The 56,625-nt window shown below is 61.9% G+C and carries 53 protein-coding genes and 2 pseudogenes (1 of these 55 only partly in view); 25 read left to right on the forward strand and 30 right to left on the reverse strand.

The window, feature by feature from the left end; genetic code table 11:
- Window positions 1–438: leucine zipper domain-containing protein (locus ATY75_RS16010; protein ID WP_143535313.1), on the reverse strand; the 438-nt coding region annotated here is incomplete at its 3' end.
- A gap of 84 nt (window positions 439–522) precedes the next feature.
- Window positions 523–1,101: an NnrU family protein gene (locus ATY75_RS16015; protein ID WP_088938328.1), complete on the reverse strand. Its 579-nt coding sequence runs from the start codon at window positions 1,099–1,101 to the stop codon at window positions 523–525.
- A 122-nt stretch (window positions 1,102–1,223) separates the two neighbouring features.
- Here ATY75_RS16015 and ATY75_RS16020 point away from each other — a divergent pair, with 122 nt between their 5' ends.
- Entirely contained in the window at window positions 1,224–2,213 is a 990-nt protein-coding gene (locus tag ATY75_RS16020) for a polysaccharide deacetylase (protein WP_088938329.1), read from the forward strand.
- 234 nt (window positions 2,214–2,447) lie between these two features.
- Here ATY75_RS16020 and sbmA read toward each other — a convergent pair whose 3' ends face one another.
- The 8 genes from sbmA to glpK all read right to left on the reverse strand — a co-directional run bounded on the left by sbmA (window position 2,448) and on the right by glpK (window position 11,207).
- On the reverse strand, window positions 2,448–3,713 hold the full coding sequence (gene sbmA / locus ATY75_RS16025) for a peptide antibiotic transporter SbmA (protein WP_088938382.1): 1,266 nt from the start codon (window positions 3,711–3,713) through the stop codon (window positions 2,448–2,450).
- 123 nt (window positions 3,714–3,836) lie between these two features.
- Window positions 3,837–5,021 carry a YbfB/YjiJ family MFS transporter gene (locus tag ATY75_RS16030; RefSeq protein ID WP_190241370.1) on the reverse strand — a complete coding sequence of 395 codons (1,185 nt, stop codon included), beginning with the start codon at window positions 5,019–5,021 and terminating at the stop codon, window positions 3,837–3,839.
- A 262-nt stretch (window positions 5,022–5,283) separates the two neighbouring features.
- A complete protein-coding gene (gene map, locus ATY75_RS16035) occupies window positions 5,284–6,042 on the reverse strand; it encodes a type I methionyl aminopeptidase (RefSeq protein WP_088938330.1) in 759 nt (252 codons plus the stop codon).
- A 43-nt stretch (window positions 6,043–6,085) separates the two neighbouring features.
- Complete coding sequence (locus ATY75_RS16040) at window positions 6,086–7,147, reverse strand: LLM class flavin-dependent oxidoreductase (protein WP_088938384.1); 1,062 nt, start codon at window positions 7,145–7,147, stop codon at window positions 6,086–6,088.
- A gap of 269 nt (window positions 7,148–7,416) precedes the next feature.
- Entirely contained in the window at window positions 7,417–7,884 is a 468-nt protein-coding gene (locus ATY75_RS16045; RefSeq protein WP_088938331.1) for an SRPBCC family protein, read from the reverse strand.
- A gap of 89 nt (window positions 7,885–7,973) precedes the next feature.
- Window positions 7,974–9,233, reverse strand: coding sequence for an RNA polymerase sigma factor (locus ATY75_RS16050; protein ID WP_088938332.1), 1,260 nt, complete (start codon window positions 9,231–9,233; stop codon window positions 7,974–7,976).
- Window positions 9,230–9,604: a YciI family protein gene (locus tag ATY75_RS16055; protein ID WP_088938333.1), complete on the reverse strand. Its 375-nt coding sequence runs from the start codon at window positions 9,602–9,604 to the stop codon at window positions 9,230–9,232. The genes ATY75_RS16050 and ATY75_RS16055 overlap by 4 nt, the downstream gene beginning before the upstream one ends.
- Window positions 9,605–9,713: 109 nt before the next feature.
- Window positions 9,714–11,207 (reverse strand): glycerol kinase GlpK, encoded by a 1,494-nt coding sequence (glpK, locus tag ATY75_RS16060; RefSeq protein ID WP_088938334.1) that lies wholly within the window; start codon window positions 11,205–11,207, stop codon window positions 9,714–9,716.
- Between the two features lie 154 nt (window positions 11,208–11,361).
- On the opposite strand from glpK, the gene ATY75_RS16065 reads away from it, so the two are divergent.
- The 5 genes and pseudogenes from ATY75_RS16065 (at window position 11,362) to xdhC (ending at window position 17,694) form a co-directional block, all read left to right on the forward strand.
- A complete protein-coding gene (locus ATY75_RS16065; protein WP_088938335.1) occupies window positions 11,362–12,138 on the forward strand; it encodes a 3-hydroxybutyrate dehydrogenase in 777 nt (258 codons plus the stop codon).
- A 28-nt stretch (window positions 12,139–12,166) separates the two neighbouring features.
- On the forward strand, window positions 12,167–13,633 hold the full coding sequence (gene xdhA / locus ATY75_RS16070; protein WP_088938336.1) for a xanthine dehydrogenase small subunit: 1,467 nt from the start codon (window positions 12,167–12,169) through the stop codon (window positions 13,631–13,633).
- Window positions 13,634–13,847: 214 nt separating this feature from the next.
- Window positions 13,848–16,187: a xanthine dehydrogenase molybdopterin binding subunit gene (gene xdhB, locus ATY75_RS16075; protein WP_088938337.1), complete on the forward strand. Its 2,340-nt coding sequence runs from the start codon at window positions 13,848–13,850 to the stop codon at window positions 16,185–16,187.
- 24 nt (window positions 16,188–16,211) lie between these two features.
- A pseudogene (locus tag ATY75_RS16080) lies at window positions 16,212–16,631 on the forward strand (DUF559 domain-containing protein); the annotation flags it as partial.
- Between the two features lie 247 nt (window positions 16,632–16,878).
- The gene (gene xdhC, locus ATY75_RS16090) at window positions 16,879–17,694 is read left to right on the forward strand and encodes a xanthine dehydrogenase accessory protein XdhC (protein WP_088938340.1); all 816 of its coding nucleotides are present in this window, start codon (window positions 16,879–16,881) and stop codon (window positions 17,692–17,694) included.
- Here xdhC and ATY75_RS16095 read toward each other — a convergent pair.
- Complete coding sequence (locus ATY75_RS16095; protein WP_088938341.1) at window positions 17,670–17,873, reverse strand: hypothetical protein; 204 nt, start codon at window positions 17,871–17,873, stop codon at window positions 17,670–17,672. The two genes, xdhC and ATY75_RS16095, sit on opposite strands and share 25 nt — an antisense overlap.
- 101 nt (window positions 17,874–17,974) lie before the next feature.
- Here ATY75_RS16095 and gcvA point away from each other — a divergent pair, with 101 nt between their 5' ends.
- On the forward strand, window positions 17,975–18,871 hold the full coding sequence (gcvA, locus tag ATY75_RS16100; protein ID WP_064840173.1) for a transcriptional regulator GcvA: 897 nt from the start codon (window positions 17,975–17,977) through the stop codon (window positions 18,869–18,871).
- A gap of 48 nt (window positions 18,872–18,919) precedes the next feature.
- Here the strand turns inward: gcvA and ATY75_RS16105 are convergent, their stop codons facing one another.
- Together ATY75_RS16105 and ATY75_RS16110 are read right to left on the reverse strand one after the other, a co-directional pair.
- Window positions 18,920–19,252 carry a hypothetical protein gene (locus ATY75_RS16105; protein ID WP_003565666.1) on the reverse strand — a complete coding sequence of 111 codons (333 nt, stop codon included), beginning with the start codon at window positions 19,250–19,252 and terminating at the stop codon, window positions 18,920–18,922.
- 163 nt (window positions 19,253–19,415) lie between these two features.
- Window positions 19,416–20,102 (reverse strand): Type 1 glutamine amidotransferase-like domain-containing protein, encoded by a 687-nt coding sequence (locus ATY75_RS16110; protein ID WP_088938342.1) that lies wholly within the window; start codon window positions 20,100–20,102, stop codon window positions 19,416–19,418.
- Between the two features lie 115 nt (window positions 20,103–20,217).
- Here ATY75_RS16110 and ATY75_RS16115 point away from each other — a divergent pair, with 115 nt between their 5' ends.
- The 4 genes from ATY75_RS16115 to ATY75_RS16130 all read left to right on the forward strand — a co-directional run bounded on the left by ATY75_RS16115 (window position 20,218) and on the right by ATY75_RS16130 (window position 24,214).
- Complete coding sequence (locus tag ATY75_RS16115) at window positions 20,218–21,456, forward strand: urate hydroxylase PuuD (protein ID WP_088938343.1); 1,239 nt, start codon at window positions 20,218–20,220, stop codon at window positions 21,454–21,456.
- A complete protein-coding gene (gene guaD, locus ATY75_RS16120; protein ID WP_088938344.1) occupies window positions 21,453–22,763 on the forward strand; it encodes a guanine deaminase in 1,311 nt (436 codons plus the stop codon). The genes ATY75_RS16115 and guaD overlap by 4 nt, the downstream gene beginning before the upstream one ends.
- The gene (locus ATY75_RS16125; RefSeq protein WP_245317585.1) at window positions 22,763–22,993 is read left to right on the forward strand and encodes a transcriptional regulator; all 231 of its coding nucleotides are present in this window, start codon (window positions 22,763–22,765) and stop codon (window positions 22,991–22,993) included. Before guaD ends, ATY75_RS16125 begins: the two co-directional genes overlap by 1 nt.
- A 78-nt stretch (window positions 22,994–23,071) precedes the next feature.
- Complete coding sequence (locus tag ATY75_RS16130; protein WP_088938345.1) at window positions 23,072–24,214, forward strand: alpha-hydroxy acid oxidase; 1,143 nt, start codon at window positions 23,072–23,074, stop codon at window positions 24,212–24,214.
- Window positions 24,215–24,272: 58 nt separating this feature from the next.
- On the opposite strand, the gene ATY75_RS16135 is transcribed toward ATY75_RS16130, so the two are convergent.
- Genes ATY75_RS16135 through ATY75_RS16145 form a run of 3 tightly spaced genes read right to left on the reverse strand, consistent with a single transcriptional unit; the run spans window position 24,273 to window position 27,832 of the window.
- A complete protein-coding gene (locus tag ATY75_RS16135) occupies window positions 24,273–24,713 on the reverse strand; it encodes a hypothetical protein (protein WP_088938346.1) in 441 nt (146 codons plus the stop codon).
- A complete protein-coding gene (locus ATY75_RS16140; RefSeq protein WP_088938347.1) occupies window positions 24,710–26,038 on the reverse strand; it encodes a phosphatase PAP2/dual specificity phosphatase family protein in 1,329 nt (442 codons plus the stop codon). The genes ATY75_RS16135 and ATY75_RS16140 overlap by 4 nt, the downstream gene beginning before the upstream one ends.
- A 9-nt stretch (window positions 26,039–26,047) precedes the next feature.
- The gene (locus ATY75_RS16145) at window positions 26,048–27,832 is read right to left on the reverse strand and encodes a bifunctional alpha/beta hydrolase/class I SAM-dependent methyltransferase (protein ID WP_088938348.1); all 1,785 of its coding nucleotides are present in this window, start codon (window positions 27,830–27,832) and stop codon (window positions 26,048–26,050) included.
- A gap of 202 nt (window positions 27,833–28,034) precedes the next feature.
- Between ATY75_RS16145 and ATY75_RS16150 the strand changes: the two genes are divergently transcribed.
- From ATY75_RS16150 to ATY75_RS16165, 4 genes are all read left to right on the forward strand, one after another.
- Window positions 28,035–28,646 carry a CDP-alcohol phosphatidyltransferase family protein gene (locus tag ATY75_RS16150; RefSeq protein WP_088938349.1) on the forward strand — a complete coding sequence of 204 codons (612 nt, stop codon included), beginning with the start codon at window positions 28,035–28,037 and terminating at the stop codon, window positions 28,644–28,646.
- Between the two features lie 138 nt (window positions 28,647–28,784).
- Window positions 28,785–29,936, forward strand: a complete 1,152-nt coding sequence (locus ATY75_RS16155; RefSeq protein WP_245317586.1) for a PspA/IM30 family protein — start codon at window positions 28,785–28,787, stop codon at window positions 29,934–29,936.
- A 5-nt stretch (window positions 29,937–29,941) separates the two neighbouring features.
- The gene (locus ATY75_RS16160) at window positions 29,942–30,589 is read left to right on the forward strand and encodes an OB-fold-containig protein (RefSeq protein ID WP_088938350.1); all 648 of its coding nucleotides are present in this window, start codon (window positions 29,942–29,944) and stop codon (window positions 30,587–30,589) included.
- Window positions 30,586–32,361 carry a flotillin domain-containing protein gene (locus ATY75_RS16165; RefSeq protein ID WP_088938351.1) on the forward strand — a complete coding sequence of 592 codons (1,776 nt, stop codon included), beginning with the start codon at window positions 30,586–30,588 and terminating at the stop codon, window positions 32,359–32,361. Before ATY75_RS16160 ends, ATY75_RS16165 begins: the two co-directional genes overlap by 4 nt.
- 22 nt (window positions 32,362–32,383) lie before the next feature.
- On the opposite strand, the gene ATY75_RS16170 is transcribed toward ATY75_RS16165, so the two are convergent.
- The 8 genes from ATY75_RS16170 to ATY75_RS16205 form a co-directional block, all read right to left on the reverse strand.
- Entirely contained in the window at window positions 32,384–33,124 is a 741-nt protein-coding gene (locus tag ATY75_RS16170; RefSeq protein ID WP_088938352.1) for a metallophosphoesterase family protein, read from the reverse strand.
- 2 nt (window positions 33,125–33,126) lie between these two features.
- Window positions 33,127–33,483 (reverse strand): hydroxyisourate hydrolase, encoded by a 357-nt coding sequence (gene uraH, locus ATY75_RS16175; RefSeq protein WP_064840206.1) that lies wholly within the window; start codon window positions 33,481–33,483, stop codon window positions 33,127–33,129.
- Window positions 33,480–33,980: an ureidoglycolate lyase gene (locus tag ATY75_RS16180; protein WP_088938386.1), complete on the reverse strand. Its 501-nt coding sequence runs from the start codon at window positions 33,978–33,980 to the stop codon at window positions 33,480–33,482. Before ATY75_RS16180 ends, uraH begins: the two co-directional genes overlap by 4 nt.
- A 4-nt stretch (window positions 33,981–33,984) precedes the next feature.
- Complete coding sequence (locus tag ATY75_RS16185; protein WP_003592892.1) at window positions 33,985–34,347, reverse strand: HepT-like ribonuclease domain-containing protein; 363 nt, start codon at window positions 34,345–34,347, stop codon at window positions 33,985–33,987.
- Window positions 34,344–34,844, reverse strand: coding sequence for a 2-oxo-4-hydroxy-4-carboxy-5-ureidoimidazoline decarboxylase (gene uraD / locus ATY75_RS16190; protein WP_064840210.1), 501 nt, complete (start codon window positions 34,842–34,844; stop codon window positions 34,344–34,346). The genes ATY75_RS16185 and uraD overlap by 4 nt, the downstream gene beginning before the upstream one ends.
- Complete coding sequence (puuE, locus tag ATY75_RS16195; protein ID WP_088938353.1) at window positions 34,844–35,767, reverse strand: allantoinase PuuE; 924 nt, start codon at window positions 35,765–35,767, stop codon at window positions 34,844–34,846. The genes uraD and puuE overlap by 1 nt, the downstream gene beginning before the upstream one ends.
- A 113-nt stretch (window positions 35,768–35,880) precedes the next feature.
- Window positions 35,881–36,588, reverse strand: a complete 708-nt coding sequence (locus ATY75_RS16200) for a DUF1045 domain-containing protein (protein ID WP_088938354.1) — start codon at window positions 36,586–36,588, stop codon at window positions 35,881–35,883.
- A 114-nt stretch (window positions 36,589–36,702) separates the two neighbouring features.
- Entirely contained in the window at window positions 36,703–37,881 is a 1,179-nt protein-coding gene (locus ATY75_RS16205; RefSeq protein WP_088938355.1) for an FAD-dependent oxidoreductase, read from the reverse strand.
- Between ATY75_RS16205 and mnmD the strand changes: the two genes are divergently transcribed.
- From mnmD to argS, 3 genes are all read left to right on the forward strand, one after another.
- Window positions 37,880–38,608: a tRNA (5-methylaminomethyl-2-thiouridine)(34)-methyltransferase MnmD gene (mnmD, locus tag ATY75_RS16210; protein ID WP_088938356.1), complete on the forward strand. Its 729-nt coding sequence runs from the start codon at window positions 37,880–37,882 to the stop codon at window positions 38,606–38,608. The genes ATY75_RS16205 and mnmD overlap by 2 nt on opposite strands.
- Before the next feature lie 71 nt (window positions 38,609–38,679).
- Window positions 38,680–38,874, forward strand: coding sequence for an addiction module antitoxin (locus ATY75_RS16215; RefSeq protein WP_088938387.1), 195 nt, complete (start codon window positions 38,680–38,682; stop codon window positions 38,872–38,874).
- 225 nt (window positions 38,875–39,099) lie between these two features.
- Window positions 39,100–40,803, forward strand: a complete 1,704-nt coding sequence (gene argS, locus ATY75_RS16220; RefSeq protein ID WP_088938357.1) for an arginine--tRNA ligase — start codon at window positions 39,100–39,102, stop codon at window positions 40,801–40,803.
- A 120-nt stretch (window positions 40,804–40,923) separates the two neighbouring features.
- Here argS and ATY75_RS16225 read toward each other — a convergent pair whose 3' ends face one another.
- Window positions 40,924–44,319 (reverse strand): response regulator, encoded by a 3,396-nt coding sequence (locus ATY75_RS16225; protein WP_088938358.1) that lies wholly within the window; start codon window positions 44,317–44,319, stop codon window positions 40,924–40,926.
- A gap of 333 nt (window positions 44,320–44,652) precedes the next feature.
- Here ATY75_RS16225 and ATY75_RS16230 point away from each other — a divergent pair, with 333 nt between their 5' ends.
- The 3 genes from ATY75_RS16230 (at window position 44,653) to ATY75_RS16240 (ending at window position 48,077) form a co-directional block, all read left to right on the forward strand.
- Entirely contained in the window at window positions 44,653–44,952 is a 300-nt protein-coding gene (locus tag ATY75_RS16230; RefSeq protein ID WP_064840228.1) for a hypothetical protein, read from the forward strand.
- 73 nt (window positions 44,953–45,025) lie between these two features.
- Window positions 45,026–46,141, forward strand: a complete 1,116-nt coding sequence (locus ATY75_RS16235) for a DNA alkylation repair protein (protein ID WP_088938359.1) — start codon at window positions 45,026–45,028, stop codon at window positions 46,139–46,141.
- A gap of 244 nt (window positions 46,142–46,385) precedes the next feature.
- Window positions 46,386–48,077, forward strand: a complete 1,692-nt coding sequence (locus ATY75_RS16240; protein ID WP_088938360.1) for a DEAD/DEAH box helicase — start codon at window positions 46,386–46,388, stop codon at window positions 48,075–48,077.
- 74 nt (window positions 48,078–48,151) lie between these two features.
- Here ATY75_RS16240 and ATY75_RS16245 read toward each other — a convergent pair whose 3' ends face one another.
- Window positions 48,152–49,051 (reverse strand): DMT family transporter, encoded by a 900-nt coding sequence (locus tag ATY75_RS16245; RefSeq protein ID WP_088938361.1) that lies wholly within the window; start codon window positions 49,049–49,051, stop codon window positions 48,152–48,154.
- Between the two features lie 530 nt (window positions 49,052–49,581).
- Between ATY75_RS16245 and ATY75_RS16250 the strand changes: the two genes are divergently transcribed.
- The 3 genes from ATY75_RS16250 to ATY75_RS16260 are packed head-to-tail and all read left to right on the forward strand — an operon-like array spanning window position 49,582 to window position 52,769.
- Complete coding sequence (locus ATY75_RS16250) at window positions 49,582–50,991, forward strand: circularly permuted type 2 ATP-grasp protein (protein ID WP_049736073.1); 1,410 nt, start codon at window positions 49,582–49,584, stop codon at window positions 50,989–50,991.
- Complete coding sequence (locus ATY75_RS16255; RefSeq protein WP_088938362.1) at window positions 50,991–51,932, forward strand: alpha-E domain-containing protein; 942 nt, start codon at window positions 50,991–50,993, stop codon at window positions 51,930–51,932. The genes ATY75_RS16250 and ATY75_RS16255 overlap by 1 nt, the downstream gene beginning before the upstream one ends.
- A gap of 12 nt (window positions 51,933–51,944) precedes the next feature.
- The gene (locus ATY75_RS16260; protein ID WP_088938363.1) at window positions 51,945–52,769 is read left to right on the forward strand and encodes a transglutaminase family protein; all 825 of its coding nucleotides are present in this window, start codon (window positions 51,945–51,947) and stop codon (window positions 52,767–52,769) included.
- Window positions 52,770–52,887: 118 nt separating this feature from the next.
- Here the strand turns inward: ATY75_RS16260 and ATY75_RS16265 are convergent.
- Together ATY75_RS16265 and ATY75_RS16270 are read right to left on the reverse strand one after the other, a co-directional pair.
- A pseudogene (locus ATY75_RS16265) lies at window positions 52,888–53,115 on the reverse strand (LLM class flavin-dependent oxidoreductase); the annotation flags it as partial.
- Window positions 53,049–53,987: a LysR family transcriptional regulator gene (locus tag ATY75_RS16270; RefSeq protein ID WP_088938364.1), complete on the reverse strand. Its 939-nt coding sequence runs from the start codon at window positions 53,985–53,987 to the stop codon at window positions 53,049–53,051. The gene ATY75_RS16270 and the pseudogene ATY75_RS16265, both read right to left, overlap by 67 nt.
- A 184-nt stretch (window positions 53,988–54,171) precedes the next feature.
- Here ATY75_RS16270 and ATY75_RS16275 point away from each other — a divergent pair, with 184 nt between their 5' ends.
- On the forward strand, window positions 54,172–55,074 hold the full coding sequence (locus ATY75_RS16275; RefSeq protein ID WP_190241369.1) for an MBL fold metallo-hydrolase: 903 nt from the start codon (window positions 54,172–54,174) through the stop codon (window positions 55,072–55,074).
- A 263-nt stretch (window positions 55,075–55,337) separates the two neighbouring features.
- Here ATY75_RS16275 and ATY75_RS16280 read toward each other — a convergent pair whose 3' ends face one another.
- Together ATY75_RS16280 and choX are read right to left on the reverse strand one after the other, a co-directional pair.
- On the reverse strand, window positions 55,338–56,174 hold the full coding sequence (locus ATY75_RS16280) for an alpha/beta hydrolase (RefSeq protein ID WP_245317587.1): 837 nt from the start codon (window positions 56,172–56,174) through the stop codon (window positions 55,338–55,340).
- On the reverse strand, window positions 56,171–56,625 hold the end of the coding sequence (gene choX / locus ATY75_RS16285; protein WP_280950598.1) for a choline ABC transporter substrate-binding protein. It continues 484 nt past the right edge of the window; 455 of the gene's 939 nt are visible here — the last part of the coding sequence; its start codon lies off the right edge, out of view; the stop codon is at window positions 56,171–56,173. The genes ATY75_RS16280 and choX overlap by 4 nt, the downstream gene beginning before the upstream one ends.

Below are 56,625 nucleotides of genomic sequence, written 5' to 3' on the forward strand. Positions count from 1 at the left end.
GAATTTGCCGAGTTTCTTGATGTCGATATGGATGAGTTCGCCGGGCTGGTCGCGTTCGTAGCGCCGCACCGGCTCAGCCGGGGCCAAGGCCTTGAGCTTGTTCAGGCCAAGGCGCTTGAGGATGCGGCTGACTGTGGCTGGCGAGACACCCGTCTCCTTGGCGATGTGTTGGCCGGTCATGCGCAGGCGGCGTAACGTCTCGATCCGGGCGGCGGTGGCCTGCGAGGTCGGATGATACAGGCGGTGCGGTCGGGAACTGCGATCATTGAGACCGGCCTCGCCCTCCCGTCGATAGCGCCTTACCCACTTATAGACAGTCTTCACGCAGACGCCGAAAGCCGCAGCGACGGCCATCGGTCGCTGTCCTTCCATCAGCACGCGGTGCGCAATTACCGCTCGACTGAGCGGCGTGAGGCGGGCATTCATATGGATGTCCATTCGGTCCCCCGAGAATCACTGAAGCTTCGACAACCTCAGCTTTCCCGGTCCGGATCGAATGGACAACCTATTGGAAGCTCACATTTAGAGCGGCGAAACGCCGATCAGCCATTCGTGCAGCTTCCAGATGATCAGCGCCCAGGCGACGATGCCGATGATAACGGCATAGAGGTCGTATTTGGCCGAGACGAACGGGCGGAGCGTGATCTCGCCTGCTCGCTGGCGTCTTTTCAGCGAGATGCGCAGGATGACGCCCCAGGCGAGAAAGGCGGCAAACAGCAGCACCGATGACGTCTCGCCATTGGCGAGCAGATGCGCCAGCGCCCAGATCTTCACCGACAGCACCATCGGATGCTTGGTCTTGGTGGCAATATGCCCGGCCGGCAGCAGCGAGGCGACAAGACAGATCATCGCGATCAGCATCAGCGTGATCGCGATATGCGCCGTCCAGACCGGCGGATTGTAAAGCATGCCGGTCACTTCTCGCGCCTGCCCGAAACCGTAGATCAACAGGATCAGCGTCGCCAGGCTGGCGATCGAATAGGCTGCCCGCCAGCCCTTCTCGCCGAGGCTTGCGATCATCGAACGGCGGAAGCCGGGGGCGACCACCCGCACGAGATGCACCCCGAGGAAAAGTATGATGCCGACGATAAGCAAAGCCATGGCGGGTCCCTTCCGTGCCGTTTGTCATGACTTACCGGCTGGCGGGAAAAAATACCAGTTGAGACCGCAGCTTCGCCGCAATTCTATTGGAGGGAAACCGCGAACAAATTGTCGCGGTGCCCATGTCTCGTTTTCTGCTCTCCACCTGCCTGGCTGCCTCGTTCCTCCTCCCCATCGTGGCAGAGGCGGCCGACCGGCCGAAGCAGTTGGTCATCATCTCATTCGACGGCGCCCACGACAATGCTCTCTGGCTGAAGAGCCGCGAGATGGCCGCGAAGAACGGTGCCCATTTCACCTATTTCTTCTCCTGCACCTTTCTGATGAACGAGGCGGCGAAGAAGGCCTACCAGGCGCCGCACCAGAAGCGCGGAAAATCCAATGTCGGCTTCGCCCAGAGCGACGACGAGATCCGCGAGCGCCTCGGCAATATCTGGCATGCCCATCTTGAAGGCCACGACATATCGAGCCATGCCTGCGGCCATTTCGACGGCCGTCTTTGGAGCGAGGCGGATTGGTCGGCCGAATACGCCACCTTTCACGCAACCCTGAAAAGCGCCTGGAAGAGCGTCGGCCTCGATGAGCCGGCCGGCTGGCAGGACCTTGTCGATCACGGCATCAAGGGTTTTCGCGCGCCCTATCTCTCGGCGACGGCAGGCGCCGATATGGTCGCCGCCGAAAAGAAGGCAGGCTTCAGCTATGATGCGAGCCTCGTCACCAAAGGCCCGGCCATGCCTGTCGAGGAGGACGACATCATCCGCTTCGGCCTGCCGCTGATCCCCGAAGGCCCGAGCGAAAAACCGATTATCGGCATGGACTACAATCTCTTCGTACGCCACTCCAAGGGCGAGGAGGATACGGCAGATTCCGCCGAATTCGAGAACCGCGCCTATTCAGCCTTCAAAGAGGCTTTCGACAAGCAATATGCTGGCAGCCGAATTCCCCTCCAGCTCGGCTTCCACTTCGTCGAGATGAACGGCGGCGCCTACTGGCGCGCCCTCGACCGGCTGGTCGGCGACGTCTGCCACCGGGAGGACGTCGCCTGCGTCAGCTATTCCGAAGCGATCCCGATGATCGAGGCCCGGGGCAAGCTGGAGCGGGCATCGGGGCTCTGACGAAAACCATTTGAAAACGAGAGGTGGTGCCGCGCAGCCCCCTCATCCGCCCTAACGGGCACCTTCTCCCCGCTGGGGAGAAGAGGGAATCGCAAAGTCGGCGAACATATTCTCAAGCGATGGATAAACGCGAGACGCTGCCACGAGTCTCTTCTCCCCAGCGGGGAGAAGGTGGCGGCAGCCGGATGAGGGGGGCCACACGGCACACCCCGCTCATCCAGCCAGCCTCGCGCATCAACCATCCACATGCACGACGCCCGCTTCACGCTCCAGATAATGCTGGTCGATCGCAGGCAACGGCTCATCATCGATGGCCGCTTCGAAGGCCTTGAGGCGCTTATGGATGGAGAGCAGCTCGATGATCGTCGTCCATGAACTGACGAGATACTGGAACGAGTTGCTGACCTGGCCGAAGGCCGTTGAAATCTGCTGCCAAATACCAAGCGTAATTTGATGCGCGACGAAAGTCGGCACCAGAACGTAGTAGAGGAAAATTGCATCCACTTGCCCGTATCCAAAACGAGCAAAATTAAAATACAAATAGTGAAAATACATTCGATAATAGTTACGTCGAACGTTCGTAAACAGTTCCCTTACAGTTGGAGGCTGCGCTCTGTCGTCATGGTCCTCGCCGTAAACCAGTTCTTTACGGTAAGCTGCCTCCACTCGCTGGTTACGGAAATTCAAACCAGGTAGCTTGACACCAACAAGAGCCAACAAAACAGTTCCAAGCACAGACCAAATAAGTGCCAGCCAAACCAGGGAATTAGGCAGCGCTCCAATAATAGGGATGTTTGTAACGTACTTCGACAGTTCCGACAAAATCGGCAAAAATACAATAAGAGTCATGACAGACCCGATGAGACTAATCCCCAGACCTTCGAGAATGTTTGCAAAGCGCATTGTATCTTCTTGTACGCGCTGGGAAGCTCCCTCGATGTGGCGCAACTTTTCCCATTTTGACATATAGAAATTGTTCATGGCAGTGCGCCAACGAAAGACGTAGTGGCTTAAAAAAAACAGATTAAACGTGGAGACAACGACGCCGACGGCGCCTATTTCTAAGAATTTTCCAAGAAGAACATAAAAATTACTGTCGGTAATACCGGGTTTCCCTGCAAGCGCGTCCTGTAGAAGATTAAAGAATGGGCCGCGCCAGACGTTGATCGCAACATCCATCTGAACGCCAAAATAAGTAATGAATACGAGAATTGCCGTTCCCCAAACCGACCAGATTTTCCAGGGATTGTCTTTGGCGAAAACGTGCCACGCACAGCAAAATAAAGCCGAACAAAGTATAAAAAACACATAGAATAACAAATTGGTAGGCGCGATAAAAAACGCGGCTCCGACCGGCTGTGCACTCTCAGGCAACGGAGGAAAGCCGAGATTGGTCGAAAGCTCAATACCCACAAAATACCAAAAGAAAATGCATGCCAGCGTCCATACGGCGGCAGAGGCGAAAAACAGCTTGGGCTGGGGAAAAAAGGAATGAAACACGGGGGGCTTTGCTTTCCTGAACTGTGAGTCTCGGGAGTCTCGGAACACTGATTTTGCCGGAAACTAAGGCAGTTCGAAGGAAGCAGCAATGGGTTCGGGTGATTGTTACGCAGATGTAACCGGTTAAGCGATTTTCCTGATGACCGGCATCACGAGCGCGGCGCAGGCAACAAGGGCGACGGCGGCGATCACCGTTGGGGCGGTGAAACTGCCCGAGCGCTCGGCGATCCAGCCGGCAACGACAGGCCCGACGATCTGGCCGAGGCCGAAGGCGGCGGTCATCATCGCCAGGATTCGCCGCGGGCTGTCCGGCGAAAGCTTGCGGCCGATCTGCAGCCCGTAAGCGGTGATCGCCAGAAACGTCGCGCCGAACAGTGCCCCGCCGATCAGTGGTGCGGCAGAGTGCGGCAGCATGACGGTTGCGAGCACGCCGGCCGCCTCGACCAGAAGTGCGGCGACATAGACGCCGCCTAGCCCGAGCGGCCTGACCAAGGGCTTCCAGGCAAACAGCGCCACCGCCGCCGTCAGCCCGGCAATGAACCAGCAGAGGAATTCGACCAGCGGGCCTGTTGCGGACAGTCGCGCGATGGTGACGAGGAAGGTCGCGGTGATGACATAGCCGAAGCCGAACAGGCCGTAGGACAGCGTCATCAGCACCATCGGCCGGCTCCAGACGAGGGCCGGCTCCTTGCCCGCGCGCGCCGATTGCGCCGGGGCCGCCGGCAAGAGCAGGAAGACGATGACGAGGCTTGCCGCGCAATAGAGCGCTCCGCCAATCCAATCGGCCCGCCAGCCCCCCGGCCCGTCGTGAAAACCGAGCCCGATCAGAAACACCATGACCGAGGACAGCGCAATGCCTGCCCCCGGCCCGCCGAAATGCGCCGCCTGTACATGGTCGTTGCCGGCGGCAGCCCCGTGGCTGAGCACGATCGACGAGGTGAAGACCATCGCAAAGGCGCTGGCGAGGCCGGCGAGGAACCGGATGACGGCAAAGACCGCGACGGAATCGGTGGCGGCCATGGCGGCGAGCAGGATGGCGGTCGCCAACAGTGCCGAGAGCGCCACCAGCCGCTCCCGCCCCGCCGCCCAGTCATAGGCCGCAAGCACGGCACCGACGAGATAACCGACGAAATTCGCCGAAGCGATAAAACCTGCATCCGCCGCCGAAAGCGGCACCCCGCTCATCATGCCGGGCAGGATCGGCGTGTAAGAGAAGCGCCCGAAGCCCATGGCCGCCGCCATGGCGACGGCGCCGGCAGCGGCAGTGGATACGAGGTTCGGCGGGGAATGACGGGCGCGCTCGAGCATGCAGCGCTTATCGCGCCGCAGCATCTGCATCACAATCAAGTAATTCTGATCGACCGATCAATTCTGCGAAAGCAGGCGCAGGAGGATGGGCGTAGCCTCCCGCCCCGCCAGGGCCTCGGAGGACGGGGCGGGTGCGCTGATGCTGAATGATGCAAGAGCAACGTTGCGGCGTGCTTCGATAGTCCGCCTTACGGGCTGCGCGCCTCAGCGTGAGGGTCTTGGAGAATGCCGCACGGAGAAGGAAAGCTCCGCAAGTCGCCCTTTACGCCCGGCCACCCGGCAATGTCAGGATCACCGGCCCGTTGCGCGTCGCGACCACCGTATGTTCATATTGCACGGTGGGCGCCTTCGGATCGGCATAAAGCGTCCAGGCATCGTCGCCGCCTTCCGCCCAGGTCGCGCCGAGCGACAGGAAGGGCTCGACGGTGAAGACGAGCCCCTCCGTCATCACGCGTTTTTCCGAAGGGTCCGGCCAGGTCGAGAGTTCGGCCGGCTCCTCGTGCAGCGAGCGGCCGACGCCGTGGCTCGCCAGATTGGCGACCAGCGTATAGCGGTTCTTCTGCGCGAAGGCGCCGACGGCGGTGCCGATCTTGGCAAGCGGCTCGCCGGATTTCACCTGGTTGAGCCCGACCCAGAGCGCCCGCTTGCCGTCACGACAAAGCCGCTCGATTTTCGGCTTGACCGGCGGCATCGCGAAGGAAGCGCCGGTGTCGGCGAAGAAACCGTCCTTCTCGGCCGAGACGTCGATATTGATGAGATCGCCGGCGCGGATGACGCGCGGCCCGGGAATGCCGTGGGCGATTTCCTCGTTGACGCTGATGCAGGTCGCACCCGGAAACTGGTAGCAGAACTCCGGCGCCGAGCGCGCGCCCGCCTCCTCCAGCACCTTGCGGCCGATGGCGTCGAGCTCCAGCGTCGTCATGCCCGGCTCCATCGCCGCCGCCATCACCTGGATGGCATTGGCGCAGATCCGGCCGATCTCTTTGAGTTTCGCCAGTTCGTCGTCGTTTGCGATAACCATTCGTCAGTTCCGGCCTTGCGCAGGGCGGCCGCGGCCGCCTTGGTTAAGCGGTGGCTTTCGCCCCTCCGTCCGTTTCAGTCAATGCCTTTCTGACGATCGGCGCCACTTTCGTCCCGTAGAGCTCGATGCCGCGCATGATCTGGTCATGCGGCATCAAGCCGATCGCCATCTGCAGCAGGAAGCGGTCGTTCCGGAAAAGCGCATGATGGGCGATGATCTTTTCGGCGACCCCCTCGGGATCGCCGACGAAGAGTGCTCCGTTCGGTCCGCTTGCCATGTCGAACTGCGCCCGGCTCGTCGGCCCCCAGCCACGCTCGTGGCCGATGCGGTTCATCACTTCGGCCTGTGGGCCATAAAACTGCTCGGCCGCGGCCGCTGTCGTATCGGCGATGAAGCCGTGAACGTTGATGCTGGTCTTCAGCTTCGCCTGATCCTGCCCTGCCCGGCGAGCGGCCTCGCGGTAGAGATCGAAGAGCGGCGCGAACCGGCGCGGCTCTCCGCCGATGATCGCCAGCGCCACCGGCAGGCCGAGCGCACCGGCACGCGCGACGGATTGCGGCGTGCCGCCAACGGCGACCCAGAGCGGCAGCGGATCCTGCAGCGGCCTGGGATAAACGCCGCGCCCACGGATCGGCGCGCGCAGTTCGCCTTCCCAGTCGACCGTCTCGCTATCGCGCAGCGCGAGCAGCAGATCGAGCTTCTCTTCGAAAAGCTGGTCGTAATCCTCGAGATTGTAGCCGAACAGCGGGAAGGACTCGATGAAGGAGCCACGCCCCGCCATGATTTCGGCCCGGCCATTGGAAATCAGGTCGAGCGTCGAAAACTGCTGGAAGACACGCACCGGATCATCGGAAGAAAGCACGGTGACGGCACTGGTCAGCCGGATATTCCTCGTCTTGACCGCCGCCGCCGCCAGCGCCACTGCAGGCGCCGATGCCGCATAGTCCGGCCGATGATGTTCGCCGAGCCCGAAGACATCGAGCCCCACCTGATCCGCCAGCTCGATCTCCTCGATCAGATGCTTCAGCCGTTCCGCCCCTTCCGCTCCCTTGCTGCGCGGGGGATTGGGATTGACATCGGCAAACGTATAAAGCCCCAGTTCCATCGTCGGCATCCCATTGAATTCAACCTGGAGATAAGGACCGGCGGCAGGGAACGCAAATACAAACTCTGGAACGGAATGTTCGAGAATTTCGATAGGGGCGTGATGTCTTTGCCCTTCCGGCGGCAAGCACAGAGGGGCAGATCCAACCACCAATTCGAATCTGAAATCAACGACTTCAAAGCGCCGGCGGAATCATTTTCCAAGTCGCCTCAAATCGCACTTGAAGCATCGGGACGGCACAGCCTTGCCACGCCGCCCCGCTCAGCCGCTCACATCGTCGCCAACAACTCCGCCAGCTGGTCTGCGGCCTTGCCCCATCCTTCATGGAAGCCCATCTTCTCGTGCGCTTCCTTGTCCTCTGCGCGCCAGTGCAGCGCCTTGGCGGTATATTTCGTGCGGCCATTGCCGAGATCTTCGAGCAGGATGACGCCGGTGAAGAAGGGTTTTTCGGCAGGCACCCAGGCGCTGGTATAGGCATCGGTGAAGACGATCTTCTCGTTCTCGACGATCTCGAGATAGACGCCGCGGTTCGGATACTGGTTGCCCTCGGGATCCTGCATGACGATGAGGCTGGAGCCGCCGGGGCGCACGTCGAGCGTCGCTTCCGCAACATCCCAGGGGCGCGGCACGAACCACTGCTTCAACAGATCGGGATCGGTCCATGCCTTGAAGATCTTCTCGCGCGGCGCATTGAATTCGCGAACGAGGGTGAGTTCATGTTGCGTGCTGGCGGTCATTTCAACATCTCTCCATCTGAGTGAAACCTGTTTCGTATCAGGTTGTTGCAAGGACGTGTCGAACTTCGCCGTCCCGACAGCACGCAGAATTATTTAGCGACCGGCTGCGTCGCCTCTTCCTGCATCTTGTCGATCTGCCGGCGGATATGGGCTGCCTCCGCCGCCGAATGGGCAAGCGCGATGGCGCGGTCGAAGGCTTCGCGCGCCTGGCCGGTCAAGCCGAGCTGCTTCAGCAGCCCGCCCCGCAGGCCGTGATAGTAGAAATAGCCGCCGAGCTTTTCGCCGAGCGGATCGATCAGATCGAGCGCCTGCTGCGGCCCGTGCAATTTGGAAACAACGACTGCGCGATTGAGTGTCACCACAGGCGAAGGCTGCACACGTTCCAGCGCGCGGTAGAGCAGATCGATTTCCACCCAGTCGGTATCTTCGGCGCGTTTTGCCCGGGAATGGATGGCAGCGATCGCCGCCTGAAGCTGATAGGGGCCGGGCCGACGGTGCCGCAATGCTTTGTCGAGCAGCGCCAGTGCCTCGTTAATGAAAGGCTGGCTCCACAGCGAGCGGTCCTGATCTTCGAGCAGCACGATCTCGTCTTCAGCGCTGAAGCGCGCCGGCCGGCGCGAGATCTGCAGAAGCATCAGCGCAAGCAGCCCCATCAATTCCGGTTCGGACGGAAAGAGATGCAGCATCAACCGTGCCAGCCGGATCGCCTCGTCGCTGAAGGCGGCCGCCTCATGCTTCGGGTCGGCCTGGCTGTAGCCTTCGTTGAAGACGAGATAGATCATCGTGCTGACGATCGTAAGACGCTCGGCCCTTTCTTCAGGGCTCGGCGTTTCGAAGGGCACGCCCGCCTTGGCGACACGCGCCTTGGCGCGGGTGATACGCTGCTCCATCGCGCTTTCCGACACCAGGAAGGCGCGGGCGATCTGCGGCACCGAAAGGCCGGAAACGATGCGCAGCGCCAATGCGATCTGCTGGGTCGCCGGCAGATCGGGATGACAGCAGATGAAGAGAAGCCGCAGGATATCGTCGCGATAGTGGGAATCGTCCAGCCGCTCGGCAATATCGCCTTCGGCATCCTCGGTATCGGAGATGACGTCCTCGTCCGGAAGGGCCTGAAGCTTGGACCGCTTGCGCACCGCGTCGATCCCGCTGTTTCGGCCGACGAAGATCAGCCAGGCCGTCGGATCGCGCGGCGGCCCCTTCTCCGGCCATGTGCGGATCGCCCTCAGGCATGCCTCCTGAAACGCCTCTTCCGCAGTATCGAGATTGCGGAAATAGCGCAGCAGCGCACCGAGCGCCTTCGGGCGGGCCGAGGCAAGGGCAAGGTCGATCCAGGCAATGTCTGTCATGATGAAGTATCTCCCGGCCTGAAGACGTAGAACGGCCGAATTTCGTAAGAGGTGGAACCCGGATTGACGGAGGAAAGCTGTTTCGAGAAGGCGACCGCCTCGTCGAGCGTTTCGAAGTCGACCACGTAGAAGCCGAGAAGCGCCTCTTTCGTTTCCGCAAAAGGCCCGTCGATGACCAAAGGCTCGTCCTTGCCTTTGCGCACGGTGGTCGCAGCCGTCGTCGGCATCAGCCGGCCGACGGGGCCGAGCTTGCCGGATGCGGCAAGCGGCTCCTGCACGGCATAGAGCTTCTCCATGACGGCAGCTTCTTCTTCCTTGGTCCAGGCGAAGACGGTTTCCTCATGGGCGTAACAAAGGATTGCATAAAGCATCGGGTCACTCCTCTTCCGAATGACGAAGGAGTAACCGCTAACCCGACAGGCCGCATCAAATAATTATCGTGGTCCGCTGCGTGCGAAAGAGCGACCGGTTGGTTGAAGGCTAGCCCTCGCTCAGCGTCCGCCTGACCGCGCTCTTCCAGCCCTTGAGCTTTGCCGCCCTGACCTTCTCGTCCATATCCGGCTCGAAACGCCGGTCCCGTTTCCACGTCGACGAGAAACCCTCCCTGTCCGGCCAGACCCCTGCCCGGCTGCCGGCAAGCCAGGCAGCGCCCAGCGCCGTTGTCTCGAGAATCACCGGCCGGTCGACCGGAGCGTCGAGCAGGTCGGCGAGGCGCTGCATCGTCCAGTCGGAAGCGACCATGCCGCCATCGACGCGCAGCACCGTATCGTCACCACCGTTCTTCCAGTCCTTCTGCATGGCGTCGAGCAGGTCGCGGGTCTGGTAGCAAACGGCTTCGAGCGCCGCCCTCGAAAGCTCCGCCGGGCCGCTGTTGCGTGTCAGCCCGAAGATCGCGCCGCGCGCCTTGGCATCCCAATGCGGTGCGCCGAGCCCGGTAAAGGCGGGCACGAGATAGACCTCCTGCGTCGGATCGGCCTTTTCGGCAAGTGCATTGGTCTCGGCGGCGCTGCCGATGATCCCGAGCCCGTCCCGCAGCCATTGCACGGCCGCACCGGCGATGAAGATCGAACCCTCCAACGCATAGGTCGTCTCGCCGTTCAGGCGATAGGCGATGGTGGTCAGCAGCCGGTTTTTCGAACGCACCATATCGGCGCCGGTGTTGAGCAGCGCGAAACAGCCGGTGCCGTAGGTCGATTTCAGCATGCCCGGCTGAAAACAGGCCTGGCCGATGGTCGCCGCCTGCTGGTCGCCGGCAACCCCGAGGATCGGGATCGCGGCCCCGAAGATGCTGGTGTCGACCGTGCCGAAATCGGCGGCACAATCCTTGACTTCAGGCAGCATGGCGGCAGGCACGCGCAGAATATCGAGCAGATCCTCGTCCCAGGCGTTCTCGGCGATGTTGTACATCAACGTGCGCGAGGCGTTGGTGGCATCGGTGACGAAGCTGTTGCCGCCGGTCAGCCGCCAGATCAGGAAGGTATCGATCGTGCCGAAGCAGAGATCGCCCCTGGCAGCGCGCGCCCGGGCGCCCTTGACGTTGGCGAGCATCCAGGAAAGCTTGGTGCCGGAAAAATACGGGTCGAGGATCAGGCCGGTCTTCTTGGTGAACAGCCGCTCCAGATCCTGCCGTTTCAGATTGTCGCAATAGCTTGCCGTGCGCCGGTCCTGCCAGACGATGGCATTCTGGATCGGCCGGCCGGTCTCGCGCTCCCAGACGACCACCGTCTCGCGCTGGTTGGTAATGCCGAGCGCGGCGATATCCTTGGCCGTGATCCCGGCATCGCGCAGCGCCATGTTGACAGTGGAGACGACCGAGTCCCAGATTTCCTCGGGATCGTGCTCGACCCAGCCGGAGCGCGGATAGATCTGGGTGAATTCCTTCTGGCCCTTGCCGGCGACATGCATATCGACGTCGAACACGATCGCCCGCGTCGACGTCGTCCCCTGATCGATCGCCAGAACATATCCACCCATGAAATCCTCCTCAAGCATATGATTATCGTGACAAATCAATAGGACACGGATGCGGGTGAGAAAAGCGAATAAAGCGGAATTGCCAGCCTGCCGGCTTTGGGCATAACCTCGCCACCAACGTTGCAACGCAGCATCGGCCTGTCAGGAGAAAAATATGAGCAGATCAGTCGTCGTCACCGGCTCCACCAGCGGCATCGGCCTTGCGATCGCCACCGCCTTTGCCGAAACCGGCGACAACGTCGTCATCAACGGTTTCGGAAATGCCAATGAAATCAAGGCGATCGTCGAACGGCTTGAATCAGTATCCAAGGCACGGGCGATCTATCATCCGGCCGATATGACCAAGCCCGCCGAGATCGCCGACCTGATCGAAACGGCGGCAAACACCTTCGGCACCGTCGATGTCCTGGTCAACAATGCCGGCATCCAGCATGTCGAAAAGATCGAGGATTTCCCGATCGAGAAATGGGATCAGATCATCGCCATCAATCTGTCGAGCTCCTTTCACACCATGCGCGCCGCCATCCCGCTGATGAAGGCGAAGAAGCATGGCCGCATCATCAACATCGCCTCGGCGCACGGGCTGGTCGCCTCCCCCTTCAAATCCGCCTATGTCGCGGCAAAACATGGTATATTAGGCCTGACGAAAACGGCGGCTCTGGAGCTTGCCGAATTCGGCGTGACGGTGAACGCCATCTGCCCCGGCTATGTGCTGACGCCGCTGGTCGAGAAGCAGATACCCGATACCGCCAAGGCCCGCGGCATGACCGAGGAGCAGGTGAAGAGCGAGGTCATCCTCAAGGCGCAGCCAACGCGTGAATTCGTCAAGGCCGAGGAGATCGGCGCCCTGTCGCTTTACCTTGCCAGCGACGCCGCCCGGCAGGTGACGGGAACGCATATCTCGATTGACGGTGGCTGGACGGCGGCTTAACCATTTGGAAAAAACAACCGGGAATATCATGAACGACAGCATCCGCTTCATCCTGAATGGCGAGGACATCGCGCTCGCCGATGTCGGCCCGACCGAGACGTTGCTCGATTTTCTGCGGTTGAAGCGACGCCTGACGGGCACCAAGGAAGGATGCGCGGAAGGCGATTGCGGCGCCTGCACCGTGCTGGTCGGCAGGCTCGCCGATGGCAAGCTCGCCTACGAATCCGTCAATGCCTGCATCCGTTTCATGGGCTCGCTGCATGCCACCCATGTGGTGACGGTCGAGCATCTGGCCGGCCGGGACGGCGCGTTGCATCCGGTGCAGCAGGCATTGGTCGATTGTCATGGCTCGCAATGCGGCTTCTGCACCCCGGGCTTCGTCATGTCGCTCTATGGCCTGTGGCTGACGAAGGAAAATCCCAGCCGCCGCGAGATCGAAAAGGCGCTGCAAGGCAATCTCTGTCGCTGTACCGGTTATGAGCCGATCGTCAAGGCCGCCGAGCAGGTGAGCCTGATGCGGCCGAGCGCGCTCTTCGACCCGCTGCAGCGGACACGCTCGGAAATCGTCGCCCGGCTCTGGGCAATGCAGACAAGCAGCACGATCAGAATTGCCACGGACGAAGACCGGCTGATCATTCCGGCTTCGCTTCAAGCGCTGACCGAAATCCTCTCGCAGGAGCCCGACGCGATCATCGTCGCCGGTTCGACCGATGTCGGTCTCTGGGTGACGAAGCAGATGCGGCGGCTGAGCCCCGTCGTCTTCATCAATCACTTGAGCGAACTGCAGTCGGTCACCGAAAGCGAGGACGGCGTCACCATCGGCGCCGGGGTCAGCTATAGCGGCGCCTTCGCGGCGATCTCGAAAAAGATCCCGGCGCTCGGGCGATTGATCGATCGCATCGGCGGCGAGCAGGTGCGCAACATGGGCACGATCGGCGGCAATATCGCCAACGGCTCGCCGATCGGCGACAGCCCGCCGCCGCTGATCGCGCTCGGCGCGACGCTGACGCTGCGCTCCCTGGAAGGCCAGCGCAAACTGCCGCTCGAAGATTTCTTCATCGCCTACGGCAAGCAGGATCGGAAGCCCGGCGAATTCGTCGAGAGCATCTTCGTGCCCTATCCCAAGCCAGCCAGCCGCTTTGCCGCCTATAAGATCACCAAACGGCGCGACGAAGACATCACCGCCGTGCTCGGCGCCTTCCTGCTGACGCTCGACGACGCCGAGATGGTCACCGACATCCGCATCGCCTTCGGCGGCATGGCGGCAACACCGAAACGCGCCCGCGCCGTGGAGGCCGAACTGATCGGCAAACCATGGACGGAAGCGACGATCGACGCCGCCCGCCCCGCCTTCGATGCCGACTACCAGCCGCTGACCGACTGGCGCGCCACGGCGGAATACCGGCAACTGACGGCGAAGAACCTGCTGACGCGCTTCTATCTGGAGACTGTTGGAGCGCCGGCGGAGCTGAAGCGGTTCGAGGAGGTGGCGTGATGGAGAAGTCAACCGTTGTCGCCAGCCGCCCCCCTCATCCGCCTGCCGGCACCTTCTCCCCGCCGGGGAGAAGAGACAAGGGGCGACGTCTCGACTCCCTGTTCTCCCCAGCGGGGAGAAGGTGCCCGATAGGGCGGATGAGAGGGGCGAGCGGCACTGAGCCGCGAGCGCCCGGAGCACCTGCGACGGGCAATTTTCCGGCAGAGAGACGCTAATGGACAAGTCCACCTTCGAAAACCCCAAGGTCGTCATATCAGGCCCCATGCACGGCTCGCTGCGGCATGATTCAGCGCATAAACATGTCACCGGAAGCGCCGATTATATCGACGATATTCCCGAACCCGCCGGCCTGTTGCACGGCGCACTCGGCCTGTCCGACCGGGCGCATGCCGAAATCGTCAGCATCGATCTTTCGGCGGTCGCCGCCTACCCCGGCGTGGTCTGGGTCTTTACCGGCAAGGACGTGCCCGGCGTCAACGACACCAGCTCCAACGGCAGCCATGACGAGCCGCTGCTCGCCGAAACCTTGGTTCAGTTCCACGGCCAGCCGATCTTTGCCGTCGTCGCCGAAACACGCGACGCGGCGCGGCGCGCAGCCCGGCTGGCGAAGATCGACTATCGCGACCTGCCGCACTGGCACGATATCGACGGCGCGCTCGCCAATGGTAGCCCCTTGGTGATTACCCCGATGACGCTCCAGCGCGGCGAGCCGGAAACGGAAATGCCGAATGCTCCAATGCGGCTGAAGGGGCAGATGCGCATCGGCGGGCAGGAGCATTTCTATCTCGAAGGCCATATCGCTGTCGCCATTCCCGGCGAGGACGACGAGGTCACCGTCTGGTCCTCGACACAGCATCCGAGCGAAATCCAGCACATTGTCGGCCATGTGCTCGATATTCCGTCGAACGCGGTCACCGTCAACGTGCGCCGCATGGGCGGCGGCTTCGGCGGCAAGGAAACGCAGGGCAACCAGTTCGCAGCCCTTGCGGCGATCGCCGCCAAGAAGCTCGGCCGTGCGATCAAATTCCGCCCGGACCGCGACGAGGATATGAGCGCCACCGGCAAGCGCCACGATTTCCTTGTCGATTATGAAGTGGGTTTCGATGCCGAAGGCCGCATCCACGCGGTCGACGCCACTTACGCGGCGCGCTGCGGCTTCTCCTCGGATCTGTCGGGACCGGTGACGGATCGCGCGCTCTTCCATGCCGATTCCAGCTATTTCTATCCGCATGTGCATCTCCAGTCGAAACCGCTGAAAACTCACACCGTCTCCAACACCGCCTTCCGCGGTTTCGGTGGGCCGCAGGGCATGCTCGGCGCCGAGCGCCTCATCGAGGAAATCGCTTACACCCTCGGCAAGGACCCGCTCGATATCCGCAAGCTGAATTTCTACGGCCAGCCGGGCTCCGGGCGCACGCTGACGCCCTATCATCAGGAGGTCGAGGACAATATCATCGCCCGCATCGTCGATGAGCTGGAGGAAACCGCCGAATATCGGGCGCGGCGCAATGCCGTCATCGCCTTCAACCGCGACAGCCGCTATATCAGAAAAGGCATCGCGCTGACCCCGGTCAAGTTCGGCATCTCCTTCACCATGACTGCCTTCAACCAGGCCGGCGCCCTCGTCCATATCTATCAGGACGGCTCGATCCATCTGAACCATGGCGGCACCGAAATGGGCCAGGGCCTTTATACCAAGGTGGCGCAGGTGCTGGCCGACAGCTTCCAGGTCGATATCGACCGCGTGAAGATCACCGCGACGACGACCGCCAAAGTGCCGAATACTTCGGCCACCGCCGCCTCCTCCGGCTCGGATCTGAACGGCATGGCCGCATATGACGCCGCCCGCCAGATCAAGGAACGTCTGGTGGCCTTTGCCGCCGAGAAATGGGATGTCGGGCCCGCCGACGTCGTCTTCCTGCCGAACCGCGTGCGCGTCGGCGAGATCGAAGTCCCCTTCCCCGATTTCATCAAGCAGGCCTATTTCGCCCGCGTCCAGCTGTCTGCCGCCGGCTTCTACAAGACGCCGAAGATCCACTGGGACCGCAAGGCCGGCCGTGGTACGCCCTTTTACTATTTCGCCTATGGCGCCGCCTGCACCGAGGTCTCGATAGACACGCTGACCGGCGAATATCTGATCGACCGCACCGACATCCTCCACGATGTCGGCCGCTCGCTGAACCCGGTAATCGACCTCGGCCAGGTCGAGGGCGCCTTCGTGCAGGGCATGGGCTGGCTGACGACGGAAGAACTCTGGTGGGATGACAAGGGACGGCTGCGCACCCATGCGCCCTCGACCTACAAGATCCCGCTCGCCTCCGACCGCCCGAAGATCTTCAACGTCCGCCTTGCCGAATGGTCGGAGAGCGCAGAGGCCACCATCGGCCGCTCCAAGGCCGTCGGCGAACCGCCCTTCATGCTGGCGATCTCGGTGCTGGAAGCGTTGTCGATGGCAATCGCAAGCGTGGCGGACTACAAGGTCTGCCCAAGGCTCGACGCGCCGGCGACGCCGGAGCGGGTGCTGATGGCGGTGGAGCGGATGAAGCGGGTTTAGGCGATCCCCCGGATGTCTGATCTCGAAGACATTGGAAAGAGACGGCCCGGCAAGACCGCACAGGCCCGCAAACTGCGACAAACCGAAACCGAGGAAGAATATCGACTTTGGAGTGACCTGCGAAATCGGCAGTTGAACGGATACAAATTTGCACGACAGGTTCCCCTCGGGGTCTATATCGTCGATTTTCTATGCCGGGAAGAACGGCTGGTTGTCGAGATCGACGGATTTCATCACGCAGACAATATTTCTGACATGACTCGGACCTTGTGGCTAAACCGGGCTGGATATTCAATCCTCCGATTTTGGAATCATGAAATAACCCAGGAGCGAAGAGCAGTCCTTGAGACGATCCTTGCCGCACTTGAAAGGCGAATATTCCAGCGCGATGATATCCTTCGCTTCTATCCTGCGATCGTTCGTACGGAGAATTTGAGAACGTAATGCGCTTGAACCAAGCCCCCTCATCCGACCCTTCGGGCCACCTTCTCCCCGCTGGGGAGAAGAGGAAACAAGACGTTTGCGCATCGCTCAAGCAAATCGCTGAACCTGTGGGAACCACATGTAAAAACGTAGATGGGATCAACGAGAGCGCGGCATTCTCCCTCTTCTCCCCAGCGGGGCGAAGGTGGCCCGAAGGGTCGGATGAGGGGGTCTTCGCGACATACTCCATAAGCCACGGGGCTATCCCATGACCGACCTCCCCACCTTCTTCACCGCCAACCCCGACAGTATCCTCGTCGACATCACCGGCGCGCAAGGCTCCACCCCCCGCGAGACCGGCGCCTACATGCTCGTTTCGCCGACCGCGCTGTGGGGCACGATCGGCGGCGGGCAATTTGAATTCATGGCAATCGCAAATGCACGGGAGATGCTCGCAGGGACCGGCGGAACCGCCGCCATGGACATCCCGCTCGGCCCCGAAATCGGCCAGTGCTGCGGCGGGCGCACACAGTTGCGGTTTCGCCGGCTGACGCAGGCGGTAAAAGACGAACTCGAAGCCAGGATTGCCGGCGAGATCGAGCGTCTGCCGGAGGTCTATCTCTTCGGTGCCGGCCATGTCGGCCGGGCGCTGGCCGCAGCCCTTGCACCGCTGCCACTGTCGGTCACGATCGTCGAAACGCGACAGGAAGAACTCGCCAATCTGCCGGCGGGGACCAAAACCCGGCTCGTGCCGATGCCGGAGGCGCTGGTGAAGGATATTGCGGGCGGTGGCGCGGTCGTCATCCTGACGCACGATCACGCGCTGGATTTCCTCATCGCCCGCGAGGCGCTTGATAGGCGCGACCTTGCCTACACCGGCATGATCGGCTCGGCGACCAAGCGCGCCACCTTGGCAAGCTGGCTTTCCCGCGAAGGCGGTGGAGAACGTGGTTGGATGGAGCGGCTGACGCTGCCGATCGGCGGTTCCTCGGTCAGGGACAAGCGCCCCGAAGTGATCGCCGCCATGACCGCCGCCGAGATCCTGACGGCAGTTTCAGCCTACCGCATGCGCTCGTCCTCGTAAAAAGGCTCGCGCCCGTCGAGGAAACCGAGATCGCGCTTGACGCGGTCCGGTGCAGCGAAAAGATCGAGCCGAGGCAGACGGCAGAAACGGTCGGCGCTGCCCCCCAGCCAGCCGGCAAGGCGCCGGAAAGCACCGATTCTATGTTGCGGCCTGTTCTCTTCGATAGTCGAGCAATCCATGACATCACCTCGGTAGATTGATGGGATGAGTTGCAGTTTGCCGCCAAAAATGCTGCAATTCCAATCGAACGACCGTCTGCCTGCATCAAGAGAACTTATCTATGAAACTGTCGAAGCAATTCCCGCTGAATGCGCTGCGCGTCTTCGAAGCCGCTGCCCGGCTCGGCAGTTTCACCAAGGCGGGCGACGAACTCGGCATGACGCAGACGGCCGTCAGCTACCAGATCAAGCTGCTGGAGGAGAATGTCGGCGAGCCGCTCTTCCTGCGCCGTCCCCGCCAAATCGCGCTGACGCAAACCGGCGAACGGCTGGCGCCGAAGGTGACCGAAGCCTTTGCCATGCTGCACGATGCAATGGCGACGGCGCGCGACAGTGTCGAAGGCACGCTCGCCATCAGCTCGACTCATACTTTCGCCTCGAAATGGCTAGCGCCGCGCCTCGGCTCTTTCCATTTGAAGCACCCGGCGATCGCGGTGCGCTTTCAGGCGACCTCCGACATTATCGATTTTGCCCGCGAGCAGATCGATGTCGGCATCCGCTGGGGTGACGGCAATTGGCCGGGGCTAAGCCTGCACCGGCTGATGGGCCTGGAATTCACCCCGATGCTGAGCCCGAAGCTGGCGGAATCGGCAGGCGGCATCAAGGAGCCGCGCGATCTCCTGAAGTTCGATCTCTTCGACGCCGGCGATATCTGGTGGAAACAGTGGTTCGAGGCAGCCGGCGTCACCGAGACGGATCTCGACCGCCGCCCGCGCAACCAGCTCGGCTCCCAGGCGGTGGAAGCCGATGCAGCGATCGCGGGACATGGCGTCGCCATCCTCAACCCGGCCTTCTATGCCGCCGAGATCGCACTCGGCCGGCTCTACCAGCCCTTCGAGCTGACCCGCAGCGACGGCAAGGCCTACTGGCTCGTCTATCCCGAAAACCGCCGCAACGTGCCGAAGATCAAGGCCTTCCGCAACTGGATCCTCGCAGAGATGCAGGCAGCCGGGAACTAGATGATCGGGCGTCGGACGGTCTGACCCGGTCCGATCTTTCGTTCGGCCTCAGTATCCCATCTCCGGCGCATAGAAACAGCGCGGCGTATCCTCGTTCGGGAACAGACACAGATGATAGTCGTTGTCGCCCGATTGCATCGCCTTCGTCATCGGCAACAGGAAGACATGCGCATGCGTGACCAGCCGATGGTCGCCCGGCAAGAGCGTCACACGATATCCGCCCGGCGTCACCGCCACGCTTTTCGAAGGGATCATCTGGCAGTCGCCATTGTGACTGTCGCCGTTGCAACAATAGGGATCATAACTCCACCCCGAGGGTGCGTCGTGAGCCGTCGCCAACGACGCGTACGCAATCATCACACACGTCAGAATGCTGCGCATGGGCATCTTCTCCGTCGATGAATGCGCCGCCGATGATCTAAAGGTTCTTATCTTATGCCGGCGGCCTGCAAAGTAACTGTAATCCACTTGTCATAGTTCAAGGCGTGCCGAATTAGCACATCATGTATAAGCCAGAGATAATGCACAGTCATCTCGGCAGCTTTTAGGCACGAGACAGCAGATCTGCGATGCGGCCGCGCTCGGCGGCTTCGGCAAAACCGCCGGAAATCATCAGCGGGGCGCCGAAGATCTCGACAAATCCATCGCCGAGGATGACACCTTCGCCATCCCGGCACGCGAGAATGGGCGTTGCCGTCGTCTCGCTGTAGCGCAGCAGCGCGGGGAGATAACCGGGATCGTCGTTCAGATGTGGGAAGAATTCGAAGGGCGCCAGATCCAGCGCCGCGCCATCCCGCACAGCATCCGGCGAACCGCCGGAAAAGAGGGCGTCAACGGCGATCGTCGGCGTCATCAAAATCGCTCCGGCGCTGGTTCCGACGAGAATGCCGTCGTCAAGCGCCCATGCGCGCAGCCTCTCCAGCATACCGCTTTGGCGCAGCCGCCTCAGAAAATCGCCGGTGTGGCCGCCTGTGAGATGGATGGCGTTACAGGCAAACAGCCGGCCGATCTCCTCGTCGCTGGAAAGCGCGTCGAGATCGACGAAGAGATCGAGCGAAAGCCCGTATCTGAGATAATACTGTCGTTTCTCATCGAAGAACTCCCGCTGCGGCTCCGGGGCGGAGGCGATATAGCCGATGCTGCTCCCGCGCGACAGAATGAGCGCCGCAAGCCGCCGGTCCATCGGCGCGTTTTCGGCGATGAGCTGATCGCTGTAGAGCGCGGTGATCATACCATTGCTCCTTTTGCCACACCGGCCGCTATGCGGACGCCATCTTTCAATCTCCTCTTCCCTCCCCGCCAAAATTTCCGCAATGTCACGAGTCGGAGGAAGATAGGGGAACTCGATGTATGAATATGCCATTGCATGGGAATGGCTCGCTTTCGCGGCGCGCTGGTTCCATGTCGTCACCGCGATCGCCTGGATCGGATCGTCCTTCTATTTCATCGCGCTCGATCTCGGACTGGTGAAACGCCCGCATCTGCCGCCCGGCGCCTATGGCGAGGAATGGCAGGTCCATGGCGGCGGTTTCTATCATATCCAGAAATATCTGGTGGCGCCCGCGCAAATGCCGGAGCACCTGACCTGGTTCAAATATGAAAGTTATTTCACCTGGATTTCCGGCTTCCTGATGCTGTGCATCGTCTATTATGGCGGCGCCGACCTCTTCCTCATCGACCGCCACGTGCTCGATATTTCGAAGCCGGTGGCGATCCTGATCTCGCTGGCATCACTCGCCGGCGGCTGGATCATCTACGACCTGCTCTGCAAATCCCCGCTCGGCAAAAATACCTGGGGCCTGATGGCGGTCCTCTATGTCGTGCTGGTCCTCATGGCCTGGGGCTATACGCAGCTTTTCAGCGGCCGCGCCGCTTTCCTGCATCTCGGCGCCTTCACCGCGACGATCATGTCGGCCAACGTTTTCATGATCATCATCCCGAACCAGAAGATCGTCGTCGCCGATCTCATCGCCGGCCGCACGCCCGATCCGAAATACGGGCAGATCGCCAAGCAGCGTTCGCTGCACAACAACTACCTGACCCTGCCCGTCATCTTCTTCATGCTGTCGAACCACTATCCGCTCTCCTTCGGAACGCAGTTCAACTGGGTGATCGCCGCTTTGGTCTTTCTGATGGGCGTCACCATCCGCCACTGGTTCAACACCACCCATGCCCGGAAAGGCCGGCCGACCTGGACCTGGATCGTCACCCTCGTCCTTTTCATCCTGATCATGTGGCTTTCGACGGTGCCGAAACTGCTGACCGGCGATAAGGATACGGCGGCGGTGGCGCCCGCCTTCCAGCAATTTGCCGGCGATCCGCATTTTCCCGCCGTCAAGCAACTGGTCGCGACGCGCTGTTCGATGTGCCACGCCGCCGAGCCCGTCTATGAGGGCATCGTGCGGCCGCCGAAGGGGGTGATGTTCGAAAACGACGCGGAAATTGCCGCCCATGCCCGCGAGATCTATATACAAGCGGGCCGCAGCCATGCCATGCCGCCCGGCAATATCACCGATATCACGCCGGACGAACGCAAGCTGCTCGTCGCCTGGTTCGAAAGCGCAGTCGAAGGCAAGAAACAATGACGACGACACTCCTGCGCGGCCGCCTGCTGTCCTTTCATCGGGCGCCGCTCAGTCTGGCCGACAGCCAGAGCTATCTCTACGAAGAAGATGGCGGCCTGCTGATCGAAGACGGGCTGATCGCAGCAGCCGGCCCCTATGCCGACGTCAAGGCGAAGGCCGCCGAAGGCACGATCGAGATCGATCACCGGCCGCATCTGATCCTGCCCGGGCTCATCGACATGCATCTGCATTTTCCGCAGATGCAGGTGATCGCCTCCTATGCCGCCAATCTGCTCGAATGGCTGAACACCTATACCTTTCCCGAGGAATGCCGTTTCGTCGAAAGCGCGCATGCTGAGAGGATCGCCACGCATTTCTACGACGAGCTGATCCGCCACGGCACGACCACGGCTGTCGCCTATTGCTCCGTGCACAAGACCTCCGCCGACGCCTTCTTCGCCGAGGCGATGAAGCGCAATATGCGCATGGTCGGCGGCAAGGTGATGATGGACCGCAACGCCCCGCAGGGCCTGCTCGACACGCCCGAGATGGGCTATGACGAGACCCGCCAGGTGGTCGCGGACTGGCACGGCAAGGGCCGCAACCACGTTGCCATTACCCCGCGCTTCGCCATCACCTCGACCCCGGCTCAGATGGAAGCGACGGCAGCGCTTGCCCGCGAATTTCCCGACCTGCATATCCAGACCCATCTGTCGGAAAATCACGACGAGATCAAATTCACCTGCGAGCTCTATCCCGACGCGATCGACTATACCGACATCTACGCGCGCTACGGCCTGCTCGGGCCGAAAAGCCTGTTCGGCCACGCCATCCACCTGTCCGAGCGTGAAGCCGATGTGATGAGCGAGACGGGCGCCGTCGCCGTCCACTGCCCGACCTCGAACCTCTTCCTCGGCTCCGGCCTGTTCCCGCTGAAGGCGCTGGCGCGGCGCGAAAAGCCGGTCCGCATCGGCGTGGCGACCGATATCGGCGGCGGCTCCAGCTATTCGATGCTGAAGACGATGGACGAGGCCTACAAGATCCAGCAATTGCTCGGCGAACGGCTGAATCCGCTGGAAAGCTATTACCTGATGACGCGCGGCAATGCCGAGGCGCTGTCGCTGGTGGACCGGATCGGCACGCTGGACCCCGGCAGCGAAGCCGACCTCATCGTCCTCGACGCGGCCGCGACCCCGGCCATGGCGCTGAAGCTGGAAGCAGTGAAGACCCTGCCCGAGGAACTCTTCCTCTTGCAGACGATGGGTGACGACCGGGCGGTCATCGAGACCTATGTGGCGGGCGTCGCTTTGAAAACGGGGCTTCGATGATGCCACTGAAGCCCATCCGCAATGACGATGACTACGAAGACGCGCTCTTGCTGTTGAAGCCGCCCGAAGCCGACAAACTCGACTTTCTGGCGACGCTGATCGACGCCTATGAAGCAGGTCGATACCCGATCGATCTGCCGGATCCGATCGATGCGATCCTCTTCCGGATGAAACAGCAGGGACTGTCACCGAAGGACCTGGAACCGATCCGCGGACGAAAAGCCGCCTGACGCGGCCGATTTCCCGTAACACTCGCGCGAAATCCATGTTACGCCGGATCGCTGCATTCAGATGTGAAAGTTCAATTCATGGCCACTCCGCTCACCATCGCCGATCTGAAGAAGCTCGCGCAGCGCCGTGTGCCGAAAATGTTTTTCGACTATGCGGATTCGGGCGCCTGGACGGAATCCACATATCAGGCGAACGAGAGCGATTTCAGCCGGATCAAGCTGCGCCAGCGGGTGATGGTGGACATGAGCGACCGCACGCTGGAAACGACGATGATCGGCCAGAAAGTGTCGATGCCGGTGGCCTTGGCGCCGACCGGCCTGACCGGCATGCAGCATGCCGATGGCGAGATGCTGGCGGCGCGCGCGGCGGAAGAATTCGGCGTTCCCTTCACGCTGTCGACGATGAGCATCTGCTCGATCGAGGATGTCGCATCGGCGACGACGCGCCCCTTCTGGTTCCAGCTCTACGTCATGCGGGACAAGGATTTCGTCCTTGGCCTGATCAACCGTGCCAAGGCCGCCAAATGTTCGGCACTGGTGCTGACGGCTGATCTGCAGATCCTTGGCCAGCGCCACAAGGATCTGCGCAACGGCCTGTCGGCGCCGCCGCGATTCACGCCAAAACATGTCTGGCAGATGGCGAGTAGGCCGTTCTGGTGCCTGGATATGCTGAAGACCAAGCGCCGCACCTTCGGCAACATTATCGGCCACGCGAAAAATGTCACCAACATCACTTCGCTTGCCGCATGGACGCACGAGCAGTTCGATCCGCGGCTCTCCTGGGCTGACGTCGCCTGGATCAAGGAGCAATGGGGCGGCCCGCTGATCATCAAGGGCGTGCTCGACCCGGAGGATGCGAAGGCTGCCGCCGATACCGGCGCCGATGCGATCGTCGTCTCCAATCATGGCGGCCGCCAGCTGGACGGCGCCCCGTCCTCGATCAGCATGTTGCCCGCGATCGTCGATGCCGTCGGCGACCGCATCGAGGTCCATCTCGACGGCGGCATCCGCTCCGGCCAGAACGTGCTGAAAGCCGTGGCCCTCGGCGCCAAAGGCACCTATATCGGCCGTCCCTTCCTCTACGGCCTCGGTGCCATGGGCAAGGAAGGCGTCACGCTGGCGCTCGGCATCATCCGCAGAGAGATGGACATCACCATGGCGCTCTGCGGCAAACGCGATATCAACGACGTGAACGCATCGATCATATCGCCGCAAGGCTGAAGCCGAGAAATCGGCACCGGCTGAAAGCGCGATGGCGGGCAATCCATGCCGGCTCCATTCAGGCTGGCGGCTGGCCGGCGCTCGCATTGAGCTGAAGGATCGCGAAAATCACGAGACAGACGGCGAGCGCAAAACGTTGCTGCCAGACGATGCGGCGCGATCCGGCAATCCGTCTCTCAAGGCCATGCGGCGCCCTGTCAGGCTTGCGCAGCTGCATGCGAGACAACAGGTCGTCGACCGCGGCAAGACCGGCCGTCTCGGTCTCGTAGCTCGACGCGAGGCGAAACAACAGCGCATCGAAAAGCAGATGGATCGCCAGCGCAAGAACAACCACGCAAAAAATAAACATCAAGAGCCAGCCGAGCGGCGACGCGAAGCCTCGATATCCCGCGGTGATCGGGCCGACAATCAGTGGCAGCAACGCCGTCAGCCCGCAGAAGATTGCATTGCGGCCGAGACTGCGCGCAACCGCCGAGGCTGTGGCATTCCACTGCGTCATTGCAAGCCCTCCATTGCGGCATGGATACTTCTAGCCGGCAGATGAACGCGCCGCCCCGCCCGTTCGAGTAGCCGCAGTGCCTCGGCTGGATTTTCGCAACGCCCGCTGATGAGCAGCCAACGCATGATGACGCAGGCGCTCCGCTGGAAACCGAGCGCGCAGCAGACAAGGACCGGTCCCTGCTGGCGCGCAGCCTCGACGTGGTTCGCCGCGGCGAACGTCTGGATCTTGTCGAGGGCTGCAAGATCAAGAGTGGGGAAACTGCACCAGCGCGCGAGTGTTCCGCCGGGGCGCTGAAGTTCGCCGGTCATGTCGATCACCGTGGCAAAACGGTCGGCCTCGTGGCGACGCGGAAAACGACCGAGATGGACGCCGTCAGCGATCACCACCGATGCCGGCATTGTGCGTGTCCAGAGCCAAACGTTGATGAGAGCGCCGAGCCGGTAGGGCGCCAGTAGCCAGCGGCTGGCAAGCGTGGCCCGGCCATCGGCGCGTTTCTGGAATATCTGCGGGCCGGCGCCGAAATATCCGACTGCGACGATCGCCAGCGCAACAGCCGGCCAGAGCAACAGAAGTGCCGCAGCCGTTAAAGGGGTGCAGAGCGCTGCAAGGCCGAGACATATGACGGCACCGCACAGATAATAGACGCCGAGACGGCGCGACTTTGGATCGCCGCTCATCGCAAACTTCGCGAGAGGCGAACCTGCGTCGCGCGGAAAAAGCCAGGCGGCGAACAGACCGAGCAGCATGCCGGTCGGTATGTCCATGACGTGATGCTGCCACGTCGTCAGCACGGAGGCTCCGATCAGAAAACACCAGAAGTGCCAGAGAAGCCGTGCCCTGCGCGGCAACCGGCCGCGCAGATGGTCCCAGATCACCACCAGGAGCGCGACATGCAGCGACGGTGCCTGGTTGAACGGCTTATCGAAGCCGCCGAGGACGGCGAACATGAAGCCGGGCAGCCCGCTCGTTGCCGGCCGCACGAAGATCGCTTCGAGTGGAAACGCGACAAAGCAGGCGACGGCGACTATCTGGATCGTCAGATAACGTCTTGCGAGCCTATCCACATCGCGCGGCGTGGTGTTGATGAACAGGCAGAGTGCATAGAACAGATTGATCGACCAATATGGTATGATCGTCCATCCGAGGAACGGAATGGCGCTTTCCCACGCGAAGGCGAGGTTCGGCACATGCGCGCGTTGCGATGCCAGCCAATTGGCGCCACCATAACTCAGATAGAAGAACGGCGCCAGGAAGACGAGCCAGAGCGCCGCCCGCTTCGGGACCGGTGCTGCCCGGAAAAAAGTAGAACCTGCCTTCTCCACGCTTTGCCCTCAGACTCTCTCGGCCAGCGAGACGGTGAAAATGCCCCATTGATCGATACGCTGTTCGATCTTGCGGAAACCGGCTGCGGCGACCAGTTGGTCCATTTCCTCTTGCGTCCGCCGCCGCATCACCCAGGCCTCGCCACCACGGTGGGAGGTGAGCGCACGGGCAATCATCTCCAATTGCGGATGCCATGGCTGGTTGGTGTAGACAAGCAGACCACCCGGCCGCATCGCGCGGGCAATCCCGTCGAGCGAAGCGGCGATCATCGCATTGTCGGAAAACAGCTCGTAAAGGCCGGAGACGATCGCGAGATCCGGAGCCGGCGTGATGGCAGCCAGCCCCTCGCCGTCAAAGGCATCCTGCTGACGGAAGCTCACGAACTCACTCAGTCCCCGCGCGGCAATGCTCTTGTGGCCGGCGTCGACGTTGATGGGGGAATAGTCCTGCAGACGCGCACTATCGGGACGCACGGCAGCCGTCTCGATCGCATCAAGGACATAACGGCCATGCCCGGCCGCTATGTCGAGCATATGGGTGCTGCGGCCGGCTGCTTTCAGGCGCTGCAGCGCGCGATCGATCAGCTCCTGCAAATGCAGTTTGCGCTGCCGGATGCCGCGCCAGCCGATCGCCTCGAGGAACACCTTGTCGATCGCACGGCCGCCGGGACCGAGCCCGCGCGGCTTGTTCTCGTAGACGTAATCGAGCGTCGAGCCGGAATCAAAACCGGTCTTGACCCCCGTCCTTATGCCTTCTGAGACCAGGGCCCCAAGCTTGATGTTGAGGCGGCTGAGCCCCCAGTAGATGCCGCGTGGAGATGTGGCGTCCAGTGGGCTCGCGAGCCGGTCGGCCTCCTCCTTGGTATAGCCCTGGATATGGGCGGTGCGAAGGTCGGCAGGCGCCCGGGGCTCGGCAAAACGCGCGCCGATAAAACGGCGGACCTCGGCGAGCGCCATCGCGCGGTCCTTTTCGCCAAGCGTATCATGATAGAAGCCGGCAAGCACATGCCGTTCCTTGATCCGGCTGCCGAGGTTTTCGTAAAACCGGTGCTGCGGCGCGTGTCGCACCACCCAGTCGCTGCCGGAGATCAGCAGCTGGGTCGGGACGGTGATGGCGCGGGCGTCGCCGACGACGCGGGCTGCCGCCTCATAGAGCTGCAACAGGATGTTGGAGGCAATTGGCCTAGATATCAGCGGGTCGGATTCGTACGAGGCGATGCGCTCGGGGTCATGCGTCAGGAACTTCGCCTTGACATAGGAATTGACGAAGAACGTTCCCTTGAGCTTTTCCCAAAGCGCAATGCCTTCCCTGGCAAAAGGCACGTAGAGCTTGACGCTGAAGGCCGGCGAGGCCAGCACGAGCGCTCGGATCGGCGGTGCATAGTCGTGCACCCAGGTGCTGGCTAGGACCGCGCCGACGCTCTGTGCAATGACGGCGATGTCTTCGACTGGAGTACCGCTTGTCTCGCTGACATGGCGGACAAAGCAGTCGAGATCGTGCGCCGAGGCCGCAAAGGATGGCGAATAGCCGCGCTCTCCAGGCGAACGCCCGTGGCCGCGTGCGTCCCAGGCGTAGAAGGAAAAATCATCGAGGCCGAGCTCGGTGGCGAGATGGGCGACGCGGCCGCTATGCTCGTGGCCGCGATGGAGAAGGATGATTGCGCCCTTCGGTGCAGCGCCGGCCGCAGGCCACGTCCGATAAAACAGTCGAGTACCGTCATGCGATGCGAATTCGGATTCATGCATGGGTCTGGTCGTCGAGGACGGTTGCTCGCTATCGGCAGTCTGCAGCACGGTCGTCTCCAATTCTGATCGGTGGATAGGTTGCATCCATTGGCGGCAACAGTGAGTTGCTTTCATTGCAAAAGTCTAGCTGCAAATGATAAGTCCTTTGGGTGAGCCTATATGAAGTGCGGGCTTTCCCACAGCTACGACGATCCGCACTGCCCGAGCCGGGATAGACTGTTCAAATGCCGCAAAATTCCACTGAGGTCGCATGTCTATTTATCAATTGAAGTCCCGGTTTCAGAATATTCTTCGCCCTCTGGTGCGCTCGCTTGCGGCACGAGGCGTCACCGCCAATCAGGTGACGTCAGTTGCCGCCGCCGTCTCGGTTGTCTTGGGCCTTTTTTTGAGCGTCGTCTCGCTTCCGCATTGGTTCCTGCTGGTGCCAGTGTGGTTTCTCATACGCATGGGCCTCAACGCCATCGACGGCATGCTCGCGCGCGAACATGGGCAGAAGAGCATTTTAGGCGCCTATCTGAACGAGATCGGTGATGTCGTGTCGGATGTCGCCCTGTATTTGCCGTTTGCGCTGATCGATCCGAACGGCGTGGCGCCGGCGATATCAGTCATATTCCTCTCGGCACTGACGGAGTTTACCGGTGTTCTGGGTCAAACGGTCGGAGCGAGCCGGCGTTACGACGGGCCGATGGGCAAGAGCGACCGCGCGGTGGTTTTTGGGGCGCTCGGCATCTTTGTCGCGGTCGGTGGGACGCTTGCGGCCTGGACGTTGTGGCTCTGGGCGGTGGTGGCTCTCCTTCTGATATGGACCATCATCAACCGTATCAGCGCCGGCATTCGCGAGGCGCAGACGGCCGCCCGATAGGAAACGGATCGGCCTGCCGTCTGTCCTTCCATCGGCAATGCGACCCACAATCGACGCTGCCCTCTTTGCTCCTAACGGCACGTTAAGCTTAGGTTGTATTTTTAGCGCGACCCCTTGAAAGCACAAAAGCGGTGCTTTATGTTTTATCCCATGGCAAACCCGGGCAGAACACCGCATCCGTCCTTGCTGCGCTACACGCTGGCACCGGATGGCAGTGCCCGGCAAGCGCTGGATGACACCATTGCCGCCTATATCAGGATGATCGAAATCCTGACCGACCTCGTCCCTGATGGAGCAGGCGCCAACCTCGTTGTCCTGCATGACATTGCCTATGAAACCGTCCGCGAGCAGACGGGCTTGCCGGCAAGGCTGGTGACACTCGGTCTTCGCGATTTTGCCGCCAATCGCGGCGCCACTGCCGATCCGCCGCATCTGCCGCTCGACGACAAGCTCTTCGCCATCAAGGGCCCCTCGGACCTGACCATCGCCACGGTACACGGCCGCGTTGCCGTGCCCTTCGATGTCGCGGGTTATTCCAAGGGATGGGAGAGTAATTTTCCGGCCTATCTCGTTGCAGGCGCCGACCGCTACGAGATTCACATCGGCGTCACGCCGAATTCCGCTCGGATGGAGGAAAACATGACGAACGAAGGCATTCTCTCACGCATGGGCCGTCTGATCGCCGGCATCGCCAATGCGGCGATCGACAAGGCGGAAGGCGTCAACAAGATCGCCGTCATCGAACAGGCGATCCGCGAAATCGATGCGGCGGCGGATGATGCCCGCACCGATCTTGGCAAGGCGCGCGCGGAGGAATTCCGCATCCAGAGCCGCAGGGATGAAATCGTCGAAGACTTGAACGCGCTCGACGCGAAGATCCGCCTTGCCGTCTCCTCCGGGCGGGATGACCTGGCAAAGGCCGGCGTCGCCCGCCAGATCGACCTCGAATCCCAGATCGCGGCACTCGACAAGGCGCTGGCCGATGCCAGGGAACAGGTGGATGAAGGCCAAAAAGCCCTGCAGGCCGTGCTCGCCACGCGCCGCGAGGCGGATGCGCGTCTTGCCGATTTCAAGCGCAGCATCGCCCAGCATCCCGAACAGGCGGCAACCGGCCATGGCCAGCCCTCGCCCGGCGCAGGTGCGGCTCGCGCGGCCGCAGCGGTCTCGCGGCTGACCGGCGTTCCATCAGCCGAGCATGCCAATAGTTCCGAGCTGGACGAGCTCGACCGGTTGCACCGCGAACGAGCGATCGAGGCACGCCTCGCACGCTTCAAGACGGATAACCGGTAACGCCAATGGCACTTTTCTTCGCTCCCGAATGTGCTCCCTTTGCCATCGCCGCCGCCGTGCTTGCGGGCCTGACGGCGATCGAGATGCTGGCCACCGTCATGGGTTTTTCGATAACGGAGCTTCTCGGGAAACCGGATTTCCATGGCCATGACGGCATTGCCGGCTACCTCTCCTGGCTTAATCTCGGCGGCGTTCCCCTGCTCATTCTGCTGATGATGACGCTCGGCTTCTTCGCCATTTCAGGTTTTGCCATCCAGGCCGTCGCCAACACCTTCTGGGCGCCGCTGCCCTCCGTCATCGCCGCCATTCCCGCCCTGTTGATCACCGTCCCCATGGTCAGGGCATCGAGCAGGACCGTGGCGCGGATCGTGCCGCACGACGAGACCTATGCGGTCGATCTCGACACCTTCGTCGGCCGGACTGCGGAAGTGTCCATCGGCCCGCTCGATCAGGGACTGCCGGGACGCGTGCGCGTCAAGGACCAGCATGGGAACTGGCATGTGCTGAGAGCCCGGGCGGCCAAGGATCAGCAGCCTCTCGGCATCGGCACGCAGGTTCTCCTGGTCGATCGCAACGCAGATGTATTTATCGCCATTCCCGCCCTGGTGGACCCCACCGGATCGGACAATCAATCTTTTAGGGAGCAGTCATGATGTATGACATTCTTCTGCCGGCCGGCATTACCATCGTTCTGATCTTCGGCATCGGCTTCGTCCTTGCCTCTCTTTACACCCGTTCCAGCCGTGACGAGGCCTATGTCCGCACCGGTCTCGGCGGCCAGAAGGTCGTGCTCGACGGCGGCTCCGTCGTTCTGCCGATCTTTCACTCGATCGCCCGGGTCAACCTGAAGACGCTGCGCCTCGAAGTCCGCCGCGGCGAAGGCGATGCGCTGATCACCAAGGACCGCATGCGCGTCGATATCGGCGCCGAATTCTATGTGCGCGTCAAACCGGACGCCTCCTCGATCGCGCTTGCCGCCCAGACGCTCGGCAGCCGCACCAACGATGCCGAGGCGCTTCGTATCCTTATCGAAGCAAAATTCGTCGACGGCCTTCGCTCGGTGGCCGCGACTATGAATCTCGACGCGCTGCAGGAACAGCGCATGGACTTCGTCAAGGCCGTGCAGGAAGCCGTCGGCGCCGATCTTCAGTCGAACGGCCTCGAGCTCGAATCCGTGTCGCTGACGCGCCTCGACCAGACCGATATCAAACACTTCAACGCCAACAACTTCTTCGATGCGCAAGGTCTTGCGGCATTGACCCGCATCACCGAGGGGCGCAAGAAGGAGCGAAACGAGATCGTTCGCGACACCGAAGTCGCTATCGCCCAGAAGGATCTCGAGGCCCGCCAGCAATCGCTGACCATCGAGCGAACCAAGCGGGAAGCCGAGCTCAGCCAGGAACGCGACATCGCCAACAAATCCGCGGCGACGCGCGCTGAAACCGCCCAACAGGAGCAGGCGGCAAAACGCGCCGAGGAAGAAGCCCGCATCGCCTCCGAACAGGCGGTCGCCGAACGCGAGGCAGCCGCCAAGCAGGCCCGCGAAAGCGCCAACATCGATTCCGCCCGCGCCGTGCAGCAGCGCGACACCGAAGCCAAGCGTGACCTGCAGATCGTCGCCCAGGAAAGCGCGATCGCCGTTGCCAACAAAAGCCGTGAAGAATCCGAGGCGAAGGCGGCTGCGGAAGCGGCCCGGGCGCTGGCGATCGCGGCAGAGGAAAAAGTCGGCACCGCCAAAGCGATCGAGATTGCCGAACGCGAAAGGCAGATTGCCGTGATCGATGCGCGCAAGAAAGCCGAGACGGAAGCAACCGCCGTCACCGTCGGCGCCGAAGCCGAAAAACAGGCCGCAAGCGACCAGGCCGAAGCTATCAAGACGCTGGCGACCGCCGAAGCGGATGCGGCGATCATCAAGGCCAAGGGTATCCTCGAAACCGGCAAGGCCGCGGCCGAGAGCGAAGCCTTGCTCAACGACGCGCGTAACAAACTGAGCGCTGCCATCATCGAGTTCGAGATCACCCGCGAACGTATCCGCATCATTCCCGAGGCGCTTGCCGAGGCGGTCAAGCCGATCGAAAAGATCTCCGATATCAGGATTTTCGACACCGGCGGCATGCTGGGCCGCGGCAACGGCGCGACCGGCGGAAACGGCATCGGGCTTGGCGAAGGACTGGCCGGCCAGCTTCTGTCCTATCAGGCCAACAAACCGATCCTCGACAGGTTGATGAAGGAAGCCGGCTTCGACGGCGACGATGCTATCTCGTCGCTCCTTGGAAATCTCAATGGCGCAACACCAGCCGCAGCTCCGGCAAAGCCGGCAATACCGCCCACGGCGCCGGTAAGGCCGGCAACATCGGCTGCTCCGGCAACACCGGCCGCAGCCCCGGCAAAGACGATCGCCCCTTCGCCGCCAAAGAAGGACTGATCGCAGCGCAGGCGGCTCTGGGCTATCTCACCCAACCCGCCGCCAATGCACTCGCCCAGTCGGCACGGCCCCTTTCGGTGGCCAGTGCCGACATCGCCATATGGTCGTAGGCGACGGTTCGGAACTGCCATATCCATCCGGCCGCCGTCTTTTCCAGTATAGCGTAACTCGCCAGCGGGTGGCCGGCTTCGACCTTATGGTCATAAGGCAGCACGTCGTCATAGGCGGGGCAGCCGACGCTGCCGGGATTGATAATCAGCCGGCCGTCGGAGAGCCGAACGGCGCGGGGAAGATGGCTGTGGCCGCAGAGGATCAGTGGCAGGTCGATACCCTCAGCCAGCGCCTCGATCGCTTCGATCGGCTTCAGGAAAACGAATCCTTCGGGCGAAACCGATTCCAGCCAATAGAGATTGTCGTTCTTTGGGGTCGCATGGCAGAGATAAGCCTCGCCGCGATAGATCGTGTCGAACGGCAGGCTGCGGATCCAGTCGAGATGGGCCGGCGTCAGTTGCCGATAGGCCGAGGCATCCGAAACATGCATCGCCGCCGGATCCTGCTCGATCAGGTAGCGGTCATGATTGCCGCAAACCGAGGTCAGGCCGAGCGGCATCAGCAGCTCCGCTGTCCGGCCGGCCTCGAGCGGACCGCTGAAGAAATCGCCGAGATTGACGATCTCCTCGATGCCTTCAGCGTGAATATCCGCAAGCACGGCTTCAAGCGCCAGATGGTTGCCGTGGATGTCGGCGATCGCGGCAAAACGCATTCCTAACTGCCTCGATAGGTGGAATAGCCGTAGGGTGAGATCAGCAGCGGCACATGGTAATGCGCCGTGACATCGGCGATGCCGAAGCGGATCGGCACGAGATCGAGGAAGGCCGGGTGCGGCAACGGCGTGCCGCAGGCCCTCAGATAATCACCGGCGTGGAAGACCAGCTCATAGGTGCCGGCCCGGAAATTTTCGCCTGATAGAATCGGGCCGCCGTCGACCCGGCCGTCGGCATTGGTCTCGACCGTCTTCACATGCCTGCGGATCTCGCCATCGAGCTGGAAAAGATCGATCCTGAGCCGCTCGGCCGGCTTGCCCAAGGCGGTATCGAGAACATGCGTGGTCAGTCCGGTCATGGGGCTGGCTCTCTGATGACGAAAGGGGTTTCGAAGAAGAATTCCTCCAGATTGTTGCCTGGCCCGTCGCGATCGACGACCAGGAAATCGGAGACTTGGCCAAGCGCCATCAGCGGATGATGCCAGACATTGCGGCGGTAGTTCACGCCTTGGTCCCCCCGCGCCAGAAACACCTGCGGCCGGCCCGGGCGTCCGCTCTCGTCCTCGGCGACGACGACGAGAAAAGGACGGCCGGAAACCGGCGAGAAACTCTGACTGCCGAAGGGATGGCGCTCCATCATATCGACATCATAGGGGAAACTGCGCGGCTGGCCGCGAAACAGATTGATGATGACGCGGGCGCCCTCGCCCGCCGCCTCCGCCGCGGCCAACGCATGAAAACGTTCCGTCGTGCCGCCATTGATCAGCCGCATCGAGGCCGGATCGGCTTCGATGACCTCACCGAAGGGAGCGAAGGCGGAGCCAGTGAGCGGGCGAATGTCGAGAAATTCGGGCATGGCCTCACTCACCTTGGGCATGCCAGTTACGGACGGCATCGATCTCGCGAAGAAGCTCCGGCAGCGTCCGATACGTTGCCTCCCAGATATCCGAGGGATCGAGATCGAAGACGTCGTCGAGGATGCGATTGCCCGTGCCGCAGATCTTCGTCCACGGCAGGCCGGGATGCTCGGTGGCAAATTCCGGATGCGTCACCAGCAGGCGGGATGCCGCGGCACCGATGGTGAAGTGGCAGAAGGCGACAGCCTTGAAAGTGAGCTGGTCCTCGGCGAAAGCCGCCTCATCCATTCCGCCAATGAAGGACAGCGCTTCGGATGCCGCCTTTTGCATGTCGTTGAGATAGTCGATGGCACGCCTCTCCTTCATTCCGCCTCCGGCAGCATCGAGGTCAGACGCAGCAGCGCGATCTTTTCGACCTGCGCAGTCGCGGTCGAAAATTCCTCGTCCCGGCCGTTGCCGATCCGTGTTTCGAAAGCTTCCACAATATCCTCCTTGCCGAGCCCTTTGACGGCGATGATGAAGGGAAAGCCATATTTTTCGACATAGGCCGAATTGAGTTCGGTGAAGCGGGCGTGTTCGGCAGGGCTCAGGCGGTCGAGACCGGCGCCGGACTGCTCCTTGCGGCTGTCCTCGGTAAGTTCGCCGGATATGGCGAGACGCCCGGCAAGATCGGGGTGGGCTCGAAGCACGCCGAGACGTTCCTGCGGGCTTGCCGCGCGGAAGACGGCCGCAAGCGCGGCATGCACGCCTGATGCCGTCAGCGGCTCGGTCAGGCCGCCGGCGTCATAGGCGCGCTCGGCGATGAAAGGCGAATGTTCGAAGACGCCGCCGAAGCGGGAAACGAAATCCTCGCGCGACAGCATCAGATCGCGTCCGGCTGATGGTGCTTGTGCCAATGCTCGGCAATCTCGATGCGGCGCGGAATCCACACCTTGTCATGCTTCAGCACATATTCGATGAAGCGCTTCAGCGCCGCCGCCCGGCCGGGGCGCCCGACGAGACGGCAATGCAGGCCGACCGACATCATCTTCGGGCTGCCCGCCTTGCCTTCCTCATAGAGCGTATCGAAGGCATCCTTGAGATAGGTGAAGAACTGATCGCCGGTGTTGAAGCCCTGCGGCGTGGCAAAACGCATGTCGTTCGTTTCGAGCGTGTAGGGAATGATCAGGAAAGGTTTCCCGTCGACGCCCTTCACCCAGAAAGGCAGGTCGTCGGCATAGGAATCGGAGGAATAGAGGAAGCCGCCCTCCTCCTGCACCAGCCGCAGCGTATTGTCCGAAGGTTTGCCCTGGTACATGCCGTAAGGCCGCTCGCCGGTGAGTTCGGTGTGCAGGCGCACGGCTTCGAGGATATGCTTGCGCTCCAGATCCTCCGGAAAATCCTTATATTCCAGCCAGCGGTAACCGTGGCTGGCGATCTCCCACCCAGCCTCCTTCATCGCCGCGACCGCTTCCGGATTGCGCGCCATGGCCAGCGTCACGCCGTAGACGGTCGCCTGCACCTTGAGATCGGTGAACATCCGCCAGAGCCGCCAGAAACCGGCCCGCGACCCGTATTCGTAGATCGATTCCATGTTGAGATTGCGCTGCCCCGGCCAGGCGGCCGCGCCGACGATCTCCGACAGCAGATTTTCAGACGCCGGATCGCCATCGAGGATCGAGCTTTCGCCGCCCTCCTCGTAATTGATGACGAACTGCACGGCGACATGTGCCTCTTCAGGCCATTTCGGATCGGGCGTCTGACGCCCGTAGCCGACGAGATTGCGCGGATAAGTCTCGGATACCATCAAATCACCTTCTGAAAAGACGGAGAACGGTAGCATCCGCAGCCGGAATGTCGAGACGGAAACTGCGCAGCGGAATTTTATCGTTCCTGCGCAATAGCTTAGCTTATCGCATGTCAGGCGATCTTGCGGGCGCTGACCTTGCCCATCGGATGCAGCGAATGAACCCGAAAAGGACCGCCGGTGCCCTCCTCGATCATCAGCGCCACGTTCGAAACCAGGACCGGTTCGCCGAGCACAGCCTCGAAAACCGTCCGCAGCGCCGGCTCGATGCGCGGCATGTCGATCGCGTTGACCGGGCCCGTCACCGGCATATGGAAGCGGAACTCCTCCATCACGTAAGGATTGCCCCAGCGATGCAGATTGGAAAACTGCGCCGCCGACAGTCCGTCCGGATCGCTGCGTTCGATGTCGGCTTCGCTCAGCGGCGCGCGGAAACGATCGAATTCCTGCACGATCGCCGAAGCGAGGTACTGGATCTGCTCGCAGGGAACGCTCGGCAGCAGGCTGTAGAAATTGCCGAGCCGGGCGACTTCGAGACGCGGAATCTGGAAGGGAAGGACAGTGCCGGAAAAGCGCATGAGATCGCGCAGGAGTTGCGATTCGGACAGGTCCGGACACAGATGGAACGGCGCTTTCAGAACGCCGTGAAAACCATAGCGCCGCGGCACGGCCGTGTGGAAGGCGATCTCGTGAATGCCGAGGCCGCGAACGGCCGGAGGCTCCAGCATATCGCCTGAGAACACGTTTCGGCCAAGCCAATGGGCGGCCATGAGCGATAGCGGGTCGCTTGCCGGGGGCGTGAAGCAAATGGCATAGCGCATGCGATTTCCTCCATCAGGAAAAGGAGCGCCGGTAATCTCAGGCGCCGTCGATGCGCAAGCAGATAGGTGATTTGCATGACAGAATAACGAAACGAAGCGGCGACGAATTCACGTTTAACGTGAACGCGCTGCGATATGGCTTGATATCGCGAAGCTTTCCGGCAGCAAAAATCCGCAGTCTGTATCGCCTGCGATACAGATTGCCGCCTCCGCCAGTCGGTGGGCCAGGCCGAAGCTGATCTTGAAGCCGCCGGTCAGAGCGATCAGGTGCGGATGATCGGGATGGCGGCCGATCATCGGATCGCGGTCGATCGCCTTCGGGCGAAGCCCGGCCCAGCGTTCGACGACGGCAGCATTGCCCAGCGCCGGCACGATCTCCCGCGCCGCGGCGATCAGCGCGTCGAGCTGGCCATCCGTCGAAGTCGGATCGTCGAAACGGTTCTCGCTGGTGCTGCCGATCGCGGCATAGCCGCCCTCATGCGCCACGACATAGAGCCCGTCGAGAAAGATCGTCGGCAGCGCCGGATCGAGATCGGCTCTCAGCAGCGCCGCCTGTCCCTTGACCGGCTGGCCGAGCGACTGTTTCAGCCCCGACGTCAGGCCCTGCAGCAACGGAAAGGACTGATGGCCGGCGGCCAGGATGCAGTGACGGAAAGCGATGCTTTCGCCGCCTATCTCAGCCACACCGTGATCCGGATCGACGGCGGCAACCGTTGCATGCTCCAGAATGCGCACATGTTTTGACCGCCGCAGCAAGGTGACAAGTGCCGCGATCAGCGAACGGGGCGCGACGCGTGCGGCGAGCGTGTCGTGCACGAAGCCGCTCTCGCCGGCCGATGCCTCGATCCAGCCGCCGACCGGCGGGCCGTCGAGCACATGCCAGTGGAAACGGCGCGCGCCGGCCTGCCAATGGCGTTCCGCGTCCTCGCAATGGCGGCGCGCGATTTTTTCGAGATGCGGCTTCGGCAGCGGGATCAGCCGTCCCGAACGGCGATAGCCGGCCGAAAGCCCGGTCGCCGCTTCGAGCGTGGCGATCTCGTCTTCGAGCGAGACCAGCGCATCGAATTGGAACTGCTTCTTCTCCGACCAGCGATCCGGCATATGCGGCATCAGCGCGCCGAGCAGGCCGCCGCTCGCCCCTCCGCCCAATTGGCCGGCATCGGCGATAAGGGTGGCTATGCCGCGGCGCTCGGCATGAACCGCCGCCCAGAGACCCATGATGCCGCCGCCGACGATCAGCAATTCGTAGGATGATTGACCTGAGACCGGCCGAGGATTATCGGCTTTTTCCATGACAGACGTGAACCCCGATCAGATTGGCGCGGGCGCGCCGCAGCCGCTCGAATGGCGCGACGGCGATATGCCTTATTCCACCGCCTTTGGCGATCATTTTTATTGCCAGACCGACGGCCGGCTGGAATGCGGCCATGTCTTCCTCGCCGGCAACGGCCTACCGGAGCGCTGGAACGGCCGGCAGGAATTCGTGATCGGCGAGCTCGGCTTCGGCACCGGCCTGAACTTCGCCGAGACCTGGCGGCAATGGAAGCAGCATCGCGCTGACGGCCAGCATCTGCATTTCATCTCCTTCGAACTCCACCCGATGCGCGTCGACGAGATCGGCCGGGCGCTCTCGCACTGGCCGGAGATCGATGCCGAACGCGAGGCCCTGACGGCGGCCTGGCCGCAAACGCCTGCCAATACCGTCTCCCTCGACCTCGACGATCAGACGAGGCTCAGCGTCGTCTGCGGCGCAGCGCTCGACGGCGTAACAGCGGCAAAGCCCGGCTTCGACGCCTGGTATCTCGATGGCTTCGCTCCGTCGCGCAATGGCGACATGTGGTCTGAAGAACTGATGCGGCGCGTCCACGAAAAAACCACGAGCGGCGGCACCTTCGCCACCTATGCCGCGGCCGGCTTCGTGCGCCGCAACCTCATCGCGGCAGGTTTCGCCGTCGAACGCCGCCAGGGCTTCGCCGGCAAACGCGAAATGCTCTGCGGCATCACGGCGCCCGGCAAATAAGCATTCCGGATTCGATCGCCAATATTGCCAACAGTTACCGCTTTGCCGATGATCTCCGAAAAGGAATGGATATGGCAAACAACGCGAACTCTGGCCCGCAACTCCAAAACCACATGGACGAACGTGTGAAATCGGAACGGGAAAAACGACTGATGACGCTCGATCTGGCAATCGGCCGGGGGATCGCCGACGCGGAAGCGGGCCGCCTCAAGCCTATCGGCGATGTCGCAGCGCGCCTGACGGCCAGATACGACGACCGTTCGTGATCGTCCTGTCCCGCAAAGACCCGCAACTCGGTAGCATTGCTGGTTTCCGCCTATAACTAATCTTATCGCGAAGATTGCATTCGGCGTCGGGACCGTCTATCGACGGGTGGAACTCAAAAGGCCCGACATACCGACATGGAGAATATCGTTCCAAAGACTGTCCGACGACGCTGAAGCTCTCAAGCTTCCGCGAACCTTTAGTCATGCAGTCAAAGGGAATGGTCCATGTCCGTGAAATCGGCAGCGCTCGCCGCGCTCGCATCCGCATATAAACTGAACGGCCTTGAAGCCGCTCCTTCCGTCGTCCGGTCAACGAAGCCGGAATTCGGTGACCTCCAGTGCAACGATATGATGCCGCTCGCCAAGGCAGCCGGGAAGAACGCGCGCGAGTTGGCCGCCTCCGTCGCCACAGCGGCGCACCATGACGTCTTCGAAGACGTGTCCGTCGCAGGTCCTGGCTTCCTGAATTTCCGGTTGTCGAACGAGACCATTGCCGCGGAGGCGACAGCTATGCTGGGAGATCCCACGCTAAGCGTCGGGAAAGAGTCCCCCGTCCGCACCGTCATCGACTTCGGCGGCCCCAACGTCGCGAAAGCCCTGCATGTCGGCCACCTCCGGTCATTCGTCATCGGTGAGAGTCTCCGGCGCATCTTGGCCGAGATCGGACACGACGTGATCTCGGACATTCACCTCGGCGACTGGGGTCTGCAGATGGGCAAGCTCTTGCACGGCGCTGCTATCGCCTCCGGCTGGCGGCACGGAGATCCCATGCCTTTCATCAAAGACTTCTCTTTCGACGAAATGTCGGTCGAGGAGCTCGGGATACTCTACAAGTCCGGCAATGCGGCGAGCGAGGACGATACCGCGCTTGCGGTTGCCCGGTCACTTACGAACCTGCTCCAGGACGGCCACCCCATCCTCACGGCCGCATGGAAGCGGATGCGGGAGATCTCCCTCGAGGCAGTGTCAGCCACCGCCGGACAGCTGGGGGCGCATTTCGACTTATTTTTCGGCGAAAGCGACGCCCACTCCGAGGTCGCCCCTATGCTTGACGACCTCGTGTCACGCGGGCTTGCCCGGGAGAGCGACGGAGCGCTGATCATCGACGTCTCCGGCGAGGGACTACCTGACAACGTCCCGCCGCTTTTACTGCGGAAGAGCGATGGTGCCGCGCTATACAGCACCACGGATCTGGCGACGCTGCGGCGGCGGGTGCGGGACATCGGTGCGCAACGGATCATCTACTGCACCGACGATCGCCAAGCGCTCCACATCGGGAGCGTTTTCTCGGCTGCGCGCTCGGCAGGATATGCCCACGGTGTTGAGCTGCGGCATGCAACTTTCGGCACCGTCCGGGGATGGAATGGGAAGCCGTTTAAGACCCGGGACGGCTCCACGGCGTCGCTCAGCGACATGATCGAGCTGGCGCTTGCGAAGGCCGCCGAGAAAGTGAAGGATAGGGATTCGGCGACTGCGGTTGGCCTCGGTGCACTGAAGTTCGCCGACCTCTCCACCCCAAGGAAGACCGGATACGTCTTCGATATCGACAAGATGACCTCTTTCGAGGGACGAACGGGACCGTATCTGCAGTACGCCTACGCGAGAATCTGTTCGATCCTTAACAAGGCAGCCTCGGCAGGCATCGTTCCGGGCGTCACGGTCTCTGTCAGCCATCCGTCAGAACGGGCGGTGCTGGTCGAATGCCTCTGGTATCCGCATTCGCTGTCCGAAGCCGCCCGGCAGCTTGAACCGTTCGAGATCGCCGAACGGGCATATCAAGTGGCGGACACCTTCAATCGCTTCTACGCGGACTGCGCAGTGCTGAATGGAGAAGATCCACCCGGACGTCTCGCCACCTGCAAGCTGGTAGCGCAAGTGATCGGCAAGTGTCTTGAGCTTCTCGGAATGGAAACAGTGCGAAGGATGTGACCCTTTCCTTTTGCACCGATGTTTCTTATCAGGTGGAGGCATCCGACGCAGCGGTCGAATGGTTTACATCCACGAGAAATCGGATCTGAAAGCCGGTAGCAGCTTCCAATTGCGCAAAGATCAATAGCTGCTACGCCCCGGCTGCTGCTCGTCCTTGCCGAGCCATTGCCGGATCTTCTCTTCCAGCAGTTCCGGGCTGATCGGCTTCGACATATAGTCGTCCATACCGGCATCGAGGCAGAGCTCGCGGTCGCTTTCGAGTGCATGGGCGGTGACGCCGATGATCGGCACGCGGTGGCCCTGCCCCTTTTCCCGTTCGCGGATCGTCTGGGTCGCCTGATGGCCGTTCATGACCGGCATCGACACGTCCATCATGATGATCCGCGGCGTGTGCCGCTCCCAGGCGGCGACCGCTTCCTCGCCATTTTCGACGACGAGGAAGGAAAGGCCGGTTCCCTGCAGGATCTGCGTGAAGACGATCTGGTTGACCTCGTTGTCCTCGGCGACGAGCACATCGACGAATTCGGCAGCCCGCTGCGGCGGCACCGGCGCAGGCGCCGGGACAGGCGCGGCCGCCTCCGCCTGCAGCCGGGCGATCTCGGCCTCTGAAGCCTGCTTGACGCGGCTGGCGCGCACCACTTCGACGACGGTGTTGCGCAGCACGTTGGCGCGCGCCGGCTTCATCAGATGCGCGTGGCCGTTCAGCGCCGCGAATTCCTTTTCCGTGCCCGAAATATCCATCGACGTCAGGAAGATGATCGGCAGATCGCCGAAGCGGCGATCGGCGCGCAGCCGGCGCGCGACATCGGCGCCGTTCATATCGGGCATGTGATAGTCGAGCACGACGGCATCGACGCTGACGCCGAGTTCGGCCGCCGCTTCCAGGATCGCAAGGCCGGTGCCGCCGCCTTCGGCGGCGACGCCGTCGAAGCCCCAGAGCGACAGCTGCTCGGTCAGGATGCGCCGGTTGACGTCATTGTCGTCGACGACGAGGATGCGCGCGCCCTGCACGTTGATCGGCAGCGGCTTCGGCTCGAGACGGGCGGCCGCCACCGCAAACGGCAGGTTGACGGTGAAGACCGAGCCCTTGCCCCATTCGCTCTCGACATTGAGATAGCCGCCGAAGAGGTCGACGAGGCCGGCGGTGATCGCAAGCCCGAGACCCGTTCCCTCATGCCGACGGGTCGAAGAGGCGTCGACCTGCGAGAACTTGTCGAACACCGATTCGAGCTTTTCGGCCGGGATGCCGATCCCGGTATCCTCGATGCGGATGCTCGCCATGATCTCGCCGCCGCCGGCCGCCTGGAAGCCGACATCGACGAAGACATGGCCGCGCTCGGTGAATTTGACGGCGTTGCCGACGAGATTCGTGACGATCTGGCGGAAACGCCCGGCGTCGCCGATCACGGCAGCCGGCAGATCGGGGGCCGCCCGCACCAGCAATTCGATGTTCTTCTCGGCGGCATGCGAGGAGAGGAGCGTGGCCACATCCTCCACCGCTTCGGTGATGTCGAAGGCGGCTCTGCGCAGCTTCATCTGCCCGGCGTCGATCTTCGAGAAGTCGAGGATGTCGTTGATGATCGTCAGCAGCGCATTGCCTGACTTGACGATGATGTCGACGAAGGTCTTCTGGCGTGTGTCGAGATTGCTCTTGGCCAGCAGCTCCGCCATCCCGAGCACGCCGTTCATCGGCGTGCGGATCTCGTGGCTCATATTGGCGAGGAATTCGGATTTGGCGCGGTCGGCGGCTTCGGCGCGCGACAGAAGCTGGCGCAGTTCCTCCTCGCGGCTCTTCAGATCGGTGACATCGGTGAACAGCGCCACCCAATGCTGCCCCTCGCTGACCGTCGCATCCATGTTCACCCAGCGCTCGCCGCCGACATGGAAAACGGTGGAGATCGGCTGCCTCGCCGCTATATTGGCGCGCCACTCCTGCAGGATATCGTCCGCCGCATTGTGAAAATCGCCGCGCGCCGCGCAGAATTCGAACATGCCGAGCCAGCCCTGCCCGGCCGCGATGTAGGAGGCCGGAATCTGCAGGATATCGGCCATCGCCTCGTTGGACATCTTGATGATGCCGTCCTGAACGATGGCAAGCCCCTGTGACATCGCATGCGTGGCATCGCGCATCATTTCACCGACCCGCTCCAGCGCGGCGCGGGTCTCGTGAATTTCCTTTTCCCGCTCGCGCACCGCCGAAATATCGGCGTAGGTCAGCAGAATGCGGTCGTTGGAGATGCGCCGGCTGTCGAAGATGACGGATTTTCCGCCCGCCCAGCCGAGTTCGATCGGCTCCGGCTCGTCGGTTTCGAACAGGTGTTTGCGGAAGGCGTAGATCTCTTCCGGCGTCTGCGTGCCGTCGTAGCGGCCGAGTTCCTCATTGCGGCGAATGACGTCGATGAAAGGGCGGCCGTCGAAGCGGTCGTCGAGCGGCAGCTCCCAGATGCTGTAGAATTCGTCGTTGACGGAAAGAATCCGGTGGTCGTTATCGAGGATCAGCACGCCGATCGGCAGCAAGCGCAGGATGCTCTCGATATCTCGATGCAGCACTTCTTCCTGCTTCTTCGCCTCGATCAGTGCCTTCTCGCGCTCCTTGAGCGGCGAAATGTCGGAAAAGGAGCCGACGACATAGGTCCGCCCATCCGCGGTGATCACGCGGTTGACGCGCGAAATGACGGGATAGACGTGGCCGCCTGTGCTCGGCATCTCGCTCTCGAGCTCCACCGAAATGCCGTCCCGGAGCGCCAGCAGGTTTTCCTGGTAGATCGGCTCGGCATCTTCCGGCCCGAACATCTCGTGTTCGGTCATTCCCAGATACTCCGAGCGGCCGCGGCCGCTGAAGGTCTCGTAATATTTGTTGGCATAGATCAGGCGATGCTGGTCATCGCGTACGAAGACGGCAACCGGCAGATCCTCCAGCACGGTGCGCAGCGCGTCGAGTTCGTTGACGCTGTCGCCCCAGGCCGAATCGCCGGCGGGCGCAGGAGGTGCGCCCTTGCGGTGGGCGGCGTTGACAACCAGCGGGCGGCCGTCCGCGGCGAAGATGCCGATCGGATGATCGAGCTTTTCCAGCGCCTCGCGCACCTGGGCAAGATCGGCGGCAGGCCCGAAATCGTTTACAGTCTGAGAGCTGCCGCCAATCTCCCTCTTGCCGGCGGGGCGGCGCTCCCGGGCTTCGAAGATGCCGAGCACATAGATGCGCTCCGGTGACGGCGAGAAGCTTTCGATCTGAATGCGCTCATGCTGAAGGTTCGCCGCGTCGAAGCAGATGGCGTTCTCCTCGCTGCCGAACACCAGCGCGCGGCGCTCCTTATCCTCGCGATCCTCCTCCTCGGGGCGGTCGAAGAGTTCGCGGCTGCGCCTGCCGATGAAATCGGAAATCTCGCGGCCCAGGAAGTCCGCATAGGCCTCGTTGACGGCGACATAGCGCAACTCGCTGTTCTTGACATAGGCCGGGGTGTCCAGATCGGCGATCCGGCGGCAAGCCAATTCCAGTATGTCCCCGGCTGATTTCAAGAAATTGTCGCTCCCGCAATGAATGAAATATCAACGACAAAGATTATAACGCCAAGGCTTTTAACAAGGTTTTAACCATAAATTTCAGCAGGGCATTTTTACAGGCCGGCCCGTCGAGTTGAACGTGCCTCCCATTGGCGGCACGAGACGGACAGACCGCCGTCGCCAACGTCAGTCCCACGAACTGAATCACTCGTCCTGCCATGCCGCGATCCGTTGAAATCATGACAAAAATTTAATGCTGAGGACGCTTGGACAGCCATCGCGCCGCCGTGATCCGGGCGGAGTCTGAACACGGCTTTATGGAAGCCAGTTTAGATCAAGGAAAATAGCATGTCCGTTTTTCATAAGACCATGGCGACGGGCCTGATCGCGCTGACCTTTGCCGGCGCCTCGCTCGCCACTGCCACCACCGCCGATGCCCGTCCACGCGATGCCTTCTGGGGCGGCCTCGCCGCCGGCGTCGTCGGCGGCGCACTGCTGTCCGAGGCCGCCCGCCCGGCCTATCCCGCCTACCCTTATTATCGCCCTTATCCGGTCTACCGGACCTATTATCGGCCATCTTACTGCCACCTCGAATGGCGGCACGACGATTGGGGCAACCCCTACCGCGTCAAAGTCTGCCCGGAATAGTTGAAAGCGCCATCCGGCGCCGCTTGACCTCCCGGCGGCGCCGGTCCAATCCTCCCATAGAGGGAGGATCAGCATGCCGGAACCGCTCAAGAATCTGCTGCATCAGGCGCTGGTCGGCGACATGGCCGATCGTATCGCCGCCCATGCGCCCGCCTTCGACAGGGATCGTTTCGCAGCGCTGGCAACCCGCGGTCTTGATGCGCTGGAGCTGATGGAACGCGCGGCGCTGATCCGGGACGCGCTGTTTGCCACGCTGCCCGAAGATTTCCCGCAAGCCGCGGCCATCCTGAAGGCGAGCCTGCCTGCCTCAGGCAGGCTTGGTCTATCAGGGTGGATGCTGCTGCCGGTCAACCAGTTCATCGCCGCCCGCGGCCCCGATCATTTCGAGCTCGGCCTCGATCTGCTGAAGGCGCTGACGCCGCATTTCACCGCCGAATACGGCATCCGCCCCTTTATTCATCGTGAGCAGCAACGGGCGCTCGCTATCATTTCCGGCTGGCTCAGTGATCCCGACCGGCATGTGCGCCGGCTGGCGAGCGAGGGAACGCGGCCGCGCCTGCCCTGGGCCATGCGCCTGCCGCAACTTGTGAAAGACCCGGCGCCGATCCTGCCGATCCTGACCGCGCTGATGGACGACCCCGAGGACTATGTCCGCCGCTCCGTCGCCAACAGCCTGAATGACATCGCCAAGGATCATCCGGATCTGGTCGCCGCCTTCATCGCCGGCCATATCGAAGGCGCTTCTGAAGACCGCCGCCGGCTGTTGAAACATGCCTCGCGGACGCTTCTGAAGAAAGGCCACGCGCAGGCGCTCGCCAATTTCGGTTTTGGCGCGGCCGCATCGCTTGCATGCGAACTGCGGCTTCAGCATGCGGAGGTCATGTTCGGCGAAGGGCTGGATTTCCAGATCCGTGTGACGAATGCCGGCGAGACCGCGCAATCGCTGATGATCGACTACGCCATCCACCACATGAAAAGTGACGGCTCGCTCTCGCCCAAGGTCTTCAAGTTCAAGACGATTGCTCTTGCGCCCGGGCAAAGCCAGTCGATCGAACGGCGCCATGCCATGCGGCCGATCACGACGCGGCGTTACTACCCCGGCGAACACCGCATCGCCATCCTCGTCAACGGCGCGGAAATCGCATCGGAAAGCTTCCTTCTCACCATGCATTCGTCTGACCCTGGCTGAGGCTTTTTGTGCACTGCACTTGACTTTGTGAGTGAACTGGGCCACATGCAGCTCAGCTTTCACCCTTCCGGCCGCCGCGTGAGCGTGCCCCTGCTCAAAAATACGGACGCAGGAAGAAGGGACAAAAGCGCATTTCGATAGAGGCCGCACTCCCATCCGCGGCCAGAAGCGCTGGAAAGCTTTTTCCAACTCACAAGTTCCCACTTCACGCGGGGTTCTTGACGCCAGAATGAAACCGGATCGCATGGTGCGTTCCGGCCATAGTCGTTGTGGCGCCCCGAAAGGTTATGCCTTGACTAATTTTGAATCGCTTGGTGTCTCCAAGCCGATCGTCGCCACCTTGTTCCAGCTCGGCATCGAAACGCCGACGCCGATCCAGGAACAGGCCATCCCACTCCTGCTCGAAGGCCGCGACCTGATCGGCCTCGCCCAGACCGGCACCGGCAAGACCGCCGCCTTCGGCCTGCCGCTCATTGAAAAGCTGCTCGCCGACGAGCGTCGCCCCGACAACCGCACGACACGGACGCTGATCCTGGCGCCGACCCGCGAGCTGGTGAACCAGATCGCCGACAACCTGAAGAAGTTCATCCGCAAGTCGCATCTGCGCGTCAACGTCGTCGTCGGCGGTGTCTCGATCAACAAGCAGCAGTTGCAGCTCGAGAAGGGCACCGATGTCCTGGTCGCCACCCCCGGCCGCCTGCTCGATCTCGTCAATCGCCGCGCCATCACCCTGACCACCGTGCGCTATCTCGTGCTCGATGAGGCCGACCAGATGCTCGATCTCGGCTTCGTGCACGATCTGCGCAAGATCGCCAAGCTGGTGCCGAAGAAGCGCCAGACCATGCTGTTTTCGGCGACCATGCCGAAGATGATTGCCGATCTCGCCGGCGAATACCTCGTCGATCCGGTCAAGGTCGAAGTCACGCCGCCCGGCAAGGCTGCCGACAAGGTCGAGCAGTATGTCCATTTCGTCGCCGGCAAGAACGACAAGACCGAACTGCTGCGCAAGTCGCTGACCGAAAACCCCGACGGCCGCGCCATCGTCTTCCTGCGCACCAAGCACGGTGCGGAGAAGCTGATGAAGCATCTCGACAATATCGGCTACTCCGTCGCCTCGATCCACGGCAACAAGAGCCAGGGCCAGCGCGAGCGGGCGCTGAAGGCCTTCCGTGACGGCAGCATCAAGACGCTGATCGCCACCGACGTTGCCGCCCGCGGCATCGACATCCCGGCCGTCAGCCACGTCTATAACTACGACCTGCCCGAAGTGCCCGACGCCTATGTCCATCGCATCGGCCGCACGGCGCGCGCCGGCCGCGACGGCATCGCAATCGCCTTCTGCGCCCCCGACGAAGCCAAGCTGCTGCGTGACATCGAGCGCCTGATGGGCATCGACATCGCAGTCGCAAGCGGCGAAGCGCCGGCCAATATCAGCAGCAGCGGCCCCCGCCGCGGCAACGGCAATGGCAACAACCGCAACCGCGGTGGTGGCCAAGGCCAGGGTCGCGAAGCTCAGGGTCGCGGTGAAGGCCGTGGCGATCAGAACCTCTCCCAGCATCGCGGCAGCCGTCAGGAGCGCCGTCCGCGTCCCGAGCGCACAAGCCGCAACGAGGATTTCCGCGGCCAGCGCCGCGGTGAAGCCACCCCCAATCTCGGCCCCGACAACGATCTGGTCTCGACCTCCGACTTCCGCCCCTCGGCAAAGCCGCAGCGTCCTGCCCATGGCGGCCCCAATGGCCATCATGCCAATGGCGAGCCGAGCGGTCATCACCGCGGCAACGGCCGCCATGCCCACGGCCGCCCGGCCCGCAAGCATGGCGAAGACCGCGGCCCGCAGCAGGCCCAGGGCGGCGAACCCCGCCGCGAGGGCAATGGCGGCAACCGCCGCGGCGGCTCCGGCTCCCGCAATGGCGGCCAGCGCCGCGAACGCGCCTGAGCATTGATTGCACCAAAGGAAAAAGGCCGGGTCGAACCGGCCTTTTTTCGTTCAAGCATGTCGCAGCCCTCGGCCTAGGCTCTGGCCGGCACCTGCGGAACGACCCTGCGGTTTGTCAGATAGACACCGACGACCACGATCACTGTGCCCAGAATCAACGGCACGGTCAGCGGTTCTCCAAAAGCGATGAGGGCTTCGAAAGCGACGGCTGGCGGCATCAGATAGATCAGCGAGGCGGCGCGGGAGACCTGACCGCGGCGGATCAGATAAAGCAGCAGCCCGACGCCGCCCATCGAAAGACCGAAGACCGACCAGACGAGCGCGGCAAAGGCCTGCGTTGTGCCATCGAAATGCTGATGCTCGAAGATCAGCGACAGCGGCAGGGTGAGCAGCAGCGCCCCGACATATTGCAGCGTCGCTATCGACCTGAGATCGCCGGATTGCAGGTGTTTCTTCTGATAGAGCGTGCCGTAGGTGACCGAGCCCATGGCGATGAGGTTGATCGCCAGCGGCAGGGCGGCATGCGTGAGATCCGATGTCGCCGGATCGAGCAGTTTCGGCGAAATGGCGATGGCAATGCCGATGAAGCCGAAAAAAAGGCCGAGCTTCTGTGTCTGCTGCAACCGCTCGCCGACCAGAAAGGGAGCGGCCATCGCCGTCAACAACGGCTGCAGCGCCGCGATGATGCCCGATATGCCGGCCGGCACGCCATTGGCGATCGCCCACCACAGGCCGGCGAGATAAAAACCGTGCAGGAAGAACCCGGAATAGACCGCCCGTAGCGTCGTCGCCCGGCTTTTCGGCCATTGCGCCCCGGTCACCAGGCAAAAGCCCAGAAACGCCAGGGCCGATAGCGCATAACGTATCGAAAGAAAGGTGAAGGGCTCGGAATGCACCGCCGCATATTTCGCCACCACCCAGCCCGTGGACCAGAGCAGAACGAAAACGGCGGGGGCAAAGCGGTCGAGGGACATGAGGCTGCTCGGCAGAAAAGGATTCGCCCGTGCTGATAGCTGCACCGGGCGGTCACAGTCAAAGGCGAAGCGTTGATGCTTATTTGAAATTTCGCTGATGATAACCCCACTCTCCATCATCCTCGGCCTTGAGCCGAGGATCCATGCCACGACTCCGGAGGATGCTGTATGGATGCTCGGCTCAAGGCCGAGCATGACGGAGAGTGGGAGGGCACAAAGAGCTATTCACGGCACAGAGCCGGCCCTGGAATACCATCCACCAACTGAACCAAACAGTGCCGGCACCTCGGTAGAACTGACTTGATGAGGGGACAAGCGGGAAGGCTGTGCCCCCACAAACCTGCAGAACGAAAAACCATCACCTGCTCATATTTTACGCAGTCTCTGGCGGACGACCATCCGCCACGCCGCTTCCAACCCCCAATTCCCCCAGTTTCCCGCAACGCAAAATCTTTTCCTCGAACTGCGCATGGTTCTTGCATTGCAATTTGCGTTGTATTCAAATGAACAAAAAAGGGGAGCACGCACCTTTGGCATTTGATGAAATGATTACCGGGGATGAAAGTCCTCGCCCGCCTTATGAAAAATATTTTGAGTGGTACAACAGCCAAGACCGGTCGCATCTGATTGCCAAGTCCCGCGATGCGGAAAACATCTTCCGGAAGACCGGCATCACCTTCGCGGTCTACGGCCATGCCGATAGCTCCGAAAAGCTGATCCCCTTCGACATCATTCCGCGCATCATTTCCGCCCGCGAATGGCGCAAGCTTGCTCAGGGCATCGAGCAGCGGGTGATCGCGCTCAACGCCTTCTTGGACGATATCTACCACAAGCAGGAGATCATCCGCGCCGGCCGTGTCCCGCGCGAGCTGATCGAAAACAATGTCGCCTTTCTGTCCGAGATGATCGGCTTCCGCCCGCCCGGCGGCGTCTACACCCATATCGTCGGCACCGATATCGTGCGCACCGGCGAGGACCAGTTCTACGTGCTGGAGGACAACGCCCGCACGCCGTCCGGCGTCAGCTACATGCTGGAAAACCGGGAAACCATGATGCAGATGTTCCCGGAACTCTTCCATGAGAACAAGGTGCAGCGCGTCGAGGACTATCCCTATCTGCTGCGCCAGAGCCTTGCGTCGCTCGCCCCTCCCGGCTGCACCGGCAAGCCGCGCGTCGCGGTGCTGACCCCCGGCATCTACAATTCGGCCTATTACGAACATTCCTTCCTCGCCGACATGATGGGCGTCGAACTGGTCGAAGGCTCGGATCTGCGCGTCATCGACGGCAAGGTAAAGATGCGGACGACCCGCGGTTACGAGGCGATTGACGTGCTCTACCGCCGCGTCGACGACGACTTCCTCGATCCGCTGACCTTCCGTGCCGATTCGGCGCTCGGCATTCCGGGCATCATGGATGTCTACCGCTCCGGCAACATCACTATCGCCAATGCGCCGGGCACCGGCATTTGCGACGACAAGGCGATCTATTCCTATATGCCGGAAATCGTCGAATTCTACACCGGCAGCAAGGCGCTGCTCGAAAACGTACCGACCTGGCGCTGTTCGGAAGCATCAAGCCTGAAATACGTGCTGGAGCATCTGGAAGAGCTGGTCGTCAAGGAAGTGCACGGCTCGGGCGGCTACGGCATGCTTGTGGGACCGACGGCCTCGAAGAAGGAGCGCGCCGATTTCGCCGAGAAGCTGAAGGCCAAGCCGAACAATTATATCGCCCAGCCGACGCTGTCGCTCTCCACCGTGCCGATCCTCGTCAACAAAGGCATTGCGCCGCGCCATGTCGACCTGCGCCCCTATGTGCTCGTGTCCGACAAGGTTCAGATCATTCCGGGCGGGCTCACCCGCGTAGCGCTGAAGCAGGGCTCGCTGGTGGTCAATTCCAGCCAGGGCGGCGGCACCAAAGACACCTGGGTATTGGAGGACTGATGCTCGGAAGAACTGCAAACGGCCTCTACTGGATGTTCCGTTACATCGAGCGCGCCGAAAATATCGCCCGCCTGGTCGATGCGGGGCTGCGCATGTCGCTGACCCGCAGCAGCGCCGGCGACGACAATTGGGATGGGGTGCTGCAAAGTGCCGGCGTGCGTGAGGCTTATGACGAGGGCCACGCGAAGCTGACGAATGCCGATGCGATCGACTATCTGCTGCGCGATCGCGCCAACCCGTCGAGCGTCATGTCCTGCATCGAGTCCGGCCGCAACAATGCCCGCATGGTGCGCACCGCGCTGACGCGGGAGACCTGGGAAGCGACCAACGAATGCTGGATCGAGCTGAAAGCGCTGCTCGAAAAGCGCGTGAAGGCGGCCGACCTGCCTGAGGTGATCGACGTCATCAAACGCCGCGCCGGCCTCATCCGCGGCGCCTTCCACGGCTCGACGCTGCGCAACGAACTCTATAATTTCGCCCGCATCGGCACCTTCATTGAGCGGGCCGACAATACCAGCCGCATCCTCGATGTGAAATATTATGTGCTGCTGCCCTCGGTTTCGGCGGTCGGCTCCTCGCTCGACAATGTCCAGTGGGAATCGATCCTCCGCTCGGTCTCGGCGCACCGCGCCTATAGCTGGGCCTATGACGGCGAATACCGGGCGATGAACATCGCCGACTTCCTGACGCTGAATGTGCAGATGCCGCGTTCGCTTGCCTATTGCTACGAGAAGATCGTTAGCAATCTCGGCTATCTCGCCCAGGATTACGAGGCGCGCCTACCTGCCCACGATACCGCCGATGCGATCCGCACCACGCTGCAGACGCGGGCGATCCGGGACATCATGGATCAGGGACTGCACGAATTCCTGGAGGATTTCGTCTCGCGCAACAACCAGCTCGGCGCGGAGATTTCCGACGGCTACCGGTTCTACGTTTAAGCGGATCAGAACATGAGACTGAAAATCAGCCACCTCACCGAATACCGCTACGACGAACCGGCGCAGTTCTCGCTACAGCGGCTCAGGCTGACACCGCCGACATCAGCTGCCCAGAAGGTGCTCGGCTGGTCGCTGAATGTCGAGGGCGCCACGCCCGAGGTGGAATATGACGACCAGTACGGCAATCACGTCAATCTGGTCTCGCTGGAGGGCGCGCAGCACCTGACGCGCATCCTCGCCGAAGGCGAGGTCGAGACGGCGGATAATAACGGCGTCACCGGCCCGCATACCGGCTTCTGCCCGCTTTGGCTCTTCCTGCGCGAAACTCCGCTGACCAAGGGCGGCAAGCTGGTCAAGGATCTGATCAAAGGTGTGGCTGGCGACAATGACCTTGCCCGCATGCATGCGCTGATGGAAGCAATCCACGAGACGGTCGATTATAAGCCCGGCACCAGCAACACCGCGACGACGGCCGAACAGGCGCTGGAAAAGAAGAGCGGCGTCTGCCAGGACCATGCCCACATCTTCATTGCCGCCGCCCGTGCCTTGCAGGTGCCGGCCCGTTATGTCTCGGGCTATCTGATGATGGCGGAAAAGGTCGAGCAGGCGGCGACCCATGCCTGGGCCGAAGCCCATATTCCCGGCCTCGGCTGGGTCGGCTTCGATCCCGCCAACGAGATCTGCCCCGATGCGCGTTATGTCCGCGTCGCCTCCGGCCTCTGCTACCGCGACGCCGCGCCGATTTCGGGCATGCGCATCGGCACGCCGGGAGAAACGCTGTCGGTCACCGTGAAGGTCGAGGACGGCGGCCAGATGCAAAGCCAGAGCCAGAACTGAACGGCATCAGCCGCTCGAAAAAAAATGCTCTGCCCTCCGCGGCATGCGCGCCCCAGAGTTCGACCGTTTCCTCACAAAAGCGTCAGTCCTGCTTTTCCGCTGCGCAACGGCCGTGCCGGAAGACTTCTCGGGCGGCTTCGTCGGTATCGGCAACGAAGCCCATCGCGTGCACACCGACTCGTTCCTTCCCGGGAGGATGGGCGGCACTCACCCATGCCCGCCGATAGAGATCGACAAGAGGCAGGAAGCGTTCGAAATGGCCGCCGATGATGGCCACCATCAGCGGCAGGCCGAGCGTGCCGGCGCGGACGGAGGATTCCAGCGTTCCGCCGACGCCGAGCCAGATGTCATCATCGCGACAAATGCAGAGACCTTCGGAGGCCGGAAGCGGGCAGCAGGATAAACCACGTGGATCCCGCCAGCCGGCAGGCTCCAGTCCGGCAAGAGCTTGATCAATCGACCGGCCTCGACATGCTCGCCGGCCAGGAAGTCCGGCAACACGGAAACACCGCCTCCCGCCAGCGTCGCCGTCAGGACCGCTGGCGTCGAATTGCTCATGATGCTCTGCTGCATTCGCACTGTTAGGGGGTCGAAACCGTCGCGGGTGAACCGCCAAACAAGGGGCTCCTTGAGGGCCAGGTTGGCAATGAACGGGAGAGCCACGACATCTTCCGGTCCACTCAGCGCAAGAGAGTCGGAGAGGCTGGGAGCGGCGACGAGAAACTGCCGGAACCTGCCGACGCGCCTCGTTTGATGGCTGGAATCGTCAAGCCAGCCGACACGGACGGATAGATCGATCTGGTCCGCCACCAGATCCAGGCGTGCGTCGGATAAAAGCAGTTCGACCTTGCAGGCAGGATACTTGCGGACGAAGGCTGCGGCAAGGGGCGCGATCGTGCTGGCACCATAATCGTTGGATGCTGCAATACGGAGTACACCGGTCGGCGTAGCGTTGGCCCGCGTGACTTCATCCACGGCATCTTCGGCCTCGCGGAAGATCATGACGCATCGAGCATAAAGCAGCCGTCCCGATTCCGTCGGCTCGACGCGCCGTGTCGTTCGAAAAAGCAGGCTCGTCTTCAGTTCATTCTCTAGCCGGGCCACCTGCTGGCTGACGACCGTCTTAGTAATGCCGAGCCGCTTTGCCGCCTTGGTGAACGAACCGGCGTCGACGACAGCTGTGAAATAGGCAAACCGATTGAGATTGACGGGCTCCATATCAATGGCCTCATTGTAAGCTTTAAGCACACATTCTGTAGCATATCGCCGTATTTTTCGTCCATTCAAAGCGGGCTATTCCTGAGGTGACAACATCAGGCGACTTCATCCGCCGGACCACTTCACCAATAGCCGTTACGCAAGCAACCGGTGAAGGCATCCTAGACGGCCATCGGAGACAACAATGTATTCAAGGAGAGACGTCATGAAAACAATGCTTGCAACCGGCCTTGTCGCCGCTTTCGCCCCAGCCGGCCTTGGCAACGCTGCCGGATCGAAATTGACCTGGAAGCACTTCCCCGCTGGGCAAGACGGTTTCTTCCGCGCTCCGGTGCTGCTTTCCGGTCCGAACGAAGCGCTGCTTCTCGATGGGGGCTTCAGCTATCCCGATGGTCGTGCGCTGGTCGACGCCATTAAGGCAACCGGCAAGAAGCTAATCGCGATCTACGTCAGCCAGTCAGACCCGGATTACTATTTCAGCCTCAAGCCCGTCGTTGAAGCTTTCCCGGGCACGAAGGTGCTGGCGGCCACCGACACGATTGCCGCTATCAAGGGCAATGTTGAGAAGAAGCTCGCCGCCTGGGGACCGCAGCTGAAGGAGAATGGCCCGCAGACGCTTGGCGATATCGTGATGCCGGAGGCTTTCGACGGGCAACACCTTGCGGTCGATGGCGAGACGGTGGAAATCGTAGCGGCAGACGCCGGGCTGCCCAATCGCCGCTACCTGTTCGTTCCCTCGCTCAACGCGGTCTTCGGCGGTGTCATGATCTTCTCAGGCGTGCATGTCTGGACTGCCGATACACAGGCAAAGGAGCAGCGCGCCGCTTGGGTGGCAACCCTCGACAAGATCAGCGCCCGCATGCCCTCGATAGTCGTCGCTGGTCATATGGTTCCCGGCGCGGCCACTGATGTTTCCGACGTCGAGCACACCAAGACCTACTTGCTTGCGTTCGAGGAAGAACTTGCCAAAGCTGCCGATGCTGCCGCGCTCAAGGCCGCCATGGAAGCACGCTTCCCCGGCCTCGGCATGGGTGTCGCTCTCGACATCGGCTCCAAGGTCGCCAAAGGCGAGATGAAGTGGGGCTGAGATGAGCATCGCTCCCGAAGTCGGACGGAGGACCTATGAAAGGTCCTCCGAGAAAAATAAGCGCAACATGTTAGCAACCCCCGCGAATTGACGGTGGCCTATGCTGCAGCCGGCAGCCGGTGGGGTGACACACCCGGCGGCTTCTGCGGATGACCATCGTCTAAAGCTTGTCGAAGAGCCGACATGCGGATGCGAGTGGCGCCGCCGGCGGACGGAAGCAATCAGCATACGCCATGCGGAGCGGGATAATCAGTGCTGACGCTTTACAAGCACGAGTGATCGCGAAAGAAATCGCGGAGAATGATCGAGACCTTTTCAGAATCCTCCCAGTGCGGATTATGCCCAAAACCCTCCATGAGGACCGATTGTGCTTTGGGGAGTGCGTCTTCAAGCGCCAGCCGGTGAGTTGCATCGAACAGCGCATCCTCGCTACCACCGATGCAGAGTGCGGGGGCTGTGACCTGCACCCCGGTCTCCGTCAGGTCAAGTGTGGAAAAGCAGGCAAGAATGCCATGCCAGATCTCTGCGGGGATAGCGGCTGCCTCGCGGCTAACGGCGGCGAGGAAACAAGGATCGACCGTATGCGGACAGCTGTGCCAGAGCTCGAAGAATGGATCGCCGGGATCGATCGGATCACAAAGCTCGAGAATTCCGTTCGTAACCGGGTCGTGCCGCGGAAAGGCCGGGCGCACCGAGCCGGAAATCGTGATGAGCGCGGTGACGACGTCGGGCAGGCGGGCAGTAAGGGCGATACTGATCATGGCCCCCATCGAATGGCCGATAACCGCGAAGCGCTCCATCGAGAGTGCCGTCACCAGCGCAACGATGTCGTCGGTGAAATGCGGGACGGTCAAGCCCGTCCCGACCCCCGATCCTCCATGGCCCGGCAAATCCGGGATGATAAGACGGTAGCCAGCGAGCCACGGCTCCAATAGCGAAAAGCTCCGACTTGAATCCGAATAGCCGTGTAGCAACAGAAGCGTTGGACCGGGGCTACCGGTATCGATGTATACAAGCGAGCGGCCATCGACCAAGCGTAACGTGCGCTTGCGGGTCGTCCATTCATCCTGATCTAGGATGCTCATCAAAACAGTGGTCACGGTGCAAGCTTCGCCTTCACGGCATCAAGCCCCGGCTTGCCGTCAAGGGTCGTTACGCCGTTTAGCCATGCATTGAGACGCTGCGGTTCGCTGGCGATGGCTTTCCGGCCAGCCTCTTCCGGAGCCAAACCGTCCGTCATCAGATAACCCATGCCCTTGTTTTCGAAATCGATATCGAAGGTCAGGTTTTTCAGCAGCTTTGCGACGTTGGGGCATTCCTGAAGATAGCCCTTGCGCACCTGTGTCGAAACCGTCGCTGCGCCGAAATCCGGTCCGTAGAATTTGTCGCCGCCGGTCAAATACTTGATATCAAACGCGGTGTTCATCGGGTGTGGCGCCCAGCCCTGGAAGACGATGAACGCGTTGCTCTTTATACGGCGCTGTACTTCGGCCAGCATACCCTGTTCGCTGGATTCCACGACGTCCCAGTCGGCAAGACCGAGTGCTGGAT

Origin of the sequence: Rhizobium sp. N122, assembly GCF_002211295.1 — a bacterium.
Classification (GTDB): domain Bacteria; phylum Pseudomonadota; class Alphaproteobacteria; order Rhizobiales; family Rhizobiaceae; genus Rhizobium.

Excerpts from the sequence above, each read along its gene's own strand:
- ATY75_RS16015 (WP_088938328.1), bottom strand. The coding sequence starts at position 1,101 with ATGGCTTTGCTTATCGTCGGCATCATACTTTTCCTCGGGGTGCATCTC.
- ATY75_RS16020 (WP_088938329.1), top strand. The coding sequence starts at position 1,224 with ATGTCTCGTTTTCTGCTCTCCACCTGCCTGGCTGCCTCGTTCCTCCTC.
- ATY75_RS16030 (WP_190241370.1), bottom strand. The coding sequence starts at position 5,021 with ATGCTCGAGCGCGCCCGTCATTCCCCGCCGAACCTCGTATCCACTGCC.
- map (WP_088938330.1), bottom strand. The coding sequence starts at position 6,042 with ATGGTTATCGCAAACGACGACGAACTGGCGAAACTCAAAGAGATCGGC.
- ATY75_RS16040 (WP_088938384.1), bottom strand. The coding sequence starts at position 7,147 with ATGGAACTGGGGCTTTATACGTTTGCCGATGTCAATCCCAATCCCCCG.
- ATY75_RS16045 (WP_088938331.1), bottom strand. The coding sequence starts at position 7,884 with ATGACCGCCAGCACGCAACATGAACTCACCCTCGTTCGCGAATTCAAT.
- ATY75_RS16050 (WP_088938332.1), bottom strand. The coding sequence starts at position 9,233 with ATGACAGACATTGCCTGGATCGACCTTGCCCTTGCCTCGGCCCGCCCG.
- ATY75_RS16055 (WP_088938333.1), bottom strand. The coding sequence starts at position 9,604 with ATGCTTTATGCAATCCTTTGTTACGCCCATGAGGAAACCGTCTTCGCC.
- glpK (WP_088938334.1), bottom strand. The coding sequence starts at position 11,207 with ATGGGTGGATATGTTCTGGCGATCGATCAGGGGACGACGTCGACGCGG.
- ATY75_RS16065 (WP_088938335.1), top strand. The coding sequence starts at position 11,362 with ATGAGCAGATCAGTCGTCGTCACCGGCTCCACCAGCGGCATCGGCCTT.
- xdhA (WP_088938336.1), top strand. The coding sequence starts at position 12,167 with ATGAACGACAGCATCCGCTTCATCCTGAATGGCGAGGACATCGCGCTC.
- xdhB (WP_088938337.1), top strand. The coding sequence starts at position 13,848 with ATGGACAAGTCCACCTTCGAAAACCCCAAGGTCGTCATATCAGGCCCC.
- xdhC (WP_088938340.1), top strand. The coding sequence starts at position 16,879 with ATGACCGACCTCCCCACCTTCTTCACCGCCAACCCCGACAGTATCCTC.
- ATY75_RS16095 (WP_088938341.1), bottom strand. The coding sequence starts at position 17,873 with ATGGATTGCTCGACTATCGAAGAGAACAGGCCGCAACATAGAATCGGT.
- gcvA (WP_064840173.1), top strand. The coding sequence starts at position 17,975 with ATGAAACTGTCGAAGCAATTCCCGCTGAATGCGCTGCGCGTCTTCGAA.
- ATY75_RS16105 (WP_003565666.1), bottom strand. The coding sequence starts at position 19,252 with ATGCGCAGCATTCTGACGTGTGTGATGATTGCGTACGCGTCGTTGGCG.
- ATY75_RS16110 (WP_088938342.1), bottom strand. The coding sequence starts at position 20,102 with ATGATCACCGCGCTCTACAGCGATCAGCTCATCGCCGAAAACGCGCCG.
- ATY75_RS16115 (WP_088938343.1), top strand. The coding sequence starts at position 20,218 with ATGTATGAATATGCCATTGCATGGGAATGGCTCGCTTTCGCGGCGCGC.
- guaD (WP_088938344.1), top strand. The coding sequence starts at position 21,453 with ATGACGACGACACTCCTGCGCGGCCGCCTGCTGTCCTTTCATCGGGCG.
- ATY75_RS16125 (WP_245317585.1), top strand. The coding sequence starts at position 22,763 with ATGCCACTGAAGCCCATCCGCAATGACGATGACTACGAAGACGCGCTC.
- ATY75_RS16130 (WP_088938345.1), top strand. The coding sequence starts at position 23,072 with ATGGCCACTCCGCTCACCATCGCCGATCTGAAGAAGCTCGCGCAGCGC.
- ATY75_RS16135 (WP_088938346.1), bottom strand. The coding sequence starts at position 24,713 with ATGACGCAGTGGAATGCCACAGCCTCGGCGGTTGCGCGCAGTCTCGGC.
- ATY75_RS16150 (WP_088938349.1), top strand. The coding sequence starts at position 28,035 with ATGTCTATTTATCAATTGAAGTCCCGGTTTCAGAATATTCTTCGCCCT.
- ATY75_RS16155 (WP_245317586.1), top strand. The coding sequence starts at position 28,785 with ATGTTTTATCCCATGGCAAACCCGGGCAGAACACCGCATCCGTCCTTG.
- ATY75_RS16160 (WP_088938350.1), top strand. The coding sequence starts at position 29,942 with ATGGCACTTTTCTTCGCTCCCGAATGTGCTCCCTTTGCCATCGCCGCC.
- ATY75_RS16165 (WP_088938351.1), top strand. The coding sequence starts at position 30,586 with ATGATGTATGACATTCTTCTGCCGGCCGGCATTACCATCGTTCTGATC.
- ATY75_RS16170 (WP_088938352.1), bottom strand. The coding sequence starts at position 33,124 with ATGCGTTTTGCCGCGATCGCCGACATCCACGGCAACCATCTGGCGCTT.
- uraH (WP_064840206.1), bottom strand. The coding sequence starts at position 33,483 with ATGACCGGACTGACCACGCATGTTCTCGATACCGCCTTGGGCAAGCCG.
- ATY75_RS16180 (WP_088938386.1), bottom strand. The coding sequence starts at position 33,980 with ATGCCCGAATTTCTCGACATTCGCCCGCTCACTGGCTCCGCCTTCGCT.
- ATY75_RS16185 (WP_003592892.1), bottom strand. The coding sequence starts at position 34,347 with ATGAAGGAGAGGCGTGCCATCGACTATCTCAACGACATGCAAAAGGCG.
- uraD (WP_064840210.1), bottom strand. The coding sequence starts at position 34,844 with ATGCTGTCGCGCGAGGATTTCGTTTCCCGCTTCGGCGGCGTCTTCGAA.
- puuE (WP_088938353.1), bottom strand. The coding sequence starts at position 35,767 with ATGGTATCCGAGACTTATCCGCGCAATCTCGTCGGCTACGGGCGTCAG.
- ATY75_RS16200 (WP_088938354.1), bottom strand. The coding sequence starts at position 36,588 with ATGCGCTATGCCATTTGCTTCACGCCCCCGGCAAGCGACCCGCTATCG.
- mnmD (WP_088938356.1), top strand. The coding sequence starts at position 37,880 with ATGACAGACGTGAACCCCGATCAGATTGGCGCGGGCGCGCCGCAGCCG.
- ATY75_RS16205 (WP_088938355.1), bottom strand. The coding sequence starts at position 37,881 with ATGGAAAAAGCCGATAATCCTCGGCCGGTCTCAGGTCAATCATCCTAC.
- ATY75_RS16215 (WP_088938387.1), top strand. The coding sequence starts at position 38,680 with ATGGCAAACAACGCGAACTCTGGCCCGCAACTCCAAAACCACATGGAC.
- argS (WP_088938357.1), top strand. The coding sequence starts at position 39,100 with ATGTCCGTGAAATCGGCAGCGCTCGCCGCGCTCGCATCCGCATATAAA.
- ATY75_RS16230 (WP_064840228.1), top strand. The coding sequence starts at position 44,653 with ATGTCCGTTTTTCATAAGACCATGGCGACGGGCCTGATCGCGCTGACC.
- ATY75_RS16235 (WP_088938359.1), top strand. The coding sequence starts at position 45,026 with ATGCCGGAACCGCTCAAGAATCTGCTGCATCAGGCGCTGGTCGGCGAC.
- ATY75_RS16240 (WP_088938360.1), top strand. The coding sequence starts at position 46,386 with ATGGTGCGTTCCGGCCATAGTCGTTGTGGCGCCCCGAAAGGTTATGCC.
- ATY75_RS16245 (WP_088938361.1), bottom strand. The coding sequence starts at position 49,051 with ATGTCCCTCGACCGCTTTGCCCCCGCCGTTTTCGTTCTGCTCTGGTCC.
- ATY75_RS16255 (WP_088938362.1), top strand. The coding sequence starts at position 50,991 with ATGCTCGGAAGAACTGCAAACGGCCTCTACTGGATGTTCCGTTACATC.
- ATY75_RS16260 (WP_088938363.1), top strand. The coding sequence starts at position 51,945 with ATGAGACTGAAAATCAGCCACCTCACCGAATACCGCTACGACGAACCG.
- ATY75_RS16270 (WP_088938364.1), bottom strand. The coding sequence starts at position 53,987 with ATGGAGCCCGTCAATCTCAATCGGTTTGCCTATTTCACAGCTGTCGTC.
- ATY75_RS16275 (WP_190241369.1), top strand. The coding sequence starts at position 54,172 with ATGTATTCAAGGAGAGACGTCATGAAAACAATGCTTGCAACCGGCCTT.